Here is a 56,669-nt window from a genome sequence, read left to right on the forward strand (position 1 = left end):
CCTTTATAACCGACGCGCGTTCCTTGACGAGTGCATCTCATTTTCAAAACAACATTGTCGAGGATGTGTTGCTATTGTCGATATTGATCACTTCAAAAAAGTAAACGATACCTACGGTCACGATGCTGGAGATCAGGCGCTTATTGCTGTTGCGAGAAAAATAGCTAAACATAATCAAGCGCCAAATGTCGTGGCTCGATTAGGAGGAGAAGAGTTTGCAATAGTCATGATAGGTGACAAGAAAGAAGAGATCCATAGGCAGCTAGAAGCACTGCGCATTGCTGTTGAAGAAGGAAGGGTGACCTACAAGACAGACACGATGAATTTATCGATCAGCATCGGCGCAACATTTATCAAAGACACCTTTGAGGCGGATTTCAGCGCCCTCTTATCGCTTGCTGACAAAGCGCTGTACAGAGCCAAGGAGCAGGGCAGAAACCAAGTCGTATGGGATGAGTAATAGTGTCAGTACGTGGCTAAAACTGATAGCAAAAGACGCGGCAAGTGCTTGTTATTTAGTTTTAGGTGTATATACTTACAGGAACTGTATGAACAGACAGGTCTTTTATGCGCCCACTCACAGCTCGACAAACCGAAGTTTTAGAACTTATTAAAACAACCATGTTAGAAACGGGAATGCCGCCTACTCGTGCGGAAATAGCCCGTCAGCTTGGCTTTCGTTCTGCTAATGCAGCAGAGGAACATTTGAAAGCATTGGCGCGTAAAGGCGTGATTGAAATTTTGCCTGGTACGTCTCGTGGCATTAAGCTCAATATCCCTCTTGATAACGACGCACAAGAAGAAGAAGGCCTACCGTTAATTGGGCGTGTTGCAGCCGGTGAGCCGATCTTGGCGCAAGAGCATGTTGAGTCGCACTACAAAGTCGATCCTGCACTGTTTCAACCCCATGCCGACTTTTTGCTACGCGTCAACGGTATGAGCATGAAAGACATTGGTATTTTAGACGGTGACCTTCTCGCTGTTCATCGTACCACTGATGTACACAACGGTCAGGTGGTTGTGGCGCGTGTAGATGAAGACGTCACTGTAAAGCGTCTAGAGAAACGCGGGCGTGAAGTATTGCTTCATGCTGAAAATGATGAGTTTGCACCAATAAAAGTTGATTTGGCGACTGAACATTTTGCGATAGAAGGTATTGCGGTGGGTGTGATCAGAAACGCTGACTGGATGTAGTATTTTAGCTTGTTTGTATAAAAGCGGCACGTTAGCCGCTTTTTTTATGTCTTTTGTTCCTGTTTTTTTCTTCAATCTGCCAACTTAGATTTTATCTTGCCCAGCAAACCTGTTGGTTTTCTGCGCACTTATTTTTATCTTTACTCACGTTATTCTTTCTATGAATGCTTCGAGTATTTTCCATTTTTTATTTTGAATTTTGTTTGAAATCGACATTGAGTCATCGGTTACTTATTGATTTCTTAACTAGTTAGGCGAGCATTTACTTTAACCCTGTGTTCAAAATGCCTGTTTGATTCCAAGGACATCCCACAGCAATCGCTTTCTCTTTTTGCACTTCAAATCCCCCGCGACCATTTTAGTAAATGATTAAAAATTAACCACTTCGTTAAATTTTTAATAGAAAAGACTAGACGGCACGACATTATTGCGCAATTCTTATACAGAGATTAACAAAATAATAACAATGACTCTAAATTTGTTTTACAAGTTGAGGTTATGGGTCAATCGTTCGCAAACCATTTGGTAGGGCATCGCGCAAATTAATCAGCGTCTTTGACCACGCCATTACGGAGGTGCTGAGTGAAACAACTAACGACCGTTTTCGCAAAATGGTGTTCTAGTATACCAATTTTGCTTTTTTCCCCTTTGCTTTTTGCGCAAGAAGCAAGCGAAGAAGCCTCTTCGCTTAATTTGAGACGCGGTGCTACCGACATCAGTGGGCAGGTATACGACCTCCATATGTTGATGTTCTTCATTTGTGTAGGTATCGCGGTTGTAGTTTTTGGCGTGATGTTCGCCTCAATGTATCTACATAGGAAGTCCCGTGGTGCCAAGCCAGCTAATTTTCACGAAAACGTGAAGGTTGAAATTGCTTGGACCGTTATTCCTTTCCTTATTCTTATCTTCATGGCGGTACCCGCAGCGAATACTCTAATTGCTATGGAAGACACGTCTGAGCCTGACATGACGGTGTTAGTAACAGGCTCTCAATGGAAATGGCATTACAAGTATATGGATAGCGATGTAGAGTTTTATTCTTTACTCGCCACTCAGCGCGAGCAAATAGAAAACAAATTTCAGAAAACAGATAACTACCTGCTGGAAGTTGACCGTCCCTTGGTTATTCCTACTGGGAAAAAAGTACGCTTTCTTATTACCTCTGACGACGTTATCCACTCTTGGTGGGTTCCTGACTTTGCCGTGAAAAAAGATGCCAACCCCGGCTTTATTAACGAGTCTTGGGCCAAGGTGAATGAGCCTGGTATTTATCGCGGACAGTGCGCAGAGCTTTGTGGTAAAGACCATGGCTATATGCCGGTTGTGGTAATTGCTAAAGAACCCGCCGAGTTTGAAAAGTGGATGGGCGAACAAGAAGAGATTGTTCGTAAAGCAAAAGAAGAAGAGCAGCGTCTACTTTCTATGAATATGTCTATGGATGAACTGATGAAAGAGGGCGAGCGAGTATACAACGCAACGTGCGCTGCTTGCCATATGCCAAATGGTGAAGGTTTACCTGGCGTGTTCCCGGCATTAAAAGGCAGCAAGATGGCACTAGAAGATCAGCAAGGTCACATTGACATCGTGCTGCATGGAAAGTCAGGAACAGCCATGCAAGCGTTTGGAAAAATGCTAAGTCTTAAGGAAATTGCCGCCGTAGTCACTTACGAGCGAAATGCCTGGGGCAATAAAACTGGCGATATGGTTCAAGCCAAAGATGTCAACGCAGTGGCAAACGGAAACTAGGAGCAGACAATGAGCAAAGCAACTGAAGTTATTTCGCCAGATACCTCTGCGCCTCATGACGGTCACCTACATGATGACCATGAACACCACGATCATATTCCTAAAGGGATAACGCGTTGGTTGTTTACCACTAACCACAAAGACATAGGCACACTGTATCTGTGGTTTGCCTTTATTATGTTTTTAGTTGGTGGTGCGATGGCCATGGTGATCCGCGCTGAACTATTCCAACCCGGTCTACAAATTGTAGAGCCAAACTTCTTTAACCAAATGACTACGGTACACGGGCTTATCATGGTATTTGGTGCAGTAATGCCAGCCTTTACTGGGCTCGCAAACTGGCTTATTCCCATGATGATCGGCGCCCCTGACATGGCGTTACCGCGCATGAATAACTGGAGCTTCTGGATTTTACCAGGTGCCTTTCTCATTCTATTGAGCTCGCTCTTTATGGAAGGCGGCGGCCCTGCTTTTGGATGGACTTTCTACGCGCCCCTTTCAACGACTTACAGTGGCGATTCGACAGCGTTGTTTGTGTTCTCTGTTCACATCATGGGTATTTCATCCATTATGGGTGCGATTAACGTGATTGTGACCATCTTTAATATGCGTGCGCCAGGCATGACCTGGATGAAAATGCCGCTGTTTGTATGGACGTGGCTTATCACGGCATTCTTGCTGATTGCGGTAATGCCAGTGCTCGCCGGTGCGGTTACCATGGTGTTAACTGATAAGTTCTTTGGCACGAGCTTTTTTGATGCTGCTGGTGGCGGCGACCCGGTTATGTTCCAGCATATTTTCTGGTTCTTCGGGCACCCTGAAGTGTACATTATGATCTTGCCCGCTTTCGGCATTATCTCGCAAATTGTTCCTACCTTCTCTCGAAAGCAGCTGTTTGGATACGCGTCTATGGTGTACGCCACGGCGTCGATTGCACTGCTCTCTTTTGTTGTATGGGCTCACCATATGTTCACCACGGGCATGCCGGTGTACATGGAAATGTTTTTCATGTTTGCCACCATGCTTATCTCGGTGCCTACTGGCGTGAAAGTGTTTAACTGGGTAGCGACCATGTGGCGCGGCTCACTGAGCTTCGAAATGCCAATGATGTTCGCTATTGCCTTTATTGTGCTGTTCACCATTGGTGGGTTGTCAGGGCTAATGTTGGCGATCACGCCCGTGGACTTCCAATATCACGACACTTACTTCGTTGTAGCCCATTTCCACTATGTACTGGTAACTGGCGCGGTCTTTTCCATCATGGCTGCGGTGTATTACTGGTTGCCTAAATGGACGGGAAAAATGTATGACACAACCTTAGCTAAATGGCATTTCTGGTGCTCATTGGTATCGGTCAATGTGTTGTTCTTCCCTATGCACTTTGTGGGTTTGGCTGGTATGCCACGCCGTATTCCTGACTATGCATTGCAGTTCGCTGATTTTAATAAATGGATAAGCCTGGGTGGTTTTGCATTCGGTTTATCTCAGCTCATCTTTCTTGCCCTGCTTATCAAGGCATGCAAAAAGCAAGGTGAGCCGGTATCAGCGCAAGTTTGGGACGGCGCAGAAGGATTGGAATGGGAAATTCCATCACCCGCTCCTTATCACACGTTTGAAACACCACCTGTCGTTAAGTAACGGTAGGTGGAGTTGTGAATAGGTCATTCCTTTCAACCGGCAAAAGCCGATGGGAATGACATTCACACATTGCAGGTGGTGAGGGAGATAAACGACTAAGCAAGCGTTTACCAACCTTCATCTATGGATTTACCCGGAGGTCACGTGATGTCACAGCAAAGCGCAAACAACAAGATGGTTATTAAACTTGTTGCTATTGTCATTGGCATGTTTGGCTTCGGCTTTGCCCTTGTTCCCTTGTACGACGTATTTTGCGACGTTACGGGAATTAACGGAAAAACCGAAGGCACGGCTGCGGTTTATCAATCGGTTGAGATTGATGAATCGCGAGAAGTGACCGTCGAGTTTATTACTCGCACAAATACCGGTATGCCGTGGGAGTTTCGTGCTGAAACCAAGCGCGTGAAAGTGCACCCTGGCGAACTTAATACGGTGTCGTTTTATGTGAGAAACCCTGCATCAAGTAATATCGTAGCTCAGGCCATTCCCTCTGTATCCCCCGGAACGGCAGCACTGTACCTGAACAAGACTGAATGCTTCTGCTTCAATCAGCAGCCATTGGATGCGGGTAGTGAAGCCTATATGCCCATGCAGTTTTATGTAGACCCTCAGCTACCTGAAGAAATTACGTTTTTTACCTTGCAGTACACACTCTATGACGTCACAGCGCGAGCCAGTGACCTAACGACAACACCGAATCCCTTTATGGCTTCAACACCATCAAATGGCGAATAGGCCGAAGGGGTAAGGAGAAGAAAATGCAACCCGAAGTACAGAATCACGAATACCAAAAATATTATGTACCCGCACAAAGTCCATGGCCCATCGTAGGGGCCGTTGCTCTATTTCTTATCGCCGTAGGTGCGGGCAATTATGTGGTGCAAGCAACCAAAGGTGAAACAGGCTATGGCGGTCATATCCTTTTAGCGGGGATAGCAGTATTGCTCGTTATGCTTGTAGGTTGGTTTAAAAATCAAATAGACGAATCTATGGCAGGGCTTTACAGCGATCAGCTGGGGCGTTCATATCGACAAGGTATGAGCTGGTTTATCTTTTCAGAGGTGATGTTTTTCGCTGCGTTTTTCGGCGCCCTCTACTACGCGAGATTTATTTCCGTTCCGTGGCTGGGCGGCGCATCGAACAACGCTATGACCAATGAGGTCTTATGGCCGACCTTTGAGGCCATGTGGCCGCTGGTGTCAACGCCAGGCGGCACTACCACACAGGAAATGAGTGCTGCGGGGTTGCCCACAATCAACACGGTTATCTTGCTTATATCATCTATTACACTGCACTTCGCTCATGTGGGACTAGAGCAAAACAAACGCAAACAGCTAACCCTAATGCTGGGTATCACTATCTTACTTGGATGTGGGTTCTTGTTCCTACAGGTAGAAGAGTACATACATGCGTATCGCGACTTGGGGCTTACGCTTCAGTCAGGCATTTACGGCAACACCTTCTTTATGCTCACAGGGTTTCACGGCATGCATGTGACCCTTGGCACCATCATTCTAATTGTATTGTTTTTTAGGGTCTTGAAAGGCCATTTCACGCCTGAAAACCACTTCGCGTTTCAGGCGGGGAGCTGGTACTGGCACTTTGTAGATGTAGTGTGGGTCATGCTCTACATCTTTGTTTACGTACTTTAAAAGGGAGCCCCAAACTCAGTAAGGCCTTGGGTTTGGGGTAATTAAACCGGTACCAATAGCGATAAGAATAATAATAACAATGACGGCAGAAGTGAGCACGCGTCGACCAATGTACTTACTCATAGGCCCTTTTGATGTGTCATTTTTCATCATGATTCGCATCGCCATGAACAAATTCACAATCATGTACAGCACCAACGCAACAAGGACTATTTTTATCAACATATTCACCTCTGTTTTTATTCTAATTTTGCATGGTGCGAAATAATCATGTTTTCTCGCACTCGCCACGTTATTCCTTGGTTACTCACGGGCTTTAGTGTGGCGATTATGTGCGGTTTAGGGTACTGGCAACTTGATCGCATGGTCCAAAAGCAACAACGCTTAGCTAGCATAGCGCAAAAGCAAAGTAATGGAACCTTGAGTTTAGAAGAGGCGTTGTCTCATGATGATCCTCGGGATATTACCGTATCGTTCAGCGGCGCAATAGACGCTAACCATGTGTTGCTATTAGATAATCAGATTCACAATCAGCGGGTGGGTTTCGATGTCATCGTACCGGTAAATACCAATGTCGGGTGGCTCTTGGTTAACTTTGGCTGGGTGCCTGCGCCAGACTTAACGCGCACGCTACCGGAAATAAGTTTTACAAGCCAAACGCGCGAATTAATCGGCGTGCTTAGCGTGCCGGGTAACAACCCCTTAGTGAAAGAAACCAACATGGCTTTGTCGCAAAGCCCCGCGCTGGTACAACACATAGAATTCCCTGCACTAAGCAACGCCTTAGAGCGCAAACTTTTACCCTTTATTCTTCACCTTACCACGCCTGACCCCGCGTTTATTCGTGAACATCAGGCCGTCGTAATGTCTCCTGAAAAGCACCTTGGCTATGCAGTTCAATGGTTTGGTTTAGCCATTGCCGCTGCAGCCATTGGCGGCTTAGCAATTAGTAAGAAAGGACGTAGTTATGAGTAATGCTGCTTCGAAAAAAACATTAATTATTATGGTAGCCGTGTTTGTTTTACCTGTTGTTTTGGCAAAGCTCGCACTTGATAACGATTGGTTTACTAAAGGCGCGACAAATAAAGGTCAGCTGCTCGCGCCGACCATCGACATGAGTGCGCTTTTAGAAAACGCGGAACCTAAATGGCGTTTGTTGTATGTGATGCCAAGTAAATGTGACGCAGTGTGCGAGAACGCACTTTTTAGCATTAACCAAGTGTGGCTTGCACTAGGTAAAGAATCGGACCGTGCCCAAGCAGTGGTCGTTACTACCGCTTCAAGCGACCAAACTGCGATAGCCGCGCTAGAAGACTACCCTTTTGTCGAAACCTTACCCGTTACTACACCAACGGCGCTTGCCTCTAGCAGTGTTTATATTGTTGATACGCAAAATAACGCCATGCTCTTTTACGACATTAAAGACGATAGAAAAGACGCCGTGATGGAAAGCCGCAACATGCTGGCAGATATGAGAAAGCTCCTAAAATTATCGCGTATAGGATAATGGCCATGAAAAAATTAACCCTATTCAGTATTTTTTTGGCGGCGGTCGTTATTATTCTCGGTGCGTATACGCGCTTGACCGACGCGGGGCTAGGATGCCCCGACTGGCCTGGATGCTACGGTAATTTAACCGTGCCTTTGAGTGAGGAAAAAGTGGCACAAGCCAACGCCGCTTTTCCCGAACGTCCAGTTGAGGCGTTTAAGGCGTGGAATGAAATGATTCACCGCTATTTTGCAGGAACGCTGGGGCTGTGTGTACTGGCTATTGCCATTATTGCTATTCGGCAGCGCGACAAAGGCACGCCCGTTAAATTACCTCTGTTACTGCTGGGGCTTATTATCTTCCAGGCAGCACTTGGTATGTGGACCGTGACGCTCAATCTGCTTCCCGTCGTAGTTATGGGGCATTTGCTGGGGGGCTTCTCTGTACTCTCTTGCCTGTTTATTCTCTACCTCCGCTTGCGCAACACCGCAGGCGATGCATCGAAAACTAAACAAGCGCCCATAGCGTCAGCTATGCATGATCAGGATATTACCGACTTACCTCAAGCCAAAGTCTTTCAGCGAAACCTTAAACTTTTCGCCTTCATTGGGCTTGGCGTGCTTGTTACCCAGATTGCTCTTGGTGGATGGACTTCTGCCAATTATGCTGCGTTGGCCTGTACGGAAATGCCGGTCTGTGAAAGCGGTTGGCAGGAAAGAATTGATTTGGCAGGTGCATTCAGTGTGCCTGATGCAGACAACTATGAGTTTGGTGCTCACGATTACGGCGAACGAGTTACCATGCACATAGTGCATAGGTTCGGCGCGGTCATCACGTTTTTATACTTACTAGCACTAGGTATAAGTGTGTTGGTAAGCCGCTACACCACAAGTAAACAAAAATATGTGGGTGCGTTTATGTTGGTAGCATTGTGCACGCAAGTGGCATTAGGACTTAGTAACATTATCTTTATGCTGCCGCTGGCTGTCGCTGTAATGCATAACGCGGTCGCAGCCGTGTTACTTCTCTCCCTACTCAACCTCATTTTTACCGTATTCTTGGCACTAGAAAACGATAACGTCTTCGGTACAGAAAAACGAAATACAGGCTCATTCTCAGGTTCGAAACCACTGCAGGGTGCAGGTGCATTTAGCATCCACGAAGCGCCTTTGCACGACCCTTTAAACGCGTCAACGTCTTCTCATATTCTCCCTAAAGCTCCAGGAGGTTTCCATGGCTAAATCGGTCTCTTTACATGCGCGTACTTCACGTCAGCACAATGTAGTCACGTGGCGAGATTACTATGAAATGACGAAGCCTAATGTCGTCATGTTGTTGCTGTTAACCGCGTTAGTAGGCATGTGTTTAGCTACGCCTTCGTGGGTAAACGCAACCGTACTTATCTGTGGCTTATTGGGTATTGGTATGTTGTCTGCGTCTGCTGCCGTTATTAATCACGTTGTCGACCATAAGATAGATAGTGTGATGGCGCGTACTTTTAATCGCCCCGTCGCAAAAGGCAAGGTTAGCGTAAACAACGCGCTGTGGTTTGCAGGCGTTTTAGGTGTGGTTGGATTTGTAGTGTTAGCTCTTTTTGTGAATATGCTAACCGCGTGGTTAACCTTAGCAAGTCTAGTAGGCTACGCGTTTATCTACACGATGTATTTAAAGCGAGCGACACCGCAAAACATCGTGATTGGCGGTTTAGCTGGGGCTGCTCCACCGCTTCTAGGTTGGACCGCGGTTACAGGGGAAATACATGCCCATGCCCTGCTTTTAGTGCTGATTATCTTTACCTGGACGCCGCCGCATTTTTGGGCGCTCGCTATTCATAGAGAAAAAGATTACGCCAAAGCGAAGGTGCCCATGCTGCCGGTAACCCACGGTGTGTCATTTACGAAAACGTCAGTGTTGCTGTATACAGTATTGTTGGGGCTTGTATGTTTGCTGCCCTACCTTACAGGCATGAGCGATCTCATTTATTTGATTGGCTCAAGTGTGCTTAACATTGGGTTTTTATACTATGCATTAAAGTTAAAATTCGATGCAGAGCCACAAACTGCAATGAAAACTTTTAGGTTTTCAATTATTCATCTCATGGTATTGTTTGTCGTATTACTCTTAGATCACTACATACCACTGAGTTTATGAATCAACGAACTACCGTCGGCCTTGTTGCATTTTTAGCGCTATGTGCAGGCATCGTAGGGGCGCTGTATATCGCGCCCCCAAATGTTGAAAGTCAGCCTGAATACTTTCAGACTTACCCAGAGCCGAGAGCATTATCACCGTTTTCACTTACATCTCATGAAGGTGAAGTGTTTGATAATTCGTCGCTTGAAGGACAGTGGAGCTTAGTATTTGTGGGCTATACCTTCTGCCCCGATATTTGCCCAACTACCATGGCTGAACTGAACGGCATATATCCTGAACTAAAAGCATTAAATAGTGTCGAACCTATTCGAATTGTTTTTGTATCCGTTGATCCAAATCGCGATTCAATTGAAAGACTTTCAGAGTATGTGAGCTATTTTAATGAGGAGTTCATTGCCGTAACTGGAGAGCACAAGGCGCTATTCCCGTTTGTACGTAATTTAGGAATGATGTATGCCATTGCTGAAAGTACCGATAACCCCAACTATTTAGTTGATCACAGTGCATCTGTCGTACTTGTCGACCCTGAAGCTAGGGTGATAGGAAGATTCAGACCAAAAAGAGAGCCAGGAAAGCTATCGATAAGTGATTCCCAGCAAATATTGGCTGATATGCCAATAATAATCTCGAAGCAGTAATATGGAAATCAAAATAAGGCAAGGTGTGGCATCTGATGCTGCGCAAACTACGCCGCTTATATTGAATGCGGCGCAGTCTTTGTTAACGTCTATTTTTGGACAAAATAAAAATAAAACAGCTGAGGGCTACCTGTCTCATGCATGGGAGCTCGGTGGCGGGCAATATGGCTTTAAGAATCATTGGGTGGCGTGTAGCGGCGACGAAGTACTCGGTGTTGTGACCTCTTGGCACAGCAAACTTGGTGCAACATTTGATAGGGCGACCCTTGATAGCATCACATCGTACTTTACCCTCGATGAGGCTATGACAGTGCTCATGCGCAATCAGACCGTGGCCATCAATCTTACGCCGCCTACTAATACCGAACTCATGATAGGCCATCTCTCTGTTGAAGAAAGTGCCCGTCGAACGGGCGTGGGAACGATACTGGTTGATGCTATGCAAGCGCGAGCAGAAAAACTGAACAAACGTAAAGTGGTACTAGATGTTGAAGTGTCGAACGTGCCAGCCATTCGTTTCTATCAGCGCCATAGTTTTGTGGAAGAGTCGATAAATAAAGGTTTTATTCGATTTTCTAAACCCGTATAGGTAAACGTTTCCTTATATACGCGCGAGCCCAATCGATATGCGCTCGCGCTCAAGCATAGATGTGCCTTATCGACATGCCCTAGTCTGGGTAATTGCCGTTCTCATCTGCCACAAAGAAGGGCGTAGAGTACCAATAATAACGCCCTGATTGCGCATTAGACGGTGCTGTACAATTCACACGTGAACGTCCTACTGGAAGGGTTTCATCAAGGGTAAACGTAAGCACATTTTCTTCTAGGCTAGTCTCGATAGGGTCGCCGCCGAAAAAACAATTTACTTGTGTAAGGCGAACATCGTCACTGTCTATCGTTAAACTAATGGGCGATGACAGGTTTCGCGCTGTCATACGAGGGTCTTTATGTGAACTTTGCGTCACTGGCATGGCTAGACTATTAAGCTTGGTCTTTAGCGTTGCCAAATTGGCGTAAGGACCGGCCGCGGGGAAGCGCGGTAGTGCCTGCATGTCGCTAGATGGGCCCACAGCCCCGGAATGCTGCCCGAATCCAATGTAACCTTCAGCTTTGAGCTTATTAGCGAGCGCCGTGTTGTATTCACCAAACGGGAACGCTAAATATTTAAGGCTAATATCCAGTTTATCTTCAATCTTCTTTTCAGCACTTTCTACGTTCTGCCAAACTTTCTCCAGCCATGCGCGCTCGCCCATTGCTTGCTCACCGTTTAGCATATGAAGGTGGTCTAGCGTGTGGTTGGCAAAAACAACGCCATCGTTATGCATAGCAATAACTTGCTCCCATGTTAGCTGCTTAGGACCTACGCCAATTTCATCAGGGTTGATAAACACGGTATAGGGAAAACCTAGGTCAGCCAGTATTGGGTGAGCATTGTCTAAAATGTTTGCGTAGCCATCGTCAAACGTAATCGCAACCGCATTTTCTGGCAGTGTAGTGTTGTGTTGTATCGCAGAAACAACGTCCTGAAGCGAAACAACAGTGTGGTGTGCGTCCAAGTATTCCATGTGCGATTTAAAGGCTTCAGGCGAAATACTGGTACTGGCTGGTGTTGAAGACGACACATGGTGATAAAGCAAAATGGCGGCGTTAGGCGTGGTGCTCACACTAGAGTCGATGTTACTACCACTTTGTTCCTTTGTAGTGGAAGTCGCATCAGCAACAGGGTTTGCATCTGAGCCTGAAGCAATGCTAGGTGAGACCAACAAAACATTGAAAATTCCCGCAAGCATTGAAGATAAGATCTTCAAACGCGTACGACTCGTCGTTCTATTTTGAATTACATTGTTGGTTTTCATATCATCATCCACTGAGTGCCTAATCAAATTCAATTGCATGGTAAACTCCAAATAATGCGACTTGGCCAATCTTATACATGGTCAAGCTGGTACGCATTTCACTTATGCCGCTGCATAGGTTGATAGTATATAGCGAAATTAACCCCTACTGAGATCATTTATGTCCCCTGCTCAACTAACTCAGCGCTCCTTTTTTGACGACCATTCCCGTCTGTTGGCGTTAGCACTTCCCATGATCTTAGCGAATATTACTACGCCTCTATTAGGTTTGGTGGATACCGCGGTTTTGGGACACATGTCTTTACCAGCCATGCTTGCAGGGGCTTCGGTGGGCGCACTTATCTTAACGCAAATATACTGGGTGTGCGGGTTTCTTCGCATGTCATCAACAGGCTTGAGTGCACAAGCTAAAGGCTCACCGAACAATACATTAGAGTCAGCAAAAGTGCTGTGGCAAACGGTGGCGGTTGCTCTAATGTTGGGGGCTGTGGTACTCGCTCTTCAATCTCCTATCTTGTCTATAGGCTTAGCTTTAACTCAGCCAAACAGTGAAGTTGCCCTGCATCTTCAAGACTACTTTTCGACGCGGGTATGGGGCGCACCAGCTGCCATGCTTAATCTGGCATTAGTTGGATGGTTAGTAGGGCAGCAAAAAACGCGCAGCGTCATGGCTATTCAAATTGTGGGAAATTTATTGAATGCGGGACTCGATGTAGTGTTTGTGTTCGGGCTTGGTTTGTCTGTAGCTGGCGTGGCGCTGGCCAGTGTTATCGCTGAGTATACCATGGCTATAATGGCGCTAGCGGTGGCGTTTAAGCGCATAGGCGGTGTCGCGGTGAGTGCATCGTGGTTTAACCGTGCAGCTCGTAAGGTACTGATGAAGCTTAACGGTGACATGCTATTACGTAACTTAGCATTACAGGGCTGCTTAGCGTTTCTCACCATTCAAGGTGCCCGTTACGGCGAAACGTCGGCGGCCGTCAATGCCATACTCATGCAGTTCTTTGTTCTTATTGCATTGGGACTTGATGGCATAGCCTATGGGGTGGAAGCGCTGGTGGGTGAAGCCAAGGGGGCGTCAGACAGCAGCGAAGTGAAACGACGCACCTACCAAGGGTTAGTCTGGTCGAGTATTTTTGCCCTTATTTATAGCTTGATATTTTTCGCTGGCGGTGAGGCCATTATCGCGCTGCTTACCGAACATAGTGACATTGTAAAAGCTGCGCTACCTTATCTTGGTTTAATGGTATTACTTCCTCTATTAGCGCATTGGTGTTTTTTGTACGATGGCGTATTTGTTGGTCTTACCCGAGCCAGCGCAATGAGAAATACCATGATAATAAGTGCGTTAGGGGTGTATTTCCCCGTTTGGTATCTCACGCAAGATCAGGGTAACGTCAGCCTTTGGTATGCTCTCCTTGCCTTTTTACTCGCTCGCGGTATGACATTGGCCTGGAGCTTTTATCGATTAGATAAACGCGGTGAGCTAGCGACACCGCAAAGCTAGTGTTTTATAACGCTTCGCTGACCTTACTTAGGGAAGGCGTGCTGAGCACGCTGCCTCTCTCAGTTTTTCTAGGCATCATTCAGTATTATTCTTGCTAATGTGTTTTTGCGCGGTTCTTTTTTGCACAATGATAATAGTGTGTAGTTCAGGGTGCTGATCGAATTCAACGTGACGAACAAACCCGCCTGCTTCTATCAATATTTCTATGTATCTATGTAGCCCCAGCGAGGCGTAGTAGACTTCTGGGCCCATCACTTCGTTTGTGTGTTGGCCGCTTTCATCTGTACCTCCACAGCTAAAAAGCAACACACCGTCATCGTCTAAGTGATCCACTAGCTTCTTAAGCAAAGGCTCTTGCTGCGTTAGGGGAATATGCCAAAAGCTATCCCAAGCGCTAATAAACGAATAGTGCTTGGGGATAGTGAATGTACACACGTCGGCGCAATAGAAGGTATGAGCGGGTAATTGGGACGTCGCAATGGCCAGCATATCTTTGGAAACATCAATGCCTTCGTAAGCTAGCCCTGCGCTTTCGATAACCGGGACAAAACGATTGGTGCATCCGCAACCTATGTCTAGTGCGTAACCTCGTTTCTTTGGTTTGTCTTTATTGCTCGCTTTTCCCTTATCAAGCGCTTCACTCTTATCATGCGGTTCTCCCTTATCAAGCGCTTCGCTAGGCACCGTATCAGGCTCTTGTGATGGGGTGTCCGCTAAAAATGACAATGCTTTTTGGTAGGCGGTTAACCCATTTTTCTGATTAAATTCAGGACGAGTCCAAAGGTGTGTAATGGTGTCGTAGGCCTTGCCAGTTTCTTCAGGTGTCATATTCCCTCTGTTAGCTGAGCTTTTACTGGTTCAAGGTTAATTCATCTAGCAACAATGTATAGTGCAAAGAAGAGAAAAGGCGAAACCCGTTTAGGATATTGAGCGGCCAGACAGTAACACCTATGCAGTTTCGTTTGGTTAGGGCTTATATGTAGACATAACTAGGCATTACCCAAAACGCTATTACTCAAAGTGCTATTATTCAAAGGGCTTTGGGCCAAATAGACAGCTAAAAGTGAATAGCCTGCAAAAAGAGCGTGATCATTTAAGCAGGCAGCACTTGAGCTATTTTCTTACGATGTGCGTGGCACAGAGCTTGTTGCCCGCTGGGTCACGCAGATAAGCAAGATACAGTTGGCGTTCCCCATTGCCTCGAATACCCGGTGGGTCCTCGCATGGCACGCCCCCATTCTCGCTTCCTACTTTATGCCATTCATCAACGATGTCTGGTGTTCGAGCGGCAAGGCCGAGCGTGGTGCCATTACCGTGTGTGGCAGCCTCTCCGTTAATCGGCTTTGTTAGCGCTAAAATACCTTTAGGCGTGTAGTAAAATACCCGTCCATATTCATCAAAAACGCCTGGCTCGTATCCTAATACTCCTAAAATAGCATCGTAGAATTTCTTTGATGCTTCAAGGTCGTTCGCACCAATCATTACGTGGCTAAACATAGCTGTGTCCTCTGAAAATAGTAGGGCCAATTCCCTTTTATCAAAGTTAGGTTATATGTGTTTCGCTACTTACCCTTTGCTAACGCTTTGGGGAGCTAATGCAAAATCTACCGCAGCTGAAGCATGGATAGCGGTAGTATCGTATAACTTAACTTTGGTGTGATGTTGTTGAACTAATAAGGCAATTTCTGTGCAGCCTAAAATGATGCCTTCAGCACCCTCGGCCGCCAGTTCATTTATAATGTCAATATACGCGTTACGGGATTCAACACAAATCACGCCCTTGCATAATTGTTCATAAATAATGTTATGAACTGTGTCTCGTTGTTGGGCATTTGGAGTAACAACCTCAATGCCAAAAATCTCTTTAAGGCGGGATGTATAAAAGGTTTGTTCCATGGTGAAGCGGGTGCCCAGTAGCCCAACTTTCTTAAGCCTATCTTGTTGCAACACGCACCCCGTAGCGTCGGCAATGTGAATAAGTGGAATAGTGATCTTCTGCTCTATGTCAGCTGCTACTTTATGCATGGTATTGGTACAAATTAATATGGCTTTTGCACCCGCAGTTTCTAAGTGCTTCGCCTCGCGGATCAGTATATCGGCGGTTTTATCCCATTCTCCTTTATGCTGAAGCTGCTCTATGTGGGCAAAGTCAACGCTGCTTATTATCAGCGGTGCGCTATGAAGGCCGCCAAGTCGAGCATTAACACCACGGTTTATGGCTTGATAGTAACTGACAGTTGATTCCCAACTCATTCCGCCAAGCAGGCCCAGCTTCTTTGTTGTATTCACTACAGCTCCTTTTCATATTGTTAGGCACTTTGCGCAACCTCTAATCTACCTATAACCCGAGACGAGCGCTAGGCGAACATAAATGAACGGGAGACAGCTTCGCAATGTAGAGTATGGCGTATGGGTAAAACTGAGTGCAATCAGACTGGCTTACATTAAGAATAGGGCAAGAAGGTATGGCGTAGAGCAGGAAGTAATCAGAATTTAGGCGGTGGCTTTTTGTTTTTTATAAACGAAAAACGCTGAATAAAAATTCCCCAGTAACCCAACATGGCGATAGCGAAACCGACAAATAATATAAGAAGGCTCAGGTAATGCAGCGTGATATGAAGTTCACTTAAGGTAAACAACAGCAAGACGCCGACAACGAAAATAGATAGACCTATTTTGAATCGTTGCCAGCTTTTGTGAATGTCTTGCTTTAGCATGAGATAGTTATCGAGATATACACTTAAGCAAGTGCAATATTACGCTTAGTAGTAAGAGTGCTCACCCGCTTGGTGCTCAGTCGCATCGCGCACGCCCTTAAGCTCGCCAGCGAATTGCTCAACCATTTGCTTCTCAATACCTTCTTTAAGCGTTACGTCTACCATTGAGCAACCATTGCAGCCGCCGCCGAACTGAAGTATGGCATAGCCATCGTCAGTCAGTTCTGTCAATACAACATTGCCACCATGGCTCGCTAACTGAGGATTGATTTCCGACTCAATCATATAGTTAATTCGCTCAATTAATGGTGCGTCGTCAGACACTTTACGCGCTTTTGCATTAGGTGCTTTTAAGGTTAACTGTGAGCCCATTTGATCGGTAACGTAGTCAATTTCCGCTTCCTCTAAATAAGGCGCGCTTTCTTCATCTACGACCGCATCGAAACCATTAAATGGCAAACGGGTATCTGTTTCTTCAACCGCGTCTGGTGGGCAATAGGACACGCCACACTCAGCCGACGAAGTGCCTGGATTTACGACGAATACACGAATATTCGTGCCAGACTCTTGTTTACTCAACAGTTTTACGAAGTGAGCCTGGGCTTCTTCTGATATAGTTATCATCAGCAAGTCCTACATATTTTGAAATTTGGATTATTGTATCAAATTTACCTGAGTAAAACAGTCAGGTATTAATTAAATAAATTATTCCAGTGAATCGAATTTGTTGAGAGGCGTGCACATCGACACTATTCTCAACCATAACAACAAGACGGGAAGCGCTATGTTCGCGAAATTGCATTACACCGCCAAAAAGAATCCATTCTCACTCGTTTCATTATTAGCCCTTGGTACCATCGCCTTTGGGGCAACAGCCAGTCAGAAATCATTAGCACAACCCGCCTCTGCTTCAACTGTTACTATTGCACCTGATGTAGGCGGGCAGCCGGTGACAGCATACTTACCTGACACGGTATCCTACAACCCAGCTATTCCCACGCCTGAATCGATACTAGGCGCCAACATTGGCGAGTGGCATGTGCGTCACGACCAAGTCGTCAATTATATGAAACTACTTGCCGAGAAGTCTGACCGTATCACCATTGAAGAAACCGGCCGTACTCACGAAAACCGCCCACTTCTGTTACTGACAATCACAGCGCCCTCAAATAGAAACAATATTGAGGCGATGAGGCAGCAACACATTGATGCAATGGAAAGCGGCAAGAAAGTAGGTAGCGATGCTCCCCTTATTTTCTACATGGGCTACAGTATTCACGGTAACGAGCCTTCCGGAACCAATGCTTCACTTGCGTTGGCTTATTATTTGGCCGCGGCTGAAGGTAAAGAAATTGATGCCTTGTTGAATAACAATATTGTGCTGTTTGATCCGTCTTTCAACCCCGACGGGCTTTCTCGATTTGCTCAGTGGGCAAATATGCACAAGGGCAAGCAGCTGGTTTCTGACAGTCGACATCGTGAACACGATGAGGGGTGGCCGTCAGGTAGAACAAATCATTACTGGTTTGATTTAAACCGCGACTGGCTATTGCTGGCTCACCCAGAGTCGCAGGCGCGAATTAAACAGTTTCATAAATGGCGCCCACATATCCTCACCGATTTTCATGAGATGGGGACAGACAGCACCTATTTTTTCCAGCCTGGTGTGCGCTCGCGTAAAAATCCACTGACGCCTGATGAGAACGTAACGCTAACTGAAGCGCTTGCCCAGTATCATGCTGCCGCGTTTGATGAGCAAGGGGAGCTCTATTTTACCCAAGAAGCGTTTGACGATTTCTACGCAGGCAAAGGCTCGACCTACCCAGATTTACACGGCAGTGTGGGTATTCTTTTTGAGCAAGCAAGCTCACGGGGCCACATTCAGGACTCTATTAATGGCAAGCTTGCCTTCAAAGACACCATAGCAAATCAAATTACTACGTCTTTAAGCACTTTTAGAGGCGCATTGGCAAATAAGGCTGCTATTCTCGATTATCAATCGGGTTTTGTTAAGAGCACACAGTCACTGGCTGAAAAGGATGAGCAGGTAGGTTTTGTTGTTAGTGCATCGAATGACACAGCTCGCTTTAACGCATTTGTTGCATTGCTTGAACAGCATCATATTAATTACGAGGTGTTAACGAAAGATGTTGAGGTAAGCAAAGTTCGCTATGGTGCAGGTAGCGCGATTTATATTCCTTCAAACCAGCCTCAATACCGTTTAGTAAAGTCAATTTTCTCTACCCAAACCTCGTTTGAGAACAACACGTTTTACGATGTATCAACGTGGAATTTGGCTTTGGCTTTCAATTTGGATTACGCGCCTCTAGATAGGGGCGATGCGCGAAGCCTAAAACTTAGCGACAGCACCGCACTTGCACAACCCGCACTTAATGATATTCACCCAGACGCATACGCGTATGCGTTTTCATGGCACCAGTACTATGCGCCAGCCATGCTGCAAACGCTATTGGAAGCAGGCGTGAAGGTACGCAGCAGTGAAGAAGCGTTCTCTGCTATTAAATATGACGGGAAAAACGTTGAGCTTCAGCCTGGCAGTATTATTGTGCCTAAAGGTTTGGGTCAGCCAGAAAACCTGGCGGCTATTTTGCGTGAAGCGCAACAGCAACTTAAAGTGCCTGTCTTTAGCCTGCGTAGTGGATTAACGCCAACAGGACACGACCTAGGTAGCCGAAGCATGGCGCCTGTAACCTTACCTCAAGTATTAATTGTTGGCGGTGAAGGTACCAGCGAATACGAAGCAGGTGAAATATGGCACTATTTCGACACAAAAGTGGGGCTGGCTGCCAGTATTGTTGAGCAACAACATCTGACAAGCGCGCTTAATGATCCTAGCGTTACTTATACGCACCTTCTATTCCCTAGCGGTGGATATCGCTTTAGTGAAAGTGAAAGAACTCAAATTGAGCAGTGGGTGAAAGCCGGTGGCGTAATCGTGGGGCAGAAATCCGCGTTGCGTTATTTCGCTCAACATAAATGGTTAGACGTAGAAATTGTTAGTCGAGAGAGTATTGATAACGCGTTCGATGAAAGCGAACTCAGCTATAAAGATGGCGCTTCGTTATACGCCAGAAAGTTGGTGGCTGGCGCTGTGTTTGAAGCGAATATCGACAATACTCATCCATTGTTCTACGGCTATGATGACGACACGCTACCCATGTTTAAAACCAATAATATGATAGTGGAGGCTAGTAGTTCACCCTTTATAACGCCTGCGCGCTACACTGATGAGCCTCTCATGGCTGGGTTTAGTGACAAAAGAATGGTTGCGCTAATGGCTGAATCAACTGCTGTGACGACTCAAAAAATGGGGCGCGGCGTTGTCATTGGCTTTACCGACAATACACAGTTTAGAGGGTACTGGTATGGCACGAACAAGATGCTGGCCAATGCAATCTACCAATCGCATTTTATTCGCTAAATCAGTTTGAAAGGCGCGGCGAATGCCGCGCTTTTCAGTATCACCGCTTCTGATCACTAGGCTTTCTGATACAGACTGCTTTTAGGTGGTGGCGTAAATGCCGCTACCCACACCTGAATGTGTAAATTTGGGTAGCGTTTTTTGAGCCTTTTACTCAATGTATTCACGGTCACGCCGGTGGTGAGTACGTCATCGACAATTGCAACGCTGAAGTTGCTGCCATCTTTATTACCTTGCGCTATTGCTATCTCATCATCGATACACTGCGTCGATAGGCTAAATACACGGCTTGCGTTTTCGGCTCTCGCCATTTTGGATAAGTGATGCTGCACGCTAAAGCCCCGTCGTTTGGCCCACGACTGGTTAACTGGAATATTCAGCTCACTGCTTATGCTTTCACACAGAAGCGTAGCCTGATTGTAGTGCCGTGTAGCAAGTCGCCATGCACTAATTGGCACCGGAAGCAGCACATTGGGCACTGATAAAGTGCACTGTCGCATTTTATGGACAAACCAGTTACTTAATACTTTTCCTGCCGTAAGGGAATGCGTAAACTTTAACTGGTGAACCAGCGATGACATTGGCCACGTATGAAGTCCTAAAACGCGTAACGCGTCATAGTGGCTATGCTTGACGTGGCCTGCCACAGGGCCATATTGAAGTAAGTTACTTCCGTGCAACGTGGCATCGAAAAAAAATATGTCATCTTCACACCAGTGACATACTGGCGTAGGACTTGCCTGATAACATAGCAAGCATGAAAGGTTCATAGTGTTGATTCCATCAACTTCCTTGAATTGTCGAACGTCGACCTGTTTTCATTATTTCGTGTTGCCTCAAAAACACGTGACTGCCTAAGGAGGTGTAAATGGAAAGTTTGCATACAAACGGCGAGCTTGTCACCCGTACTCAGGGTACAGGCGTAGATGTGGTATTTCTTCATGGTTGGGGTATGAACAGCGGAGCGTTCACATCCTTTATTCCTTATTTAAGCGATAATTTTCGCGTCACCACCATAGATCTTCCTGGTTTTGGGGAAAATGCAGAGTTCGTCCCGTCACCGTATAACGTGGAAACATTGGCTCAATCCATTGTGAACCAACTGCCAGACCAGTGTGTGTTGGTTGGGTGGTCATTAGGTGGACTAGTTGCGCAAAAGTTAGCGCTGTTAGCACCAGAAAAACTTACCGGACTGGTAACGATTGCTTCAACACCTCGATTTATAGCAGGGCCTTGTTGGCCGGGTATTGCTGCCGATTTACTTTCAATGTTCGAGACTCAGCTTGAAAAGAACTATCAGAAAACACTGGAACGTTTTTTGGCAATTCAAGCGATGGGCAGCGAAACGGCAAAGCAGGATATTAAGGCGATCAGAGAACAGGTAACCCAATTCCCAGATCCCGCCGAGGAAGCGCTTAAGAAAGGTTTACGCATATTGTCTACTGAAGACATGCGTCAAGACGTGGGGCGAATAACTACACCCACGTTACGATTGTATGGCAGGTTAGATAGTCTAGTGCCGACCAGCGGAATAGATCGTATATGTGAGCTACATCCGCAGGCTGATACCGTTGTTCTGCCTCATGCGTCGCATGCGCCGTTTATTTCACACCCTCAGCAAACTGCTGACATTTTATTTCGCTTTGCCGCTGGCGTTTACCAGCAAAAGGCGTCGTAATAGAGCGATGACATGAAGCTTCAAACCGCGGCTTGCCGATAGTTCGAAGCTTTTCTTATCTTTGACAGCTTAATAAAAATCGCCTGCTTACAATAAGTTAATGACAGGGTGTGATACATGACTTTCCATTTGTGTGAAATTGGTTAATAATTGCACATGAGAGGTTAGGGGTAATGTATGACAAGTATTGATGGTTTAGGTGCAGGCTCTGCATTTGCAGCGGCTCAATATGGTTTACAAAATGCCAGCGACGGAATTTCGCAGGCAGCATCAAATATTGCTCAGCGAACTGCTGAGGATGCGGTAGCACCCGCTCAACCTATTGCGACCAATACCGACACAATAAACACGTCATCGAATTCAACGTCTACCTCCACGCGTCTCACTGACGACTTAATCGCGCTCAATGTAAACGAACGTAATGCCCAAGCCTCTGCCAAAGTATTAGGTGTTGCCGATGAGATGCTTGGTACCATCATAGACGTGCTTGCGTAGGTGGAACAGTTACGGTGAATATCGTTACACCAATCCTTAACGCCATTGCTTATCCCACGGCGAACATAAATACAGAGTCTGCACGTAGAGATAACGTGCAGCGTGAAACTATTCCCCAAGCGTCAGATTCCCAGCAAGGGGCTTCTCAAAAAGGCTTGGGGTCAGAAGCCGATAAAGCGAAGAGCCCCGGCCAGCCGCCAGCGCCGGTTACTTACGAGCGCCCTCAGGTACAAACAGAACTTCAAGCGGCCTTTCAAAACGTATTTGGGCAACAGAAAGATAATGCGCAAGATGAGAGTGCAGGCAAGCAGGGCGCGCAAGACAGGCAACAAGAACAGCAAGAGAAACAAGACGCTGCTGAAATTGAGCAGTTAAAAGCCCGCGATCAGGAAGTGAGGGTTCACGAGCAAGCGCATGCTTCAACAGGCGGTCAGTACGCCGGTGCTCCGCAGTATGAATACACTACAGGCCCTGACAATAAACGCTATGTGACCGATGGCGAAGTGTCGATTGATGTTTCAGAAGAAAAAACGCCTGAAGAAACGCTGAAAAAAATGGAGCAAGTGCGCGCAGCCGCCCTCGCACCAGCTGAACCTTCATCACAAGATTTAAAAGTGGCTGCAGAGGCTTCTCAAAAAGCCACAGAGGCCCGTAGCGAGATTGCCAAAGGCCAAACAGAAACGGCTTCACCAGGTTCTACCTCAGCACAAAGCAATGGCATTGTTGCAGACTCAGGGGCAGCCGTGCAGCCCGATACAAATATAGGCACCGCAACCGATTCTATTGCGAATATGGTGTTAGATAATCAATCTTCGTCAGCAGACACACAAGGCTTTCAGGCAAATGAGTCTAATGTGATGCAAACACGAATTGGCCGAATTCAAAATGCTTATTTGCAAGCTTACACCCCCTCTAGAGAAGGTTTATCGCTTCAAGCATGATAACGTGCAATTAACGCTAGCTGCTTAACATTGCACGAACGATTTAGCCCGTCATAGCTAAGGGCTAAATCGCGAAAAAAGCACTTTCACTTCCCTTGCATTGCCTTAAAACCACCAGGGCTTAATAATCCAGTATTGCCTTTGTAAACGGATATTTAGGTGATCCGCCAGTGATGTCTGAAAGTACCGAGTTCATGGTATCTACGTCGCTATCGAAGCCGCCGTGGGACGTGGCGGCGGTGGCATCACCTACTTTCCCCTCACTGTACTTAAACGTCACGTTAGGCAGCGGCTGATTAAACACAGCCATACCTAACAAGGGCATCTCTGGTTTGGATTCAAACGCATTTGATACTAAATAGAGCAACGACTTCTGGTAAATACGCGCCACGTGGTCATCTTTTTCCAACGCTTCAGATAAGTTGTAAACCGTGGTCGATTCAATGTGTTTCCCTTCTATAAGCGCAGAGAGCTTTTCGTTGAACAAGGGGTAGCTAATGGCTGGAGCCAGTAAATGCAGACTCTTAATCGTTATGTTTTCATCAACTTTACACAGCCTAGATAGGCTGTGTGCATGAAAAATAGAGCCAGCAGAATGCCCTACGACATGCAGCTTAATATCTGAATTGTCTTTCAAGTAGGCGGCCAATTGCGTTAGGAAATACGTACCATCTGATGTGGTACGGGTAAAGGGCGTGCAAGCGTCTGATTTCATTTCTCGCCACAGTGCGCCGCCTACTTTACGTGTTGCCCATTCTAGTATGCGGTCAGTGTAGTCAGTGAAGGCTCCTACTTTGTTGCTAATCTCTTTATTCTTAAAGCCCAGAATATCCTTGAGTTCTTCTAGCATACCCGTGTCGTACATGAAGTGAATGGGGTAAATATCGTTTTTAAGAAAGGTGTCTTTCATTGCTGCAATGCGTTTAGCCGAAGCTTTTATGCTATTTAAGCCACCATGTGCATACAGCATTACGTGGCGATGGTTACTTTCGGAAAGTTTTTCAATAATGGCATCGACGTGGTTTTTATTGCTCCAATATTTACTTCTGGTATCAAAGTGTCCGTCGTCGAAATGAACGAAGTGATCTTGAATGCTCACCCGTGGTGTGGAGCGAGAAAACAAACCCTGTGCAATGGAGCGCGTAGCCTGATGGTAAGTTCCTGTGCCTGAAATAGGAAGTGCGAGTTGAACAACCCATGCATCCATAACGTTTAACGCCCAGTCATCGTAACGCCAAAGTGCCAGCCCTGACTTCTTCCAATCCGTCCCCCAGGAGTTTTGGATCCAGAACCCTTCATCGTTATAGCCAACAATGGCAAACGCATGGCCACCCATGGGTTCAGGCCTTAAGCTTATTACATCACCTTCGCTATCTTTCCAGCCTTCATGAATTCTGGCAGAAACAAAGATTACGCCCACTTCGTTAAGCGCCGCATGAAAATCGCTAATTTCTCGTTCAATACGGTAGTACGCACCTAGCCTGTGATTGCTTGCATTGTTAGCAATAGCTAGGGTCATTTCAAATTCGTTGCTGTGCTTAATATCTTCAGTTAGTGACTCGTTACATACGCCACTGTTGTACCACCCCTTAATTGCACCGCGGCAGCTAGAGCCTTCATACGCTTCACCTAACCACTCATCATGACGTTTAGCCATGGCATAAAGCATCCACGGGCTAACAGTATGTTTTCGGCCTTGCTGACGGTAAATGAAATTAATGGTAGCGGCCAATGCAAAGCCGGTACACGCTCCATCTTTTCCTTGGTCTAAAATAACCAAATTGCCTGGCGGGTCGATAAAAGGCTTAAGTGGAGTAAGATTCGGTTGGTAATAACGATCCCGAAGGTCGGGGTAATCGGCGCTGACATTCAGCATGTTTTTTGAGACAGGCGAGTTCATAAAATCATCCTTTGATGAGGGCAGATAATCTTTGCTGTACAGTTGGATGATTACGCTCGTACACCAAAGGTTAGTGGCCCTTAGCTCATTATGGTTGTCCGAAAGTGCTGCCTAGAAAAAGGCTGTGGTCAAATGAGCAACATTACCTTCGTTAAACGTTAAGGCTCTAAAAGCATGTCAACGGCCTTGCTAATCGCTACTAATATACGAACTTCGGTTTCGGTGTGACCTACACCTCTTCATTATTTCGGTATTCTCTATTTTGGTGCTTTTGGTTAAAGAGTTTTTGGGCACATAAAATTTCTATGCGCCCGAACTAATGTACCACAATCTAATGTATCAAAAACGGCAGGCTAAATGGAAGCGTGAAACAAAAAGGGACTGTCAGTGACAGGCCCTCTATAAGCAACAGTAAATTCGCTACTGTTTACTTTTTTGCTTTAGCAAATGCATCAGCAAAGGCGTTGCCCATGGCGCTGTTTTGAGGCTGGCTGTTGCGATTGCCGCCACCCTGATTTGAACGAGGGTTTGCTTTTGCGTTAGCACGCCCAGCCCCTTTACTTTGTGGTTTTCCTGCTGCTGGTTTACCGCCTGCATTATTGCTTTGACTCGGTGTATCGTCTAAGCGCATGGTGAAGGAGATACGCTTGCGAGGTACGTCAACTTCAAGCACTTTTACTTTGACGATATCGCCTGCTTTAACTACCTCGCGTGGGTCTGAGATAAACTTGTTAGTCAGTGCTGAAATATGCACCAGTCCATCCTGATGTACGCCTACATCAACGAACGCGCCAAAATTGGCTACGTTGCTAACCACACCCTCTAAAATCATGCCTGGTTTAAGATCGTTAATGGTTTCAACGCCTTCTTTAAACGCGGCAGTTTTAAATTCTGGACGAGGATCGCGGCCTGGTTTATCCAGCTCTTTTAGAATGTCTTTAACCGTTGGCAAACCGAATGCGTCGCTGGTAAAGGTGTCTGGCGACAGGCTTTTTAGAAGCTCGGTATTGCCGATGATGTCATTAACAGCAACAGCAGTCGTATCTACAATTTTATCTACTACTGGGTACGCTTCGGGGTGAACCGCAGAGGCATCAAGTGGGTTGGTGCCGTTTACAATGCGAAGGAAGCCTGCCGCTTGCTCAAAGGCTTTAGGCCCTAAACGTTCAACTTTCAATAGCGCTTTTCGGTCTGGGAAAGCGCCATTAGTGTCTCTGAAATTTACAATGTTATGCGCTAGGGTTTTGTTTAAGCCCGATACGTAGCTCAAAAGCGCGGGCGATGCAGTGTTTAAGTCAACGCCAACGGCGTTTACACAGTCTTCAATAACACGGTCTAGCGACTTGCCTAACTGGCTTTGGCTTACGTCATGCTGATATTGGCCTACACCAATAGCTTTAGGTTCAATTTTAACCAGCTCTGCCAGCGGGTCTTGCAAGCGTCGAGCGATAGACACTGCGCCGCGGATTGACACGTCAAGGTCAGGCAATTCTTTTGAAGCAAGCTCAGAGGCTGAATACACCGATGCACCCGCTTCACTGACCATAATTTTTTGTGCAGTAAGCTCGCTGTTGTTCTTGAGCATTTCGCCAACGAGTTTGTCTGTCTCGCGCGAGCCAGTACCGTTGCCAATGCTGATTAAATCTACTTTGTATTGCTTGCACAACGTGGTGAGCGTGCGAATAGATTTATCCCATTGATTTTGTGGTGCATGCGGGAAAATGGTGTTGGTTGCGACCACTTTACCCGTGCTGTCTACGACCGCTACCTTAACGCCAGTTCTCAAACCTGGATCTAAACCCATAGTAGTTTTTGCACCTGCAGGTGCAGCCATCAACAGGTCGTTTAAGTTTTTAGCAAATACCTCAATGGCTTCCTCTTCAGCGCGCTCACGAAGGGCGCTGAATAGCTCAGTTTCCATGTGTAAACCAATTTTGATTTTCCACGTCCACTGTACAACTTGAGCTAAGAAGTCATCTGCACCACGGCCGCGGTGCATAATATCGTAATGGCTGGCAATAATATGTTCGCAATGCGATGGGCCGTTGTCTTCTGACTGCGGGTCGGCATCTAGCTGAATGTGTAGCATGCCTTCGTTGCGGCCTCTAAACATCGCCAGCGCGCGGTGAGATGGTACGTTCTTGTACTTTTCACTGTGTTCGAAATAGTCTTTATATTTGGCGGCTTCTTGCTCTTTACCTGATACAACCGTGCTTTTTACATAAGCATTTTCAGTTAAGTACTTGCGCACTTTTGCCAGCAGTGTAGCGTCTTCGGCGAAGCGCTCCATTAAGATATAGCGGGCGCCTTCTAATGCTGCTTTAGTATCAGCAATGCCACTATCTGCGTTAACGTATTCGCTTGCTGCACTTTCAGCATCGGTATCTGGGGTAGAGAATAAGGTATCAGCGAGAGGTTCAAGGCCTGCTTCAATCGCTATTTGGCCTTTAGTGCGTCGGCGAGGCTTGTACGGTAAGTACAAATCTTCCAAGGTAGTTTTGCTGTCAGCACTGGTGATACTGCTTTTAAGCTCGTCGGTTAGTTTGCCCTGTTCCTCGATAGATTTAAGGATTACATCGCGGCGCTCTTCAAGCTCTCGCAGGTAGGTTAAGCGCTGCTCCAAGGTACGCAGCTGTGTGTCATCAAGGCCTTGTGTCACTTCTTTTCGGTAGCGCGCGATAAAAGGTACGGTAGACCCTTCATCAAGAAGTTTAACAGCGGCAGTTACTTGCGAAGGTTGAACGCTAAGTTCATCTGCAATTTTATTGATAATCATAAGTCGCTCTAAGATACTAAAAATTCGCGTCAGGCAATGGCGAATAAACGGTGTGTGAAAGGCTTATATACACAGCGTCGGTAGTGAAAATAGGAGCGGTGAGTATATCACCGCGGTGTAGGGGAAGTCGTCTGATCATTGTGTTACAAATGGGTGATTAAATAGGGCATATTAGTGCTCACAGTTTGTCTGTTGCGTCGTACCAAATACGGTTTATCCACCACTCTTTCGTGCCCGTTTCGGTTTTTACAACAAACTCATCGTCTTCTTCTTTGCCAAGCAGTGCTCGCGCCATCGGAGAGTCGATAGAAATGTAATCCTTGCGGCCGAAAATTTCGTCGTAGCCCACGAGCCTAAGTTCCATCACCTTGCCCGCTTCGTTTTCAATTTCAACCCAGGCACCAAAGAAGACCTTACCCTCTTGCTGTGAATCGTAGTCCACAACCTTTAGGTTTTCCAAGCACTTGCGAAGGTAGCGTACGCGGCGATCAATTTCCCGTAACTTCTTCTTATTGTACTGGTAGTCGGCATTCTCGCTTCTGTCACCAAGGCTCGCTGCCCAGGTTACCTTGCGAGTAATTTCAGGTCGTTCTTCACGCCACAAGAAATCCAGTTCCTGTTTAAGCTTTAAGTAGCCCTTTCGAGTGATAAGCGGTGTTTTCACAATGTCCTATAAATAATCCAGCTAATTACCCCTACTTTATGTGGGTAATAAGGCAAAACGCAATCTTTCTGTACGTCAAAAAGTGACAAAAGAGCCAGATTGAATAATTATTGAACATAAACCTTTCGTTTAGTGTCGTAGTATAAATAATAGTCAAACCATTAGGGGAAATGAATGCGTAACAGGATACCAATGTTGAACCGTCGAAGGTCGGGGAACGATCCGTTCCAAACCAGCGGTACTATCATCGGTTTTATGCTGTTTTTAAGTGGCGCGCTGTTATTGTTGTATGCCTTGCTTGATATCGTTGTTCGCTTAAATAGTATGCAAACCGTGATATATCTTATTTTAGGTTGTGCTATGTATAAGGTGGGTCAGTCTCTGTTAAATCATTTTGCTACGTTTAAGGTACACACAGAAAGACGGCGCGCCCCTCAGCGTTAAAACCTTTTGTTTTAAGCACCAAGTTTTAAGGCGAAATTGTTCCAAAAAGGCTTGGAATAGACCGTGAAATTTGGTCGATTTAGACTAAGCTTATTAGTGTAATTCGAGGCACCAAGCATATTGAATAACCCACTTTACTATTTGGGTACGCGCGTGGTGAAAACCCACTGGCTCGTAGGGAAAAGGTAAGCAAGGATCACGCTGACTCACTAAAACAAAAAAGCCGACGCTATGCGTCGGCTTTCTCTTTTTCTTAAAGCACTAACTTATTCCGTTGGCGCTTCTGCTTCAGGCTTAACCACTTCTAGCAACTCAACGTCAAAGATAAGCGTCGAGTTTGGCGTGATTGCGCCAGTAGAACGCGCACCATAAGCAAGTTCAGATGGGATATGGAAGCGATACTTTGCGCCTTCTTTCATCAATTGAACGCCTTCAGTCCAACCAGAAATAACGCGATTAAGTGGAAATTCTGCTGGCTCGCCACGCTTGTAAGATGAGTCGAACTCTGTGCCATCTAGCAAGGTGCCACGGTAGTGAACTTTAACCATGTCTGTCGCTTCTGGGCTTGCACCCTCGCCTTCTTCAAGTACTTCGTACTGAAGACCAGACTCGGTAGTTACCACACCTTCTTTCTTACCGTTTTCTTCTAGGTAAGCTAGGCCTGCTTCAATATTTTTTTCAGCGGCTTGTTCCGCCATTTCTTGCTGCTTAGCGCGAAGTACTTCTTCGCCTTGTTGAGCGATTTGCTGAATCTGCTCTGGCGTAAACTTAAGGGTGTCGTTTAGACCGTCTTTAAAGCCTTGTTGTAGCGCATCTTGGTCTAATGTTAAACCCAGTTGCTCTTGTTGTTCGGCACGGTTGCTAACGAACAAACCCATGCTTGCGCCCATGGCGTAAGCTTGCTTTTGCGTATCTGTCATTTCTTCTGCTGAAACAGAAGTTGTTTTTGCACTATCAGCGCTTGTAGAAGCGGCCTCATCAGATGTATTTGGCTGGCAAGCGAAAAGGCCTAGCGCAGCGATAGTAGATAAGGCAACGAGCGACTTCTGCATAAAAACGTCTCCATAAATTTTTATCATCATGCGTCTATGTCTATACTGCTGCATCCAAGGCAGTGTGCACGATAGTTAAAGATGCGTGATCCATGCTATGTTAAACCTAGCGTTTACAAAGCGAAACCCATTTGATTATGTTTAGGCCTCAAATGTTCCATAGAATAGCGTTACTCATCGTACTTATAGGTAATTCCATGGGATGCTCTGTCCCTGATACTACGCCAATACAGGAGTGGCGTCATGTAGAAGAAGGCGCCTATGCCGCAGATATTTCTACCGACGGCACGTTAGCGGTGGTTTCTGGCGTGAATAATGGGGTAAACGTATGGCGAATTGGACAAAGTGATCCCCTTTATCACTGGAGCCACCAAGGTGAAGGTGACAACCTGGTCATGTCAGTGCACATTAGCGCCGACAAAAGCTATGTTGTGACCGCTGACCGCGAGGCGTTTGCCTTATGGAGTCTGGAGACCGGCGAGCCTGAAGGTTTTTGGCGCATTGACGAGTCATCAATTAGAGATGTGGTGGTTACCAATAATGGTAACGGCATATTGGTGGCGCGCTCAAATGGCAAAGTTATGTACTTTGAACCTCGTACTTCGCGTCGACTAGAGTTTTTAGGGCATCAAGAAAAGGTTAACTCCATTGATATTTCCCCTAACGGTAAGTTCGCGTTGACGGGGGGCAACGATTACATAGCGTATTTATGGAGCACTGACACTGGGCAAATAATTCATACATTCACCCACCCCACGCGAGTAACAAAAGTAGCGCTTGATGATGAAGGCCGCTTTGCTTTTACTGCGGACAGCCAGAGCAAGTCGCAAGTGTGGAATGTGCAAACCGGGCAGCCTGTGGCATCCCTCAAATATGCAGCGCGTCAGAAAATCTTCACAGACGTTGAGTTTTCCAAAGATGGTCAGTTTTTACTAACAGGCTCTCCCGCCAGAAAAGTATACCTGTGGGATTTGAAAACTGGCGAGCAAGTGCAATCCATTCAGGTTGCTTCACGAGAGTCAGTTTCACCACCAACCGCAGTTGTGTATGGCGTCGCCTTCCTCCCCAATGATAATATATTGTCCATAAGCAGTAGTGGCCTTGCCGAAGAATGGCAACGAGAGAGATAGAGAATTTACATGATAGATAAAAGCGCTGAGCATTTACAACAGCAAATAGATAGCGCGAATAGCTATATCGAAGAGCTTCAAACTAAAGTTGCGTTTCAGGAGTACACCATTGAGGCGCTAAATGATGCGCTGTCTTCGCAACAAAAGCAGCTTGACGATTTAGCCTTTAAAGTACGCCATGTCGTTGACCGCGTTAAGTCTATCGAGCCGTCTAATATTGCTAAGCAGTCAGAAGAAACCCCGCCTCCGCATTACTAGAATAATTGAAGCGCACTAATAATTGCAGCGCGGTATTCATTTGGATCACGTCCATTGGCGATGACACTTATTGCGGGGCGCTCATCGTGGGAAGAGGCCTGTGAAGACATCAAAGGCGCTTCGTTGATGTGCAGTAGTGTTGAAAAAACATCACGCTAGTTCATCTTGTTATGAGTTAGGCGAAGTCTTCATTTAGCCAGGATATACATTTGAATTACACTTGCGCCCCGATACAAAGGCTTCAGCAAAAAGAAGCCTTTTTTACTATTTAAGAGAGTGAGTTATGAGCGATTTTGATATGGATGCGTTTGATAGCATCGATTTTGACTCTGTTGAGCAGTCAGTAGCAGAGAAACAGGCTGAAAAAGACAAGCAAGAGAGTCAAGAGATTGAAGGTATGCGCGACGGCGCCAATGACTGTGGCGATAGCTGTACTATTTAAGCGCGCTCAGCGGCGAGGGCTCTTAATTTTCAGAGCCTTCCGGCGCTTCCAACTTATCCAGCTCGAGTCTATCCAACTCTATACTTTTCTCCACATCGCCGTTAAAAGCCTCGATAAATGCATTTTTTAAAATCGCGGTAAATGCCTCCCATGTTTGGGTGTCAGGGCTTGATAAATCGCCTTCAACAGGAATGCGTGTGGCAATTTGGTCTTCGCTTTGGTTTTCAAACAGTTCGGTGACAAACGCGGAAATGGCTTCGATACTGCCTTCAATAAAACCATCGCCGTCACGTTCAATGTCACCCTTCCAAGAAAATACCTCCACATTATGCAAAATGGGTTTGATATAGCCTTTTACTTTCCCTTCATTAGACGCCACTTCAGCCGCAAGCGTGAGTGTGCCGGCTTCCAGATCAAACGGTGCGTAGGTATCAAGTAGGTTCTTAAAGTTCACTAGTCCAACGTTGTCAGCTTGAATATCAACGTCAAATGTGGGGGCTGTTGTTGCGGGGTTGAGTTTAGCGTTTAAGGATATCGTGCCCTGCTGTGCCGTTTGTCCTTGCGCTTTGGCCGTTGCTACACGTGAGTCTGACAAGTTATCGCTATTCACCAAGTTATTCACTTCAAGCTGAATATCATGAAGCGCAATGTCGATAGCCGGAGAAGTATCGGGGTTGTGGAAAGCGACTTTTCCTTGGTTAATAGTTAGCTTATCGATGCGTAACGGGAAGAGTTGGTCGGCGATAGATAACCAGTTTTCATCCTTACCAGACTGGCTTCTCTCCTCCGTGTTGCCGTCTACAAAATTAATCTCGGGGGAATTAACAATGACTTTTCCCACCGCTGCACCTTTGAAAAGCTGTGACCATGAAAGCGTAAACTCCACATAGTCAGCTTTAAATAGCGGCCTATCTACTTGCCCGTTCGCCTTATAAAGCAAAACATGTTCTAAACTATATGCGCCACGCCATAGCATTAAATCTACATCGCCCACGCGGCCGTTATACTCTTTTGACTGACTCAGCGTCGTGTTGATGTATGACGCTGCGGCGTAAGGCAAGTAAAGTCTTATGGCAATAAGCGTAAGCAACAAGGCTATAAGGACATAGCAGGCACGTTTTTTAGCATGTTTCATATTCACTCCTTTGCGAAGGAAATACAAAAATTATGCCTGAGCAACCTCTTTTGTTAGGTAATGAGGATACCCAGTGTTGGCGTGGCATGAAGAGACGTTTGCAAAAAGCCTGAGCACAGCGTTGTAAGGTGTTACACAGGCTTAACGGTAAGATTTACTGAGACGTGGGTAGGAATGTTAGTGCGGTTTAAAGATGCCAATCACATTTTCGTTTGAGCGTGTGGCGGCACTCACCTTTTCATCAGTTTGCGCTTCATTGTATCCACACGCAACGCACTCCAACTTTTCTACGTTATTTTCAAAATATAACGAAATCGTATCTAGCTCTTGGCATTTTGGGCACGTAGCCCCTGCAACAAAGCGGCGTTTTACACGTTTTGACATACATACACCTTTGGAGAATTTCGCGATTATTATACCTTGAAATGGTAAGTGTTGATCAGCTTTTACCTTAAGTTTTTGATATTATACGCGCCCTAGTTTGTTCCATCACAGGTTACTCATGATAAAGCTTTCAAATGTATCGCTACTTCGCGGTCGCAAAATGTTGCTAGAAGAGGCGTCGGCGCAGGTTTTTCCAGGCCACAAAGTAGCGCTGATTGGCAGCAACGGCTGCGGAAAGTCCACGCTTTTTGCACTGCTGAGAAGTGAGTTAAGTGTCGATGCTGGCGACTGCAGCGTACCGAATGACTGGCGAATTGTAAGCGTGGCACAGGAAACGCCAGCAACTGACCGGACCGCGATAGACTATGTGGTGGACGGTGACAAACATTTACGTAATCTACAGGCGCAATTAGAAGCCGCTGAAAAAAGCGGCGACGGTGTAAAGATTGGCCAAATTCACGGGCAGCTCGAGCAAGCGGGAGCATACGACGTGGAAGCTCGCGCAGCGACCATTCTGTCGGGTCTTGGGTTTACCAATGTGCAATTAAGCGCACCAGTTAGCGATTTTTCAGGTGGTTGGCGAATGCGCCTAAACCTAGCTCAAGCGCTGCTTTGCCCTTCAGACTTACTGTTGCTTGATGAACCTACTAACCACTTAGACTTAGACGCCGTTATTTGGCTAGAGAAATGGCTTCAACGCTATGCGGGAACGCTGTTGCTGATTTCTCACGATAAAGCCTTTATCGACAACACGGTTGCGCAAATTATCAGTGTTGAACAACAGAAGCTTATCACCTACACCGGTAACTACTCGTCTTACGAAACCCAGCGCGCTGAACGTATTCGCTTGCAAAACATTGAATATGAAAAGCAGCAGCAAAAAGTAGCGCACCTCAATTCGTTTATTACCCGGTTTAAAGCTAAAGCGAGTAAAGCTAAGCAAGCGCAAAGTCGTATTAAGCAGTTGGAGAAAATGGAAACCTTGTTGCCAGCCCATATGGCAAGCCCATTTAGCTTTTCTTTTGCGCCGCCGTCGGCACTGCCTAACCCGCTTGTGCAAATGGAGAAGATACAGCTGGGTTACGACGACCATATTGTGCTGCAACAGGTGAAACTCAATTTAGTACCTGGCAGCAGAATAGGTCTTCTAGGTCGAAACGGGCAGGGTAAGTCTACGCTAATCAAACTATTGGCGGGTGTGCATGCGCCAAAGCAAGGTATTTTTAATACGGCTAAAGGCCTTAAGATTGGTTACTTTGCTCAGCATCAGTTAGAAACATTAGATGCTAACGCTACTCCGCTTCTTCATTTGCAGCGCATTGACGAAAAAGCCACCGAGCAGCAACTTCGCGACTATCTGGGCGGATTTGGATTTAATGGCGATGAAGCATTAGCGCCCGTGGCACCCATGTCGGGCGGTGAAAAGGCGCGCTTAGTATTGGCGTTAATTGTTTATCAGAAGCCTAACTTATTGCTGCTGGATGAGCCTACCAACCACTTAGATTTGGAAATGCGCCATGCGCTAAATATCGCGCTTCAAGGTTTTGAAGGCGCCATGGTACTGGTCTCGCACGACCGCTTCTTACTCTCCTCGGTATGTGAAGATTTCTATTTGGTAGACAGTGGCGAAGTTGAACCATTTAAAGGCGACTTGGATGACTATCGCGACTGGATTTTAAAACAGCAGGCAGCGGAAAAAGCCAAGGCCAACAGCGACGCCAAAAACGAAGAGCAACAAGAGGCTGGCGCGCAGAGTAAGCCGGAACGCAAATTAGATCGTAAAGAAGAAAAGCGTCGTGAAGCCGAGTTTAGGCAAAGGGTTGCGCCACTTAAAAAAGCCATTGAAAAACACGAAAAAGCCATGGAAAAATGTGGTGCTGCATTGGCTGAGGTGGAAGCGTCACTTGCCGATACTGCGCTTTACAGCGAAGACAAAAAGGCGCAGCTTATGGGCCTACTCGACAAGCAAACTCAGCTTAAGCAACAGCTTGAAGAAGAAGAGATGGCATGGCTAGATGCCCAAGAGCAAATTGAGCTAAAACGAGAAGAGTATGACAATGCCAACGCCTAATATCGAAAACCGCGCGTTTTGGGAGTATAGCGTTTCTCGCTATACCAAAGGTGATATGGCTCCCCTTGCGCTTTTACTGCAAGACAACCACAAGGTTAATGTAAACGTTCTCTTGCTGATTTGCTGGTGTTTAGAGAATAATGTCATCATTAATTTGCCACAGCTTAAGGCAGTGATTGCGGCATCCAGTGCGACCGAAGAAAAGTTACAGTATCACCGTGCAAGGCGAAAGGCTGCGAGCCCCGAAAAAGGCGGAGACCAAGCAGAATATGACGCACTCAAAGCACAAGAGCTAGAGCTTGAAAGACAGCAGCAGCACGATATTGTTGCGTCGTTCAATGAGCAGCCAGTCACGCATCTGGGTCAAGGGCAATCTGTATCGTCTAACGTATTTAACGCGTCCATCGCAGCGTTTATAAATGCATACGGACTGCGAGACAACAACGAGGCGCGCCAACTAGTGAGCCTAGTGGTTAACCAACTATCGTAAAAACACAATAAGAAAACAAAATGAGTAAATCAGCGCTATCGCATGGAAAGATAATAAAAAGCAGCTTCAAGGTGCCAGGGTGGGCGAAGAACCGTCATGTGCAAACCATATGGCCGCGTTTTATTCAAAAGCGGTTGCCTTTGTCTTACGACATGGAGCGTCTCACATTACCCGATGACGACTTCGTCGATGTGGCGTGGGGGCCAAAACCGCAGGAAACATCGGGTATCGTGGTGATGTTCCATGGTTTAGAAGGCAGTATTAAGTCGCATTATGCGAACGATATGATGGCTCAATTGTCAGTGAATGGTTGGCAGGTGGTGATGATGCACTATCGCGGCTGTAGCGGCGTGCCAAATTTAAAAGCGCGGGCGTATCACAGTGGAGAAACAGAAGACCCCAGCTTTTTCTTAGAGTGGCTTCACGATAAATTTCCACGAATTCCTAAAGTGGCCATCGGCTTTTCCCTTGGCGGCAACATGCTATTGAAACTGTTGGGCGAAAACCCTGCGCAAAAGTGGCTTAAGGCAGCGATTGCCATTTCTTCACCTCTTAAACTTTCTGAATGCGCTAAATCAATTAACCAGGGTTTTTCTCGCGTATATCAAAAGTATTTACTTACTAGCATGAAGGATACGCTGCGTAAGAAAATGGAGTACATCGATTATCGCAAGCTTATACAGCTAACAAAATCTGATGTGGAAGAGATCACCAGCTTTACCCAATTCGACGAGAAGATCACAGCGCCGCTTCACGGCTTTGCAGACGCTCAAGACTACTATGAAAAGTGTAGTGCGTATCACTTTTTAAGCGCGATCCACTGTCCTACACTGGTATTGCATAGCATTGATGACCCCTTTATGAATCACTTAATTGTGCCTAAAGAAGAAGAGCTTGCGCGCAACGTTACCGTGGAGCTAAGTGAACGAGGCGGTCACGTTGGGTTCATGCAAGGTTCTATATTAAATCCTAAAGTATGGCTGCACGAACGGGTGAAACGTTTTGTAAGTGAAGCCTTACCTGTAAATACTACGTGTCGTTACGTCAGCCGCTAATGTTGATGTCCTAATAATTTACCCAAACGCTTTTTATCAGGAGTGTGAATGATAATCCCCATTGACGCGCTAGAAGCCGATACGCTTTATAGCCTGGCTGAGTCTTTTGTTCTGCGAGAGGGCACGGACTACGGCGCTGAAGAAGTTGCGCTAGATGTGAAAGTGCAGCAAGTGTTAAACAGACTCAAGTCGGGTGAGGCGGTGCTGGTCTATTCAGAGCTTCATGAAAGTGTAGATATCAAAAGAAAAGAAGATATTGAGCCAAGCGAATCTGAAGAACAATAGACACAAAAAAGCCGGGTCGAGCAACCCGGCTACCTACCTGAGGAGAGGAAGGCTTAAAACGCGTACCGTGCAGTTACCTGCATAATGTCTAAATCATCAATGATTCTGTAGTTTGCACCCACAGCCCATTGTGGCGTGATGTAATAGTTAGCGCCTACTCTAAATGTCGCTTCACCATCGTCTACATCGTAGTAGCCAACTTCACCCGCCAGCTCTACCTGCTCTGTGATCATCGAGCGAAGGCCAGCATTAATGCTGTAACCTGTTTCGTCGTTTACGTCACCGTCAATACGCTCTAAGTTGGCACCAAAATACGCGTCTGTTGTCGCGTTAACAGGTAAACGGTAACCCGCACCTAGTGTCAGCATATCAAAGTCAAAGTTGCCCTCTTCAAAGAAACTATACTCGCCGTTTAGGTACCAGTTGCTGTTCAATAGGTATTTACCGTTAACGGTTAAACCGTCTGGTTCAAAAGACTCATTGTCGTCAAAGTCCATTTTGGTGTAACCACCTTCTACGTAACGCCAGTCAGGCTTGTCGGCCATAGCTGTAAGAGGAAGTGTTGCCGCAGTTAGTGCTGCTGCAATAAGTGTGAATGATTTACGCATGTGATAACTCCTTAGTATGTTAAGTAACCCACCTTGTTCATCGCGAATGTTCTCGATTTGCAAACCCGAGCGCAGGTCAGCGCTTAACAGCGCGCTACAAAAGGCTACTTGGTTGATGAACACAAAGCCGTACTTGCCTTCATGCCATCTTTATTATTTCCGTTAAGAAATAGTGTCCGATTTATTTATCAACATGAATAGCAAAGCGTTTGCCAACTTCGTACTAAATCACTATTTTGATATGTCTTAATTTATCTATGTCGCTAATATTTATAGATAAAATACGTCTGGCTTTTGAGAGGCTACACATTTGAAATGTTCAAAATCAAAGTTTGATGTATTCCTAGTAAAACGTTGGCACACAAAACTGTCTCTAAAAAACAACAGTTATCCTTTTGTCTAACTCATCGGACATTTTTACAAGCCAGTGTTCTCCACTAATCCACAATATGTATATTTGTAAAGCATTGTAAATTATGGAAAATATAAAAAATAACGGCGGCTATTTCGTGTTGGAACAGCTTTTGCTCAAGTCTCTGTGTGTTATCCAACATTCACTTTAGCCCTTCGGCAAGGAATTCGGTTTTTCACGATATTAGTGGATAAAGAAAGGAAGAGAGCGCCTTTCTCGCGTGGCTTCAATCAATACCGTTTTTGTAAAAGACGCTTTTCAGTAAGTAAGGCGTGTAACGAGTTATTGATGGTCATCTGGATAACCATTGTTTTCATAAGGAGAGGACAAATGGCTAAGCCAGTTTCAATTTTCGGTAAAGGTTTACAAACGAATGTGCGTCAGCGCAATAAGCTGTCACACCTTCTTTTAGCGATGAGCAGTGTCATCGCATTATTTGCGTTTCATCAAGCCGGTGCAGTTGAGGTTAACAACGACAATCAGCCTCAAAAAGCATCGCCGGTTCTTCAGTCAATTATTGATGCTGCACGCCAGTCAGCGACAGAGAGCTACGAGCAGGACGATCACGGGTTAAACAGCAAGCTTAAAGAAATTGACTACACCACGTATCGTTCAATTCGCTTCAAGCCCGAGCAGAGTCTTTGGCATGACGAGAATGACTACGAACTGCAGTTTTTTCACCCGGGTTTTTTATATGAATACCCCGTCACTATCCACACTATTGGTGAAAGCAATAAGCCTGAACGCCTAGCGTTCAACAGTGACATGTTCAACTACGACGGGTCTGCGTCGGGGTTAGCTGGTCTAACGGACGAAAAGTCAGGGTTTGCTGGATTTCGCGTTCACTACCCTATCAAGAACGAAGAGTACAAAGACGAATTTGCTGTATTTTTGGGGGCATCGTACTTCCGCCTTGTAGGTAAAAATCAAGTGTACGGTATCTCTGCACGAGGTCTTGCGATTGATACGGCGCTAGCCAAAGGCGAAGAGTTCCCCCACTTCACTGAGTTCTGGGTCATAGAACCGAGTGAGGGTAAGCCAATTACTGTTTATGCGCGTCTTGAAAGCCCTTCTGTAGCGGGCGCGTACAAATTTGTTATACAGCCTGATATTGATACCAGCGTTAAGGTAGAGAGTTGGTTATTTGCCAGAGATGACGTGAGCAAGCTAGGCATTGCACCGTTTACCAGTATGTTCTTGTATGGCGAGAACACAGAAAAGCGCCATGACGACTATCGTCCAGAGGTGCATGATAGTGACGGTGTACTCATGGTAACTCACGCTGGTGAAGAAATTTGGCGCCCGCTGACTAACCCTGCACGCCTTCAAGTCACGTCACTTAGCGACGCAAACCCTAAAGGATTCGGCATGCTTCAACGCGACGGCGAATGGGATAATTACCTCGACGCAGAGGCCAATTACCATATACGCCCAGGGCTATGGGTGACGCCAGAAGCTGGTTTTGAGAAAGGCCGATTAGAAGTCGTCGAAATTCCGACTAAATCCGAAATACACGACAATATCGTGGCTTTTTGGACGCCTGAAAAGCCATTCAATTCGGGCGAATCACTGTATTTCGCTTACGAGCTTAAAACCGTAGAACAAAATCCGTTTGTTAGTGAACTGGCCTCAGTAGTACGTACCCGCCAAGGCAAGGCTGTGTTGCCGGGTGACGAGTTTAAAAACGACAGTCTAAATACGACACGACAGTTCAGCGTGGACTTCAGCGCGCCTTCTGCCATTGCTTTTGATAACGAGTCGATGAAGTTGGTGGTACAGGGTACTAACGGCACGATTTCTCAGCAGCGACTTTACCCCGTTGCTGATGGACAAGAGTGGCGGGCCACCTTCTTTGTTAAGCCGAAAGAAAAGCAGACGGTAGATATGCGCGCTTACATAGAGAAAGACGGTAAACGTGTGAGTGAGGTTTGGAATTATGTCTACCAACCAAAATAATCGCGCTTGCATAGCGGTATCGGACGAGGCTAAAGCCGTGCCTCAGGTTAAAAGTGATGGCACTGCACGTGCTTCACACTTCATCTTAAAAGGAGAGCATATGCGTTTGTTTATCATGGCAATGCTAGTTATTCCAAGCACGGCACTGGCCGGTTGGAGTTTGTACGAGATCTTTTTACCTAACGGCCTTACCAACTTAGAGATTGCACAGTTGGGGTTGGGGCTAACCCTGTTCGCATGGTTGTGTATGGCGTTTTGGACAGGCATTATCGGTTTCTTTTTGCAGCTTTTTAACATTGACCCGCTAAGCTTGCGCAGAAATCAACCTCAGCCTGATGCTACTGCGCCATTAACGCAAAAGCACGCCGTGGTTATGCCGGTTTATAACGAAGACACCCGCCGTATCATGGTAGGATTTGAAGCCTGTATTCGCGAGTTGATGGAAAGTGAAAACAGTTCGAAATTCGACTTTTTCATGCTTAGCGACACCCGCGATATGGAAAAAGCGGATGCAGAGCTACGTGCCTTTTCCCGATTGAAGAAACGTTTAGGTGCGTTCTCTAGCCAAGTGTTTTACCGTCGTCGCGAACAGAATCTGCACAGAAAAGTAGGTAACCTCAAAGAGTTTTGTGAACGCTGGGGGGCAAACTACGAGTCGATGATCGTGTTAGATGCTGATAGCGTGATGAGCGGTGAGCGTATGCAAGACTTGGCGCGTCGTATTGAGCAAAACCCTGATACGGCTTTAGTACAGACCATTCCAATGCCGGTACGTCAAAACACCTTCTTTGGTCGTTTTGTGCAGTTTGCTGCTCACCTTTACAGCCCAATGTTGGCGACAGGTCTATCGTTTTGGCAAACAGACAGTGCAAATTATTGGGGGCACAATGCCATTATTCGTATTGCACCATTTATGCAGCATTGCGGGCTACCTACCCTCGAAGGACGCGCGCCTTTTGGTGGTGAAATTTTAAGTCATGACTTTGTTGAGGCTGCGCTACTGCGCCGTGCTGGCTGGCAGGCCTACTTGCTTACCGACACCACGGGCAGCTATGAAGAAGTGCCAAGTAACATTGTTGACTACGCGATTCGCGACCGTCGTTGGGTGCAGGGCAACATACAGCATTTAGGGTTATTGAACGTTAAAGGTCTTAAAATGGCAAACCGCCTGCACTTCTTATTTGGTGCGTTTGCGTACATCTCTTCACTCATACTATTTTGCATGTTGGCGCTAGGTACAGCAGATGCGTTAATTCGCGCCACGTCAGTGCCAGAGTTCTTCGTGTCTGAATACCAGCTTTTCCCTAGTTGGCAGGTAGCGCGCCAAGACATGATGATGGTAACCATGTGGGGTACGGCGGCCTTATTATTCTTGCCTAAACTTCTCGGTATTACTTTAGCTTTAATAAAACGTCGTGGCGAATTTGGTGGCGCGTGGTCTTTGCTTAAAGGGGCAGCAATTGAATTAACTATGGCCGTGCTTATTGCGCCGCTAATGATGTTCTATCACAGTTATTTTGTGATTAGCGTTTTTGTTGGCCACTCTGTTAAATGGGAAGCGCAAGAGCGTGAAGGGCGCAAAGTGCCATGGAAAGTTGCAATTAAACACACGCAAATTATGAGCTGTTTAGCGGTAGCGTGGGGCGTAACTACTTTCTACTTCACCCCGTCGCTATTTATGTGGTTGTTACCCGTATTAGTAGGCATGGTGTTAGCGGCGCCGGTTATCCGCTTAACAAGCAGCGATAAACTAGGCATAGCCATGCGTAAGTGGGGCGTGTTTGTCATTGACCAGGAAGTGAATGAGTGTAAAGCACTTAAGCGTTTACGCGTTGCAATGGGGTATTTCGCTATATCACAGCACAAGGCAGAAGTACCTGCGCTTCCTGATAACGTGTGGCAGAGCATGCCAGAGCAAGTACTAAGTCAAAAGCCATTGCCTATGCGCCACAGGCTTCCTAACAGCGCATAATGGACTCAAAGTAGATATCAAAACAAAAAAACCGCACATGTGTGCGGTTTTTTATTGCGTTTAGTCACGTGCCACCTAGCTTTTTATCGATAGACGGCGGCAATAACAATGTTTTATTGAGTAAACGTAACTGAAAACGTTACGGGTACTGTTGTTGTTATGCTCTTAAGCCCTGCAATTTTTTGAAGTGCAGCTACGCCTTCAGCAAGTCCAAAAGACTCTGCTTTAATTAACGTTGGTGACGTGGTTGATACGGTAAGCGTATCGTCGTTTACTTTACTTGCTTTAACAGCAAATGACGTAGGAACGGCTTTTCCGTGCAACATCAAAATACCGTCTACCTTCCCGTTAACAACTTGGCCCGATTTCAGGTTCATCATCGACTCAGGCAAGTTGGCCTCAAATGTCGCTTGTGCAAACTTGGTCACGTTGAACAGCATCTCTTGCATTCGCTTGTTGCGAATATCAATGGCTGTATTCACTGACGATAAGTCAACCGTCACGTTAAGTTTGCCACCGTCAGACAGCGTACCATCAAAGCTATCAAACTTATGTACTTCGGTGACTTGTGCATTCTTCGTCGATAAGAAGTGTAGTGCACTTGTTTCGCCGTCTATTGACCAATCGGCTGCGGCGGGAAATGCTAGCCCACATGCGAGCAATGCTGCAGACAACGTGCGAATACGTGTAGTCATCATAGGTTACTCCTTTTACTTTTTGGTTCCATCTGGCTTGATTTAACCACTACCAGAGTAATGTGGCCCAGCAACATTACTACGCTATTATACGTAGGTTAACACGCTGCGCTAAGTAAATTATTACGCGCTAGTGCTGATGTGGGTTTACGAAGTCATCATACTGGACTACATCTTGCCATGGCACCCTTTGATCGCCCATTACCACAAAATCTGGGTTCTCTAGCGAATGACGCTGATTGTAGGTAAGAGGTTCGAAGTTAGCGGCGGCAATACTCCCACCCGCTTCAGAGACAATGCATTGCGATGCGCCAGTGTCCCATTCGCCGGTAATACCGATGCGCATAAACACATCAGCTTTTCCTTCGGCAATAAAGCAGGCTTTCAGGGAACAGCTTCCCAATGGAAGCGTTTGATATACGCGCTTGGCGCACATTCTGCTGAGCACTTTTTCTCTCGACTGACGACGGCTTATTGCAATCATCACCACACTATTTTTAGGGTCGTCTAGCTTGCGTACGCTTATTGGGTGATCACCATCAGGTGATGACTTAAACGCACCTTTGCCCTTCTGGGCGTAATATAGCGACTGCCCTGGCGGCCAAAAGATAACGCCTATTGTCGGCTCATTATTCTCTATTAGCGCAATGTTTACTGCGAAATCACCGCTTCTAGCAATGAATTCTTGGGTTCCGTCGATGGGATCGATTAACCAGTATCGAGGCCAATGCTTTCGCTCTTCTAAACTTGCGTGTTTGTTTTCCTCTGAGAGGATTGGGATATCAGGCGTCGCGGCTTGTAAGCGCTTGTTGATGATATCGTTTGCCAAATAATCTGCGCTGGTAACGGGAGACTCATCGTCTTTTTGATAAGCGTCAAACTCCCCTTTATCGTATACTTCTAATACGGCTTCACCGGCTTCGATGGCAATTTCTTTCGCAAGTTCTAGTAGGTCGGCATGGGCGTCGTCGGGCATTGTTTATTGTTCCTTAAACCACTTTTGAGCTAAAAACAGCGCGGCTATACAGCGTGCTTCTACAAAATCTTCTCGTGCAAGTAAAGCATCTGCTTCATCTAAAGGCCAGTGAATCACCTCAAGAGGCTCAGGTTCGTCGCCTTCAAGTTGCTTTGGATACAAGTCTCGAGCCAAAACAATGGTCATATTGGCGTTAAAGAAAGTGGGCGCCATGCTGACCTTATGAAGCTCCACAAGATCATTGGCCGCAAAGCCTGCCTCTTCTTGTAGTTCGCGATTAGCAGCTTCAATGGCAGTTTCGCCAGGGTCTATTAAACCTTTTGGGAAGCCTAGTTGATACGAATGTGTGCCGGCTGCATATTCGCGAATTAACACCATGGTGTTTTCATCAAGCATAGGCACTATCATTACCGCGCCCCTGTTTCCGCCAGCCATCCGCTCGAATTCACGGGTGGCGCCGTTCGAAAACTCAAGGTCTAAGCGTTCTACCCTAAAGAGTTTGCTTTGCGCAACGATTTCACGAGAATGAATTTGTGGTAACGGTTTGTTCGGATCAATTTTTGGCATGTCTATCGCTACAACTTTGTTATCATACTTGTATACAATTTCTTAGCTTACTTCATTATAAGGAAAATCGCTTGCCCTTTCTGCCCTGGAATGAAATAGAAACTGTACTGTTAGACATGGACGGCACTTTGCTGGACCTTCATTACGACAACCAGTTCTGGCTACATCATTTACCTAAACGATTAGCACAAATAAGAGGAATTTCAGAGGCGCAGAGTCAACGTGAAATGACTGCGCGATATGAGTCAGTATTCGGGCAAATTCAATGGTATTGCTTAGATTACTGGGCTGAATCTCTTGAAATGGACTTAGAAAATGAGTTTATGCCGCTGAAGCGTGAGCTGGCACATTTGCTCGCCCTTCGTGACGATACAATTCCGTTCCTTGATGCGCTTCATGACTCAGGCAGGCAGGTGGTATTAGTGACCAATGCGCACCCAAACAGTTTGGCGCTAAAGATAGAGCATACCCAGCTCGACGCACATATCGACAACCTCATCTCTACCCATGAGTTCGGCGTAACCAAAGAGTCTCAGCTGCTATGGGAAAGATTACAGGCACGGGTAAAGTTCGATGCCCATCGCACTTTATTTGTCGATGACTCACTGCCAATTCTAAATGCGGCAAAGACATACGGTATTAAACATTTACTTGCTGTCGATAACCCTGATAGTACCTTGCCAAATCGCAATATTAGTGAGTTTCCAGCGGTGCGCGATTACCGTTTAATGCTAGAAGATATTAAGCAGAACCCTGTTGGGACTGTTTCGAAAGGACGTTTTTAAAGGACGAAAGCACATGGTTTCTGACACAATTTATGTAGGGTCGCTGAATCCGGTAAAAATTAATGCTGCGCTCAATACACTCTCTGACACACTAGAGCACGATTTCGACGCTCAGGGTATGGCTGTACCAAGCGGCGTGCCTGACCAGCCAATGAATGAAGATGAAACGCGCTTGGGCGCCATTAATCGCGTGAAGGCCATGCTTGCTCATCATCAAGGTGGTCTCACAGATGCGTGGTATGTGGCAATTGAAGGTGGTGTGGATGTATTTGAAGATGGTCCTGCTACCTTTGCCTATGTGGCGATATACCATGAAGGTCACTGGTCGGTAACGCGAAGTGCAAGCTTGCCTCTTCCTGTAAGCGTATATCAGGCGCTACAGCGTGGAGAAGAACTTGGGCCAGTTATGGACAAGCTCTTTGATACAGTAAACATAAAGCAAAAAGGGGGGGCTATTGGTTTGCTTACTCTTAATCACGCCTCGCGACAAAGTGTTTATGAAGTGGCGTTAACGCTTGCTATGGCAAAGTTCCATTTCCCTGACTTATACACGGACTAGTGTTGAACCTCTTGTGCTGTACAACAAGGCGCATTACACCGTTAATCAAACAGAGCGCCGCAAGGGTATCCTTACTTAGGAAAAATGATAAGGCGATCGCAACGGTCGCCCTGAAATCTTTACTGCGATAGGTAATCTTTTCTGGATCCTTTCTGACACTATCCATTACTTAGGCTTCAAGTTACTTCTATATTATTGAAAATACGTTAAAAAATATTTTTTGACACCTTGGCTTTTTAGTTGCACTTCCTTCAGACCAAACGGAATAAGGAGAGTGACAATGAGTGAGACAATCAATACCTACAACCCTGCTACAGGTGAAAAGATCGATCATTATCATTTGATGTCAGCCGAGGACGCCGAGCAAGCAGTTACCCGTTCACAAGAAGCCTATTTGAACTGGCGCCGTACGTCATTTGAGACCCGCGCAGATTTATTTAATAACCTTGCAAACCTGATGGAAGAGCGAATTGACGATCTCGCCAGTCTGATGACACGGGAAATGGGTAAGGTTACCGCGCAAGGAAAGCAAGAAGTGCAGCTATGCGCCGAAATATGCCGCTATACGGCAGAGCACGGCGCTTCAATTTTGGAAGACGAACACCGCATTTTCGAAGGCGGTCGAGCAATCATTACGTACCAGCCCATTGGCGTTATTCTTGGCATCCAACCGTGGAATTTTCCGTTGTACCAAGTTATTCGTTACAGCGCCTCAAACATAATGGCGGGTAACACCACGGTACTGAAACATGCTAAAAACGTGTTTGGTATGGCGCAAGCCATTCAGCAAATGTACGAAGATGCTGGCTTTCCTAAAAATGTTTACCAGTCGCTGCTAATTGATGGCAGCACGGCAAGTGACTTAATCAAGCACAAATACGTTCGCGGCGTTACTTTTACCGGGAGTGACGAAGTAGGTAAAGAAGTGGCTAAGGAAGCTGCAAGCTTGTCTAAGAAAACCGTAATGGAGCTTGGAAGTAACGACGCCTTTTTGGTGTTAGAGGATGCTGACATCGACCATGCCGTAGAAATGTGTATCCAAGGACGCGTTATTAATAACGGTGAAACCTGTGTGGCGGCTAAACGCTTTGTTATTGTGGATAGCGTCTATGAAGAATTCCGAGACAAATTTGTGGCGCAGTGTAAAAAGCTAAAAGTTGGCGACCCCACAAATGAAAACACAGATTTGGGCCCAATGGCGAGAGAAGACTTGCGCGATGAACTTCATGAGCAAGTGAAAAAGTCGCTAGAAAACGGCGCTACGCTATCATTGGGCGGAGAAATTCCAGACTCTGATGGCTATTTCTACCCAATTACGGTGCTGGAAGATGTATCGCCAGGTATGCCCGCTTATGATGATGAGCTATTTGGACCAGTTGCGTCGCTCATTCGCGTGCGCGACGACAAGCAAGCCATGGAAGTAGCAAATGATTCACGTTATGGCTTGGGCGGCGGTATCTTCAGTACAGATACCGACAAAGCAATAGCATTGGCGAAAGATGAATTTGATACCGGTATGGTTAATATCAATGGGTACTCTTTGGCACAACCAAACTTACCTTTTGGTGGTGTGAAAGACAGCGGTTACGGTCGTGAGCACGGAGGCTATGGTATGCGTGAATTCGTCAATATCAAAACTATCATGGTCGCTGAGAAATCGGCCGAGTAGTGCACTTCGGTAAGAAGCAATGAGAAGAAAGGCGAACTTGGGTTCGCCTTTTTTGTTTTGCCGTACGCCCTATTTATTAAAGTAGTCGCACAGTAAAGCCCATGTAATCGAAAACAGTCAGGCGAAAAAACAGTGCACAGTCAACTAGGATGAATAGTTTCGTCCGGGCAAACGGTCTTTTAATCAAATATCTGTGTATTAATGAGTAGGGAATAACATAAGGCGATGGTTATGACGGTTATAAATGAACGGTTAAGTAATGCAAGATCAGGCTTTGAGCTTACAAGGCAGGACGAACAGCGCGGTAGAAAACAAACTGCGTTTTTTTGCGCTATGACAACCACTGCTATTCTATCGTTCTCGGCTTTAGCGCAGCCGTTGTCTCAACCTTCAACTACATCAGACGATGCCGGCCTAAGCACCAGTCCTATGGGTTGCCATAACGTTTCGGTGCAAATATTAGGGTCGGGTGGACCTGAATTGGATGACGGCAGAACATCTAGTGCCTATGTGGTTTGGATAAATGACAGCGCCCGCGTGTTGGTAGACGCTGGAAGCGGAAGCAGCGTTCAGTTTGGCGCTGCGGGGGCAACGTTTGAATCGTTAGAAGTTATCTTGCTTTCCCACTTACACACCGATCACTCCGCCGATTTGCCAAGCTTTGTAAAAGGTGGGTATTTCACCGATCGCGAGAAGGATTTAATAATAATGGGGCCAGAGGGCAACGACATTATGCCGTCCACAAACGCCTATGTGTCGTCGTTAATTGGGAAAAACGGCGCGTTTAAGTATCTGTCTTCTTACACCATAGAAGGCCAAGATGACTATGCGATATCCACAAAAAGCATCGGGGCCACAACCTTTGAACAACCGTTTAAACGTAATGTAAACGATAGCGTCAGTGTTGAGGCAATAACGGTGAACCACGGGCCTATTCCAGCATTAGCGTGGAAGGTCAAGGCCAATGGCTGCGAGGCGGTATTTTCAGGCGATACCAATGATAAACAAGGAAACCTTGCTCGTTTTGCTAAAAACGCAGACCTTTTGGTGCTGCACAACGCCATTGGTGATGACGCGGGTCAGGTTGCTAAGAACTTGCATATGACGCCGACTCAGATTATCGACATTGCCGCGCAGTCAAACGCTAAGCAAATAGTGTTGTCTCATATTATGAAACGTAGCGAACCGGGTCTTGATGCACTTACTGAGGCGATTACTGTTGTAGCTGAAGGTCGAGTATATGCCGCTGAAGATTTAATGAACATTACCCTGTCTGAACAGGAATAAAATAAGCGTAAACCGTCTGCGATACACGGTTTACGCTTTTATAGAGGTTCTCTAACTATTATTGAGGGGCAAAAGGCAGCGGAATAGGCGTACCGTTTACACTGGCTTCGCCATCTTTTAGTGTTAGCTTTGTCTCGTAACCTTTCTCGGTTTCTTTTATTAAACCTTGTTGAGCAAAGGTACTTAGCATCATAGGTGTCTGTTGTTCTACAGCGGCTTGAAGCTCTTCAGCCGTCATATTTTGTGCTTGTGGCGTCGCCATTAGTTGGCCCATCATATAGCCAGATGCCATACTCTGTGCAAGCGCTTTATCGGCGGTGATTTGTGCATCGGCCAGCAAATGCGTGACCCAATAAGCGGCGTCTTCCAACGTACCGGGAAGTGCATCTATACCCACTAATTTCGTGTTTGCGTAAGCGTTAAACGACCCTTCAGGCAACGTTGCTTTCAGCTTCGTTATATTAATCTCAGGCTCAGCTTTAAGCTGTGTTAGCAAGTTAGCTTCAATAAACTCCATCATTTTCGCTGGCACTTCTTCAGAAGGCACTAATAATGAATTGTTGCTAAATTCTTGATAGGCCTTAATGAAGTCGATATCTAAGTTATTGATGGCAACGCCTAATACCATGTCTGTAGCATCAAGCTCAGGGCCCACAGCTTTGTCGACAGCGTATTCTACGTAGACATTGGCGGTGTTATTGTCTTCGTCAATCTTGACGTCAGTAGCAAAAGCTAGGTTCTCAATCTTAACTGTCGCACCTGGCTCAATGTTGGAAATTTCTATGCTTTCAATACGCGCCTTACCAGTAGATTCAAATAAGTCACCTTTGAACGCCGCTACCATATCGCCATCATAGCTCATATCCATAGACAGATTTTTCATCTCTAAGGAAAATTCATCTGCACTTATGCTTAGCGATTCACCCGACGACGTATACAAAGTTTTGTCACCATCAGGCTCAGCTTCACCCGCATAACCAGAGAAAAGTAGCGTCAACCCCTCTTCTTCGGCCGTCGCGCTAAGCGCTGGAATAACATCTGCGTAGCTTAGTCCACCAAACAAACCAACCACGCCTTCGTTGCGATAAATTGGCTGTTGGCCATCCCACTGAACGTATTCTCTTAACTCATCTCCATCAATAGAGACCGTATAGTGAACGCGGCCTAATCCTAAGCCATCGCCAAAGTACACCGGTCCGTGATGAGCTACTAGCGTAGCGGTAATGCTAGGGTTTTCTTCCATTGGTATATCAGTGGAGTCAACATTCTGTGCATTGATTAGCGCTTGAAAATCGACAGCAAGCTTGATTTCCGCTGTTGTCGAAAACCAGCCTTTGTCATACGAAAGTACCTCGGCAGAATAAACGGCTTGTTGGTTAATTTCGTTTACGGCGGCGCTAACATTTTCGTGAACGCTAGTGCCAATAAAATAAGGGGCAACGCCAAGTGCAACCAAAGTTACGCCCGCGCCAGCTAGAAGAGGTTTGTTCATGATTACAATCCTTTGTTAAAAAGTGTTCCCAGTTCCTCTGGCCACAAACGTAGAGTACGCTGGTGACCTAGAAATTCTACGCATAGGTTGTGCTATGCATCACAGCTTAATCGCAATATAGCCGCTACTATCCGGCGCACCAAACAAGCGTGCGGCCTGATGGACTTCTTGCGGTAAGCTGTCGTCAGGCTTAAATTTACCACTTACTCGAATATTTTTCATCGTAGTAGGGATAACCGCATCCATCGACAAGCTTAGTAAGTTAGGCTCGCTTACTAGTATTCCAATGTCATCGCCTTCACAACGCAGCTTTGCGGAATAAGTGCCAAAATCAATAGGACCCTGTGTACCGGCAACCGTCGCGTTTAGCCAATCTCCGGTACCGTTTAGCGATTGACACGCAGGCCCAAACGTTAAGTCACTAAGCGACACTTTAAAGCGCCCTCCAGCATTTACTGGCAGCGGAAGGCGAACTTGTGCAAGCACGCGGTCTACCGGTAAATACAGCGTGAAGTTTTCGGTATTTACACTGTTTTGGCTGAAAAGCCCCGTGGTAATAGGCCCTTCAAATGCAATGTCGTTTTTATCGCGAATATTACCTGCTTTAAGGTTTAATTTAATTTTACCTATCAACATATGTAAGGGACTAAGCTCCCATTTTACATTGTTGATAGGCAGGCCATTAACCACTACAGTTTGTGCCTTGCCGGAAAACAAGGTGCCGCTAACACCACTAACGGCAACATTGCTAGGTAACGCAATACGGCCAATAACGTGAACAGCAGGCATGTAAGCAATGGCAAACAATAAGAAGGCAATAATGCCGCCTATAATCCAACTAACTTTCGACTTCATGCTTTACCTAATTGTAATCGGCGAATTTTGATATAGCCTGGCGCATCGGCCTCGGCAATATCCGCTTGAAGAATAATCACGCCCATATTTTCCATGGCTTTGAGCCATTCTAAAACACTGTTAAACGGCGCCTGATCAATCCACACCTGAAGCTCGTCGCCTTGTGGCTGCATACGAGATATAGCAATGTCGTGCTGAGCAGTAGTGCGGTTTACCGCTTGCGGTAACGAGCCAGAGAATGTTCGTTTACCCCCGCTGCTGCGGCGCAATTGCTGTGCTCTTGCTGCACTGTCTTTTACCCAAACCAACAAGGATTGCTGATTGTCGAGAAGCTGTTTCTGTTTATCTAAAGCAGCATTAAGCGGCGACCATACCGCAAAATAAAATAGCGCAATTATTAATAGCAAAGCTGAAACCAGTACTAACTTTTGTTCGCGCTCGGTCAGCGCTTTGTACTTTTCTAAGAGTGCATTCATGAGGTACTCCTTACTGATACTGTACCTACAACGCCATTGTCACGATTATTTATGGCCCCTTGTTCAACCACAAAGCCTGCGTTTTCTGCTGTACGTTTAAACTGCTCTAGCGCTTCAAAGTTTTTACCTTGCGCCTGAATGCGAATCTCAGTGCGGGTGGCATCGAAGCGCAGTGTTTGCGGTTTTACATCAGTGGCTGAAAAAGCCGGAGCGAGCTGGTCTAGCATTATTAGCATAGAGGCACTGCCACCGCCTTGTTCTAACTTGGCAAGCTCGCTTTGTAGCTTCAATCGCACGTTGCGATAGGTACCAATATTGGGGAAACCCGCTTTAACAGCGGTATTAATCTCACTGCTTAACGCCTGATTTTGGGCTTTAAGCTGGTAAAGAGAAAACCCTTTGTCGATAAGGCTGGTGCATAGCGCTAACACTGCTAATACTGCCGCAACACGCCACTGATTCAGAACACCGCTGCGTTTGCGTTTTACTTTGTAATCGCCTTGGCATAGGTTAAAGCCGCTTTGCATCGCCTCTTTTGCCAATACTTGCATAGGCAACTCTAAGGGGGCCTGTGCTTCTTCAATATTTGGCAAACTGCTTAAATCGATACCCGCATAATTGGTAATGGTTATCGGGCTTTCTTGTTGTGCTGTAAAATGGACAAGAGTTGGCAGTAACCATGTTGCCTCGCCCTGCACGCCTTTGAATGTGTCTTGTCGAACGAGAAGCTGTTCACCTAACGTAAGCACTGACCAACCGTTTTCGGTGACTGGCACTGCGAGTACATCAGGGATAATGGTGTCGCAGAATAACCCTGCTTCGCTAAGCCAGGACTGCCACAGCTCCATCTTTTCATGGCTAACTACTGCAACGGCCTGTTCATCGCCTCGTTTAGGGCCGATCGCAAAAAATTGCTGGCTAATGTCAGTGGCAAGCTCGTCTTCTAGCATAAACGGGATGGCAGAAATGATCTTGCGGCCAGCTTTAGGCGGCAGCTCAACCCATTTGAGTAAAATTTCGCTGCTAGGAGCTAAGGCAATAACACTTCGTTGTCCCGCGCGTTCGGTCAGCGAAGATAAGGCTTCTGCATTAGGCAGCTCGCCCGATGCAATAATTTCATCTTCGGTTCGCGAATAAACGAGCCAGCTAATTGGGTCTGTATGGTTGGCGCCTAAACGCACCAAGAGTTGTTCCATCAATAGGTTCCCCCAAACTCGCGATTCACGATGCTAACGCCGGTATCGGCATTAACGTGAAACACGGTGGAAAGCTTAAAGGTTGCTTTGTTGTATTGTGTTTTTGTATGCAACATAAAATATTCAGTTTTAACCGAAAACCAATCTTGTCGAGTGCTTGTTAAATTAAGCGCTTGAATAGAGGGCTCGCTTAAAAATGCATTGGTATCGTCCCAGCCGTTTTGCGGGCGACTGCTAATCAAACTTGCAGCCTGCTGAATGTCTAACCCCGTTAGGCCTGCAAGTAATGGTGCATCTTCTTCTTCTAAAGTGTTGACGTTAATTTTCAACTCATTGTAATCCGGGATCACGCAAACTAATGGCAGTAATGCGTCTAGCCACTGTGGTGATACACCGTTAATAATACGCAATTCACTTTTTGATGCCAGTGGTCCGTTAGCTGCTAGGTAAGGAAACTCTCTGGACTCGTATTCGCTGTCTTCTGCACCGTAAGGGCGCATTCTGTCATCTTCGTCGACCCAGTCGGCTAAACTGTCGCGTAAGGTATCTGCGGTGTAGTTGTCTAGTCCGTCAACGCTAAGTGATAGCAACATAGTGTGAAAAGCGTCCATGGCTTCCGTGGTGTTACTCGCTCCACTGCTGCCATTACCGCTGTTACTGCCCGCGCCTCCTGCACTGCCAGACGTAATCGCGTTTAAATTAAAACACGCTTGCAAATCGTCTAAGTTAGCGGTTAAACCACCGTTTTCTAAAGGATAGCTGAATTCTTGTGCCCAAGGCTGATCTATAGAAATCACATTCGGGCTTTCTTCTATCAAAGACTGGATAGACTTACGCGCAAAAGCCTCGGCTCCCATGGCGTACCAGTAGGCTTGATTGTTGTCTTTTAAGTTCATCGTACGCTGCACCTGAAGCTGCAAGCGTGTACCCATTTCTGTGGCTAATACCGCAACCAAGGCTACTATCATGAGCACAATCATTAATGCCACGCCTTGCTGCTTAGCGGGTGGAGCAATCGACTTGCGCTGAGTACTCTTGATTGTCATGACGATTCACCCGTAGTTAAGGTAAATTCTCTGCGTATTTTTCCGAAGTCTTTGCTGACAAACTCAATGGCCACCGCGCGCGGCAGTGCAGCTCCTTTATAACTTTCGCTCCATGACAGGTCTTCGTCTTCATCTAAGGAACTACTGTTAGCGGTGGCAAGAAATTCAATTTTTAAGCTTTCTACATCCTCTAACAGCACACGGACTTTGGGCTCGTAGCCTATGACGTTATCCACATAGTTGCTGTAAAGGCGCTCCAGTTTGTTTTCTCTAAGTCTATAGGCGACAAACTGTAGGGTACTTCGTGGCAACATTAACTGAGGGTTGTGCCACCCTCCACGTACAAAACCAATGCCGTCATCGTCGCTGTCGTCGGTTTCACCGCCAGACATGACCACGTCTTGCTTTTCGCCGTTAACCCTTGCTGCACGAGGCACGGCTTGCTGAAGGTCTCGCTCAATCGTGATCATGGCACGCTGCAATAATTGAAGTTTTGCAAAACGCTCTTCTGAAATATCATTGCTGTCGATAACTGTGGTAAGTAGACCTGTTGATGCAAGCCCAATTAGGGTGAATATGGCCATAGCAATCAGTATTTCGATAAGCGTGAATCCGCGCTGCATGCTAATTTCCCGCCGTCGGTTTAGCAACGAAAGTGGTTACTGATGTAACTGAACTGCCGTAGCTTTCGTCTTCACCCACCGAAACGGTTACCGATCGCAAGTCGTTGTCGTTGGTTTTTGTCACCGTTTGCTGCCAGTACCACGTGCGATCGGCCATCTCCATCGTGCCTTTTAAGTTGTTCTTGGGCGGCCACGTGGTATCTAATTGAAGCTGGTTTAAGCGATTGCTTGCCACCCAGTTGGCAAAGGTGACAGATTCTATTTGCCCAACGCTTGATAAGTGCTCGCCTGCAGCTTTAAGTACTGCTGTACCGGTTAGCGCAAAAATAAGCAGGGCAACCATAACCTCCAGTAGCGTCAAGCCACTTTGCTGGCGTGGCGTGGCAGGTGCAACGTTCTTTGTCGATGCATCAACGTTGAACGCACTCATAGTGGTCTCTCCAGAGGCCCTTCAAGCACTAAAGGCGGAAGATCTTGGTTTTGCAGGCTGTAATAGACGGGGTTGTCGCCGTCATCACCTTCGTAATTAAACGACAAGGTAAAAGGCGTAATTTCGCCACTCGACATTATAAGCACTTGAGGCGGAGGCAGCTTTTTCTCTTCTTCGTTACCTATTTCAACCCCTTCATCAGAAACACTTAAATTCTCGTCGAATAGTTCCCTGTCAAAGAGCCTGTCTTCAACATCCCATGGTAAGTCGTCTAAATTTAAAGTGAAGGTGAAAGGCTCAGGTAACGTATAAGGCTCGTAGGTTTTTTCGCCTTCGATACGCTGCCACTCATCATCGTCGTCTAAGTAGACAAAGTAGTATTCATTTTTATCGGCTTCAAACCGCACACCAAGCTGTTGTTGATTTAACACCGCAAAATCGCTGGCCATATCAACAATCACCTGCAGGCGTTGCGCTTGGGTTTTTAGCAGGTCAGATTTACTCGCACCGAATGCGTTAAACATAACGTAACCCGCCGCCAATCCCATAAGCAGCAGTACCAGCATGACTTCTAATAGGGTAAAGCCTGCTTTTTTCAAAGATGTACTGCCGCGGTTGCGCATAAAGGTTAGTTCAGGTATTCGTTAATGTTCCAGTTACCAATGTCATCATCAGTACCCGGTTCGCCGTCTGGACCATTAGAGAAAATATCAACTACGCCAAGTTCTCCCGGGCTAATTAGTGCATATGGATTGCCCCACGGATCTTCAGGCAGGCGTTTAATGAAACCACCTTCAGGGTAATTACGTGGAATTGGGTCGATAGTTGGTGCGGTAACTAGCGCTTCTAGTCCCTGTTCTGTGGTTGGAAAGCGGTTGTTACGCAGCTTATACATCTCAAGCGCGCTTTCCATTTGCTGGATGTCTACCGCCGCTTTTTTAAGCTGCGCTTCTTCTTGGTTACCCAAGATTTGCGGTGCCACCATAGACGCCATAATACCGATGATTAGAAGTACGACCATGACTTCAATCAAACTGAAACCAGAACTGCGATTAAGTGTTTTCATTAAATATTCACCATGTTGTTCAATGCTAAAATTGGTTGCAATATTGCCATAACGATAAACAGAACAATGCCTGCCATCGATACAATAAGTAAGGGTTCAAATACCTTAAGTGAGACACCAATAAGCGCTTCAAATTCCCTATCTTGATTATCTGCGGCGCGAGCTAGCATTTGCTGTAGCTCACCCGATTTTTCACCAGACGCAATCATATGCATCATCATTGGTGGAAACATTTTTGTGTTATCTAGTGCTGCCCGCAGGCTGCTGCCTTCTTTAACGTTAATGGCTGCATCTGCCACTTGGTTTTTAATATGCTGATTTTCCAGCACATCACCTGAAATACGCATAGCTTCTAGTAGTGGAACCGCACTGGCACTTAAAATACTTAAGGTACGTGCAAAACGCGCGGTATTGAGCCCGCGAGACACCCGGCCAATTAACGGCAAGGTTAACAGCGCTCTGTGGTAGCGCAGCTTCATGTGCTTTTGCTGCAGCACGCGCTGAATAACGACAACAAGCACGGCAATACCAATAAGCATAAATAAGCCGTAATTTTGCAGCCAGGTACTGACAGAAATTAGAAACTGGGTAATGGCCGGGAGGTCTTGCCCCATGTGATCGAACTGCCCCACAATTTTGGGCACTACCACCGTTAACAATAGCAACACGATACCCATTGCAAAAAACAGCATTAGCGATGGATAAATCATCGCCTGAGTAATTTGGCTGCGGGTTTGTTGTCTGCGTTCTGTGTAGTCAGCAAGGC

Annotated in this window: 58 protein-coding genes (2 of these 58 running past the window's edge); 31 read left to right on the top strand and 27 right to left on the bottom strand. The window is 46.2% G+C overall.

What is annotated here, in order from left to right:
* The 6 genes from AWH61_RS11890 to AWH61_RS11915 all read left to right on the top strand — a co-directional run.
* A protein-coding gene (locus AWH61_RS11890; RefSeq protein ID WP_014951389.1) for a sensor domain-containing diguanylate cyclase crosses the window boundary here: on the top strand, positions 1–460 show its end. The gene continues 1,826 nt to the left of window position 1, outside the view; the window shows 460 of its 2,286 coding nt (coding positions 1,827–2,286); the start codon falls outside the window, past its left edge; its stop codon occupies positions 458–460.
* 107 nt (positions 461–567) lie between these two features.
* Complete coding sequence (lexA, locus tag AWH61_RS11895; RefSeq protein ID WP_014951387.1) at positions 568–1,194, top strand: transcriptional repressor LexA; 627 nt, start codon at positions 568–570, stop codon at positions 1,192–1,194.
* A gap of 582 nt (positions 1,195–1,776) precedes the next feature.
* The gene (coxB, locus tag AWH61_RS11900; RefSeq protein WP_014951386.1) at positions 1,777–2,940 is read left to right on the top strand and encodes a cytochrome c oxidase subunit II; all 1,164 of its coding nucleotides are present in this window, start codon (positions 1,777–1,779) and stop codon (positions 2,938–2,940) included.
* Positions 2,941–2,949: 9 nt separating this feature from the next.
* On the top strand, positions 2,950–4,578 hold the full coding sequence (gene ctaD / locus AWH61_RS11905; protein WP_039228778.1) for a cytochrome c oxidase subunit I: 1,629 nt from the start codon (positions 2,950–2,952) through the stop codon (positions 4,576–4,578).
* Between the two features lie 147 nt (positions 4,579–4,725).
* Positions 4,726–5,313: a cytochrome c oxidase assembly protein gene (locus tag AWH61_RS11910; protein ID WP_014951384.1), complete on the top strand. Its 588-nt coding sequence runs from the start codon at positions 4,726–4,728 to the stop codon at positions 5,311–5,313.
* Between the two features lie 23 nt (positions 5,314–5,336).
* Positions 5,337–6,230, top strand: a complete 894-nt coding sequence (locus tag AWH61_RS11915) for a cytochrome c oxidase subunit 3 (RefSeq protein ID WP_014951383.1) — start codon at positions 5,337–5,339, stop codon at positions 6,228–6,230.
* Between the two features lie 15 nt (positions 6,231–6,245).
* Here the strand turns inward: AWH61_RS11915 and AWH61_RS11920 are convergent, their stop codons facing one another.
* On the bottom strand, positions 6,246–6,455 hold the full coding sequence (locus tag AWH61_RS11920) for a DUF2909 domain-containing protein (RefSeq protein WP_039221374.1): 210 nt from the start codon (positions 6,453–6,455) through the stop codon (positions 6,246–6,248).
* 45 nt (positions 6,456–6,500) lie between these two features.
* Here AWH61_RS11920 and AWH61_RS11925 point away from each other — a divergent pair, with 45 nt between their 5' ends.
* From AWH61_RS11925 to AWH61_RS11950, 6 genes are read left to right on the top strand one after another with little or no spacing between them, the layout of a single operon-like run.
* Complete coding sequence (locus AWH61_RS11925; RefSeq protein WP_083605929.1) at positions 6,501–7,205, top strand: SURF1 family protein; 705 nt, start codon at positions 6,501–6,503, stop codon at positions 7,203–7,205.
* On the top strand, positions 7,198–7,737 hold the full coding sequence (locus tag AWH61_RS11930; RefSeq protein WP_014951380.1) for a redox-active disulfide-containing membrane protein: 540 nt from the start codon (positions 7,198–7,200) through the stop codon (positions 7,735–7,737). Before AWH61_RS11925 ends, AWH61_RS11930 begins: the two co-directional genes overlap by 8 nt.
* Before the next feature lie 5 nt (positions 7,738–7,742).
* Positions 7,743–8,960 carry a COX15/CtaA family protein gene (locus AWH61_RS11935; RefSeq protein WP_075177318.1) on the top strand — a complete coding sequence of 406 codons (1,218 nt, stop codon included), beginning with the start codon at positions 7,743–7,745 and terminating at the stop codon, positions 8,958–8,960.
* Positions 8,953–9,870 carry a heme o synthase gene (gene cyoE / locus AWH61_RS11940; RefSeq protein ID WP_014980735.1) on the top strand — a complete coding sequence of 306 codons (918 nt, stop codon included), beginning with the start codon at positions 8,953–8,955 and terminating at the stop codon, positions 9,868–9,870. The genes AWH61_RS11935 and cyoE overlap by 8 nt, the downstream gene beginning before the upstream one ends.
* Entirely contained in the window at positions 9,867–10,511 is a 645-nt protein-coding gene (locus tag AWH61_RS11945) for an SCO family protein (protein ID WP_075177169.1), read from the top strand. The genes cyoE and AWH61_RS11945 overlap by 4 nt, the downstream gene beginning before the upstream one ends.
* Position 10,512: 1 nt before the next feature.
* Complete coding sequence (locus tag AWH61_RS11950; RefSeq protein WP_014951376.1) at positions 10,513–11,100, top strand: GNAT family N-acetyltransferase; 588 nt, start codon at positions 10,513–10,515, stop codon at positions 11,098–11,100.
* Positions 11,101–11,179: 79 nt separating this feature from the next.
* Here the strand turns inward: AWH61_RS11950 and AWH61_RS11955 are convergent, their stop codons facing one another.
* Complete coding sequence (locus AWH61_RS11955) at positions 11,180–12,406, bottom strand: polysaccharide deacetylase family protein (protein WP_075177170.1); 1,227 nt, start codon at positions 12,404–12,406, stop codon at positions 11,180–11,182.
* Between the two features lie 121 nt (positions 12,407–12,527).
* Here AWH61_RS11955 and AWH61_RS11960 point away from each other — a divergent pair, with 121 nt between their 5' ends.
* Entirely contained in the window at positions 12,528–13,874 is a 1,347-nt protein-coding gene (locus AWH61_RS11960; protein WP_014977798.1) for an MATE family efflux transporter, read from the top strand.
* A gap of 75 nt (positions 13,875–13,949) precedes the next feature.
* Here AWH61_RS11960 and AWH61_RS11965 read toward each other — a convergent pair whose 3' ends face one another.
* The 4 genes from AWH61_RS11965 to nfuA all read right to left on the bottom strand — a co-directional run bounded on the left by AWH61_RS11965 (position 13,950) and on the right by nfuA (position 17,215).
* Positions 13,950–14,702 (bottom strand): class I SAM-dependent DNA methyltransferase, encoded by a 753-nt coding sequence (locus tag AWH61_RS11965; RefSeq protein WP_075177171.1) that lies wholly within the window; start codon positions 14,700–14,702, stop codon positions 13,950–13,952.
* A gap of 285 nt (positions 14,703–14,987) precedes the next feature.
* Positions 14,988–15,371: a VOC family protein gene (locus AWH61_RS11970; protein WP_014951372.1), complete on the bottom strand. Its 384-nt coding sequence runs from the start codon at positions 15,369–15,371 to the stop codon at positions 14,988–14,990.
* Between the two features lie 69 nt (positions 15,372–15,440).
* Positions 15,441–16,163, bottom strand: coding sequence for an aspartate/glutamate racemase family protein (locus AWH61_RS11975; protein ID WP_075177172.1), 723 nt, complete (start codon positions 16,161–16,163; stop codon positions 15,441–15,443).
* Between the two features lie 473 nt (positions 16,164–16,636).
* Entirely contained in the window at positions 16,637–17,215 is a 579-nt protein-coding gene (gene nfuA, locus AWH61_RS11985) for a Fe-S biogenesis protein NfuA (protein ID WP_014951369.1), read from the bottom strand.
* Positions 17,216–17,375: 160 nt separating this feature from the next.
* On the opposite strand from nfuA, the gene AWH61_RS11990 reads away from it, so the two are divergent.
* Positions 17,376–20,033, top strand: coding sequence for a M14 family zinc carboxypeptidase (locus AWH61_RS11990; RefSeq protein WP_075177173.1), 2,658 nt, complete (start codon positions 17,376–17,378; stop codon positions 20,031–20,033).
* Positions 20,034–20,089: 56 nt separating this feature from the next.
* On the opposite strand, the gene AWH61_RS11995 is transcribed toward AWH61_RS11990, so the two are convergent.
* The gene (locus AWH61_RS11995) at positions 20,090–20,803 is read right to left on the bottom strand and encodes a ComF family protein (RefSeq protein ID WP_039235725.1); all 714 of its coding nucleotides are present in this window, start codon (positions 20,801–20,803) and stop codon (positions 20,090–20,092) included.
* A 98-nt stretch (positions 20,804–20,901) separates the two neighbouring features.
* On the opposite strand from AWH61_RS11995, the gene bioH reads away from it, so the two are divergent.
* The 3 genes from bioH (at position 20,902) to AWH61_RS12010 (ending at position 23,147) form a co-directional block, all read left to right on the top strand.
* On the top strand, positions 20,902–21,711 hold the full coding sequence (bioH, locus tag AWH61_RS12000; RefSeq protein WP_014980724.1) for a pimeloyl-ACP methyl ester esterase BioH: 810 nt from the start codon (positions 20,902–20,904) through the stop codon (positions 21,709–21,711).
* A 177-nt stretch (positions 21,712–21,888) separates the two neighbouring features.
* A complete protein-coding gene (locus tag AWH61_RS12005) occupies positions 21,889–22,206 on the top strand; it encodes a hypothetical protein (RefSeq protein ID WP_014951365.1) in 318 nt (105 codons plus the stop codon).
* Between the two features lie 14 nt (positions 22,207–22,220).
* Positions 22,221–23,147 (top strand): putative metalloprotease CJM1_0395 family protein, encoded by a 927-nt coding sequence (locus tag AWH61_RS12010; RefSeq protein WP_075177174.1) that lies wholly within the window; start codon positions 22,221–22,223, stop codon positions 23,145–23,147.
* 121 nt (positions 23,148–23,268) lie between these two features.
* Here the strand turns inward: AWH61_RS12010 and AWH61_RS12015 are convergent, their stop codons facing one another.
* The 3 genes from AWH61_RS12015 to greB all read right to left on the bottom strand — a co-directional run bounded on the left by AWH61_RS12015 (position 23,269) and on the right by greB (position 28,487).
* Positions 23,269–25,047: a C1 family peptidase gene (locus AWH61_RS12015; RefSeq protein ID WP_061486834.1), complete on the bottom strand. Its 1,779-nt coding sequence runs from the start codon at positions 25,045–25,047 to the stop codon at positions 23,269–23,271.
* Positions 25,048–25,474: 427 nt separating this feature from the next.
* Positions 25,475–27,823: a Tex family protein gene (locus AWH61_RS12020; protein WP_014951338.1), complete on the bottom strand. Its 2,349-nt coding sequence runs from the start codon at positions 27,821–27,823 to the stop codon at positions 25,475–25,477.
* A 178-nt stretch (positions 27,824–28,001) separates the two neighbouring features.
* Positions 28,002–28,487 carry a transcription elongation factor GreB gene (gene greB, locus AWH61_RS12025; protein ID WP_014951337.1) on the bottom strand — a complete coding sequence of 162 codons (486 nt, stop codon included), beginning with the start codon at positions 28,485–28,487 and terminating at the stop codon, positions 28,002–28,004.
* A gap of 174 nt (positions 28,488–28,661) precedes the next feature.
* Here greB and AWH61_RS12030 point away from each other — a divergent pair, with 174 nt between their 5' ends.
* The gene (locus AWH61_RS12030) at positions 28,662–28,931 is read left to right on the top strand and encodes a hypothetical protein (protein WP_170826521.1); all 270 of its coding nucleotides are present in this window, start codon (positions 28,662–28,664) and stop codon (positions 28,929–28,931) included.
* Positions 28,932–29,197: 266 nt separating this feature from the next.
* On the opposite strand, the gene fkpA is transcribed toward AWH61_RS12030, so the two are convergent.
* Positions 29,198–29,983: an FKBP-type peptidyl-prolyl cis-trans isomerase gene (gene fkpA / locus AWH61_RS12035; protein ID WP_014951335.1), complete on the bottom strand. Its 786-nt coding sequence runs from the start codon at positions 29,981–29,983 to the stop codon at positions 29,198–29,200.
* 197 nt (positions 29,984–30,180) lie between these two features.
* On the opposite strand from fkpA, the gene AWH61_RS12040 reads away from it, so the two are divergent.
* The 3 genes from AWH61_RS12040 to AWH61_RS20150 all read left to right on the top strand — a co-directional run bounded on the left by AWH61_RS12040 (position 30,181) and on the right by AWH61_RS20150 (position 31,813).
* Entirely contained in the window at positions 30,181–31,113 is a 933-nt protein-coding gene (locus AWH61_RS12040) for a WD40 repeat domain-containing protein (RefSeq protein ID WP_083605931.1), read from the top strand.
* Positions 31,114–31,122: 9 nt separating this feature from the next.
* Positions 31,123–31,371: a SlyX family protein gene (locus AWH61_RS12045; RefSeq protein WP_075177176.1), complete on the top strand. Its 249-nt coding sequence runs from the start codon at positions 31,123–31,125 to the stop codon at positions 31,369–31,371.
* 283 nt (positions 31,372–31,654) lie between these two features.
* Positions 31,655–31,813, top strand: coding sequence for a hypothetical protein (locus tag AWH61_RS20150; RefSeq protein ID WP_012520154.1), 159 nt, complete (start codon positions 31,655–31,657; stop codon positions 31,811–31,813).
* Positions 31,814–31,835: 22 nt separating this feature from the next.
* Here the strand turns inward: AWH61_RS20150 and AWH61_RS12050 are convergent, their stop codons facing one another.
* Complete coding sequence (locus AWH61_RS12050; protein ID WP_014977789.1) at positions 31,836–32,948, bottom strand: DUF748 domain-containing protein; 1,113 nt, start codon at positions 32,946–32,948, stop codon at positions 31,836–31,838.
* Positions 32,949–33,125: 177 nt separating this feature from the next.
* Positions 33,126–33,332: a YheV family putative zinc ribbon protein gene (locus tag AWH61_RS12055; RefSeq protein ID WP_012520152.1), complete on the bottom strand. Its 207-nt coding sequence runs from the start codon at positions 33,330–33,332 to the stop codon at positions 33,126–33,128.
* Between the two features lie 118 nt (positions 33,333–33,450).
* Between AWH61_RS12055 and AWH61_RS12060 the strand changes: the two genes are divergently transcribed.
* The 4 genes from AWH61_RS12060 to AWH61_RS12075 are packed head-to-tail and all read left to right on the top strand — an operon-like array spanning position 33,451 to position 37,233.
* Positions 33,451–35,403, top strand: coding sequence for an ATP-binding cassette domain-containing protein (locus tag AWH61_RS12060; protein ID WP_075177177.1), 1,953 nt, complete (start codon positions 33,451–33,453; stop codon positions 35,401–35,403).
* Positions 35,384–35,893 carry a TIGR02444 family protein gene (locus AWH61_RS12065; RefSeq protein WP_014977787.1) on the top strand — a complete coding sequence of 170 codons (510 nt, stop codon included), beginning with the start codon at positions 35,384–35,386 and terminating at the stop codon, positions 35,891–35,893. Before AWH61_RS12060 ends, AWH61_RS12065 begins: the two co-directional genes overlap by 20 nt.
* 20 nt (positions 35,894–35,913) lie before the next feature.
* Positions 35,914–36,948 carry a hydrolase gene (locus AWH61_RS12070; protein ID WP_039221438.1) on the top strand — a complete coding sequence of 345 codons (1,035 nt, stop codon included), beginning with the start codon at positions 35,914–35,916 and terminating at the stop codon, positions 36,946–36,948.
* Between the two features lie 48 nt (positions 36,949–36,996).
* Entirely contained in the window at positions 36,997–37,233 is a 237-nt protein-coding gene (locus AWH61_RS12075) for a YheU family protein (RefSeq protein ID WP_075177178.1), read from the top strand.
* Between the two features lie 53 nt (positions 37,234–37,286).
* Here the strand turns inward: AWH61_RS12075 and AWH61_RS12080 are convergent, their stop codons facing one another.
* Positions 37,287–37,841, bottom strand: coding sequence for an outer membrane beta-barrel protein (locus AWH61_RS12080; RefSeq protein WP_014977785.1), 555 nt, complete (start codon positions 37,839–37,841; stop codon positions 37,287–37,289).
* 742 nt (positions 37,842–38,583) lie between these two features.
* On the opposite strand from AWH61_RS12080, the gene AWH61_RS12085 reads away from it, so the two are divergent.
* Both AWH61_RS12085 and mdoH read left to right on the top strand, forming a co-directional pair.
* A complete protein-coding gene (locus AWH61_RS12085; protein WP_075177179.1) occupies positions 38,584–40,209 on the top strand; it encodes an OpgD/OpgG family glucan biosynthesis protein in 1,626 nt (541 codons plus the stop codon).
* The gene (gene mdoH / locus AWH61_RS12090; RefSeq protein WP_075177180.1) at positions 40,190–42,181 is read left to right on the top strand and encodes a glucans biosynthesis glucosyltransferase MdoH; all 1,992 of its coding nucleotides are present in this window, start codon (positions 40,190–40,192) and stop codon (positions 42,179–42,181) included. The genes AWH61_RS12085 and mdoH overlap by 20 nt, the downstream gene beginning before the upstream one ends.
* A gap of 113 nt (positions 42,182–42,294) precedes the next feature.
* Here mdoH and AWH61_RS12095 read toward each other — a convergent pair whose 3' ends face one another.
* The 3 genes from AWH61_RS12095 to nudE all read right to left on the bottom strand — a co-directional run bounded on the left by AWH61_RS12095 (position 42,295) and on the right by nudE (position 44,419).
* Positions 42,295–42,879, bottom strand: a complete 585-nt coding sequence (locus tag AWH61_RS12095) for a YceI family protein (RefSeq protein ID WP_075177181.1) — start codon at positions 42,877–42,879, stop codon at positions 42,295–42,297.
* A 127-nt stretch (positions 42,880–43,006) separates the two neighbouring features.
* Positions 43,007–43,852, bottom strand: coding sequence for a 3'(2'),5'-bisphosphate nucleotidase CysQ (gene cysQ, locus AWH61_RS12100; protein WP_014951323.1), 846 nt, complete (start codon positions 43,850–43,852; stop codon positions 43,007–43,009).
* Positions 43,853–43,855: 3 nt separating this feature from the next.
* Entirely contained in the window at positions 43,856–44,419 is a 564-nt protein-coding gene (nudE, locus tag AWH61_RS12105) for an ADP compounds hydrolase NudE (RefSeq protein ID WP_014951322.1), read from the bottom strand.
* A 71-nt stretch (positions 44,420–44,490) separates the two neighbouring features.
* Here nudE and yrfG point away from each other — a divergent pair, with 71 nt between their 5' ends.
* The 4 genes from yrfG to AWH61_RS12125 all read left to right on the top strand — a co-directional run bounded on the left by yrfG (position 44,491) and on the right by AWH61_RS12125 (position 48,719).
* A complete protein-coding gene (yrfG, locus tag AWH61_RS12110) occupies positions 44,491–45,204 on the top strand; it encodes a GMP/IMP nucleotidase (protein WP_014951321.1) in 714 nt (237 codons plus the stop codon).
* Between the two features lie 13 nt (positions 45,205–45,217).
* On the top strand, positions 45,218–45,763 hold the full coding sequence (gene yjjX / locus AWH61_RS12115) for an inosine/xanthosine triphosphatase (protein ID WP_014951320.1): 546 nt from the start codon (positions 45,218–45,220) through the stop codon (positions 45,761–45,763).
* A gap of 280 nt (positions 45,764–46,043) precedes the next feature.
* On the top strand, positions 46,044–47,432 hold the full coding sequence (locus tag AWH61_RS12120; RefSeq protein ID WP_014951319.1) for an NAD-dependent succinate-semialdehyde dehydrogenase: 1,389 nt from the start codon (positions 46,044–46,046) through the stop codon (positions 47,430–47,432).
* Positions 47,433–47,663: 231 nt separating this feature from the next.
* Positions 47,664–48,719, top strand: coding sequence for an MBL fold metallo-hydrolase (locus AWH61_RS12125; protein ID WP_075177182.1), 1,056 nt, complete (start codon positions 47,664–47,666; stop codon positions 48,717–48,719).
* A 58-nt stretch (positions 48,720–48,777) separates the two neighbouring features.
* Here the strand turns inward: AWH61_RS12125 and AWH61_RS12130 are convergent, their stop codons facing one another.
* From AWH61_RS12130 to gspF, 10 genes are all read right to left on the bottom strand, one after another.
* Positions 48,778–50,211, bottom strand: a complete 1,434-nt coding sequence (locus AWH61_RS12130) for a YdgA family protein (RefSeq protein ID WP_075177183.1) — start codon at positions 50,209–50,211, stop codon at positions 48,778–48,780.
* A 99-nt stretch (positions 50,212–50,310) separates the two neighbouring features.
* The gene (locus AWH61_RS12135) at positions 50,311–51,066 is read right to left on the bottom strand and encodes a type II secretion system protein N (protein ID WP_039228726.1); all 756 of its coding nucleotides are present in this window, start codon (positions 51,064–51,066) and stop codon (positions 50,311–50,313) included.
* Positions 51,063–51,542 carry a type II secretion system protein M gene (locus tag AWH61_RS12140; RefSeq protein WP_075177184.1) on the bottom strand — a complete coding sequence of 160 codons (480 nt, stop codon included), beginning with the start codon at positions 51,540–51,542 and terminating at the stop codon, positions 51,063–51,065. The genes AWH61_RS12135 and AWH61_RS12140 overlap by 4 nt, the downstream gene beginning before the upstream one ends.
* Positions 51,539–52,738 (bottom strand): type II secretion system protein GspL, encoded by a 1,200-nt coding sequence (gspL, locus tag AWH61_RS12145; RefSeq protein ID WP_075177185.1) that lies wholly within the window; start codon positions 52,736–52,738, stop codon positions 51,539–51,541. The genes AWH61_RS12140 and gspL overlap by 4 nt, the downstream gene beginning before the upstream one ends.
* Positions 52,738–53,784, bottom strand: coding sequence for a type II secretion system minor pseudopilin GspK (gene gspK, locus AWH61_RS12150; protein ID WP_014980701.1), 1,047 nt, complete (start codon positions 53,782–53,784; stop codon positions 52,738–52,740). Before gspK ends, gspL begins: the two co-directional genes overlap by 1 nt.
* Positions 53,781–54,407: a type II secretion system minor pseudopilin GspJ gene (gene gspJ, locus AWH61_RS12155; protein WP_014951312.1), complete on the bottom strand. Its 627-nt coding sequence runs from the start codon at positions 54,405–54,407 to the stop codon at positions 53,781–53,783. Before gspJ ends, gspK begins: the two co-directional genes overlap by 4 nt.
* Position 54,408: 1 nt before the next feature.
* Complete coding sequence (gspI, locus tag AWH61_RS12160; protein ID WP_014980699.1) at positions 54,409–54,837, bottom strand: type II secretion system minor pseudopilin GspI; 429 nt, start codon at positions 54,835–54,837, stop codon at positions 54,409–54,411.
* On the bottom strand, positions 54,834–55,460 hold the full coding sequence (gene gspH / locus AWH61_RS12165; RefSeq protein WP_014977775.1) for a type II secretion system minor pseudopilin GspH: 627 nt from the start codon (positions 55,458–55,460) through the stop codon (positions 54,834–54,836). The genes gspI and gspH overlap by 4 nt, the downstream gene beginning before the upstream one ends.
* A 5-nt stretch (positions 55,461–55,465) precedes the next feature.
* Positions 55,466–55,903 carry a type II secretion system major pseudopilin GspG gene (gene gspG / locus AWH61_RS12170; RefSeq protein ID WP_014951309.1) on the bottom strand — a complete coding sequence of 146 codons (438 nt, stop codon included), beginning with the start codon at positions 55,901–55,903 and terminating at the stop codon, positions 55,466–55,468.
* Positions 55,903–56,669: the 3' portion of a type II secretion system inner membrane protein GspF gene (gene gspF, locus AWH61_RS12175; RefSeq protein ID WP_075177186.1), read on the bottom strand. 460 nt of this gene lie beyond the right edge of the window; 767 of the gene's 1,227 nt are visible here — the last part of the coding sequence; the start codon falls outside the window, past its right edge; its stop codon occupies positions 55,903–55,905. The genes gspG and gspF overlap by 1 nt, the downstream gene beginning before the upstream one ends.

It is taken from the genome of Alteromonas sp. W12 (genome assembly GCF_001924945.1).
GTDB classification, from domain to species: domain Bacteria; phylum Pseudomonadota; class Gammaproteobacteria; order Enterobacterales; family Alteromonadaceae; genus Alteromonas; species Alteromonas macleodii.

What these genes read in the sequence shown, in the direction of transcription:
- AWH61_RS11965 (WP_075177171.1), bottom strand. Translation starts at nt 14,702, where the DNA reads ATGACACCTGAAGAAACTGGCAAGGCCTACGACACCATTACACACCTT.
- AWH61_RS11990 (WP_075177173.1), top strand. Translation starts at nt 17,376, where the DNA reads ATGTTCGCGAAATTGCATTACACCGCCAAAAAGAATCCATTCTCACTC.
- AWH61_RS11910 (WP_014951384.1), top strand. Translation starts at nt 4,726, where the DNA reads ATGTCACAGCAAAGCGCAAACAACAAGATGGTTATTAAACTTGTTGCT.
- AWH61_RS12050 (WP_014977789.1), bottom strand. Translation starts at nt 32,948, where the DNA reads ATGAAACATGCTAAAAAACGTGCCTGCTATGTCCTTATAGCCTTGTTG.
- AWH61_RS12040 (WP_083605931.1), top strand. Translation starts at nt 30,181, where the DNA reads ATGGGATGCTCTGTCCCTGATACTACGCCAATACAGGAGTGGCGTCAT.
- gspK (WP_014980701.1), bottom strand. Translation starts at nt 53,784, where the DNA reads ATGACAATCAAGAGTACTCAGCGCAAGTCGATTGCTCCACCCGCTAAG.
- gspH (WP_014977775.1), bottom strand. Translation starts at nt 55,460, where the DNA reads ATGCGCAACCGCGGCAGTACATCTTTGAAAAAAGCAGGCTTTACCCTA.
- AWH61_RS11970 (WP_014951372.1), bottom strand. Translation starts at nt 15,371, where the DNA reads ATGTTTAGCCACGTAATGATTGGTGCGAACGACCTTGAAGCATCAAAG.
- gspI (WP_014980699.1), bottom strand. Translation starts at nt 54,837, where the DNA reads ATGAGTGCGTTCAACGTTGATGCATCGACAAAGAACGTTGCACCTGCC.
- AWH61_RS12060 (WP_075177177.1), top strand. Translation starts at nt 33,451, where the DNA reads ATGATAAAGCTTTCAAATGTATCGCTACTTCGCGGTCGCAAAATGTTG.
- AWH61_RS12095 (WP_075177181.1), bottom strand. Translation starts at nt 42,879, where the DNA reads ATGATGACTACACGTATTCGCACGTTGTCTGCAGCATTGCTCGCATGT.
- AWH61_RS12120 (WP_014951319.1), top strand. Translation starts at nt 46,044, where the DNA reads ATGAGTGAGACAATCAATACCTACAACCCTGCTACAGGTGAAAAGATC.
- ctaD (WP_039228778.1), top strand. Translation starts at nt 2,950, where the DNA reads ATGAGCAAAGCAACTGAAGTTATTTCGCCAGATACCTCTGCGCCTCAT.
- AWH61_RS12125 (WP_075177182.1), top strand. Translation starts at nt 47,664, where the DNA reads ATGACGGTTATAAATGAACGGTTAAGTAATGCAAGATCAGGCTTTGAG.
- nfuA (WP_014951369.1), bottom strand. Translation starts at nt 17,215, where the DNA reads ATGATAACTATATCAGAAGAAGCCCAGGCTCACTTCGTAAAACTGTTG.
- lexA (WP_014951387.1), top strand. Translation starts at nt 568, where the DNA reads ATGCGCCCACTCACAGCTCGACAAACCGAAGTTTTAGAACTTATTAAA.
- cysQ (WP_014951323.1), bottom strand. Translation starts at nt 43,852, where the DNA reads ATGCCCGACGACGCCCATGCCGACCTACTAGAACTTGCGAAAGAAATT.
- AWH61_RS12140 (WP_075177184.1), bottom strand. Translation starts at nt 51,542, where the DNA reads ATGAATGCACTCTTAGAAAAGTACAAAGCGCTGACCGAGCGCGAACAA.
- AWH61_RS11950 (WP_014951376.1), top strand. Translation starts at nt 10,513, where the DNA reads ATGGAAATCAAAATAAGGCAAGGTGTGGCATCTGATGCTGCGCAAACT.
- AWH61_RS11960 (WP_014977798.1), top strand. Translation starts at nt 12,528, where the DNA reads ATGTCCCCTGCTCAACTAACTCAGCGCTCCTTTTTTGACGACCATTCC.
- AWH61_RS12085 (WP_075177179.1), top strand. Translation starts at nt 38,584, where the DNA reads ATGGCTAAGCCAGTTTCAATTTTCGGTAAAGGTTTACAAACGAATGTG.
- fkpA (WP_014951335.1), bottom strand. Translation starts at nt 29,983, where the DNA reads ATGCAGAAGTCGCTCGTTGCCTTATCTACTATCGCTGCGCTAGGCCTT.
- AWH61_RS11935 (WP_075177318.1), top strand. Translation starts at nt 7,743, where the DNA reads ATGAAAAAATTAACCCTATTCAGTATTTTTTTGGCGGCGGTCGTTATT.
- bioH (WP_014980724.1), top strand. Translation starts at nt 20,902, where the DNA reads ATGGAAAGTTTGCATACAAACGGCGAGCTTGTCACCCGTACTCAGGGT.
- AWH61_RS12135 (WP_039228726.1), bottom strand. Translation starts at nt 51,066, where the DNA reads ATGAAGTCGAAAGTTAGTTGGATTATAGGCGGCATTATTGCCTTCTTA.
- mdoH (WP_075177180.1), top strand. Translation starts at nt 40,190, where the DNA reads ATGTCTACCAACCAAAATAATCGCGCTTGCATAGCGGTATCGGACGAG.
- AWH61_RS12055 (WP_012520152.1), bottom strand. Translation starts at nt 33,332, where the DNA reads ATGTCAAAACGTGTAAAACGCCGCTTTGTTGCAGGGGCTACGTGCCCA.
- yjjX (WP_014951320.1), top strand. Translation starts at nt 45,218, where the DNA reads ATGGTTTCTGACACAATTTATGTAGGGTCGCTGAATCCGGTAAAAATT.
- AWH61_RS12080 (WP_014977785.1), bottom strand. Translation starts at nt 37,841, where the DNA reads ATGCGTAAATCATTCACACTTATTGCAGCAGCACTAACTGCGGCAACA.
- AWH61_RS12020 (WP_014951338.1), bottom strand. Translation starts at nt 27,823, where the DNA reads ATGATTATCAATAAAATTGCAGATGAACTTAGCGTTCAACCTTCGCAA.
- AWH61_RS11925 (WP_083605929.1), top strand. Translation starts at nt 6,501, where the DNA reads ATGTTTTCTCGCACTCGCCACGTTATTCCTTGGTTACTCACGGGCTTT.
- gspG (WP_014951309.1), bottom strand. Translation starts at nt 55,903, where the DNA reads ATGAAAACACTTAATCGCAGTTCTGGTTTCAGTTTGATTGAAGTCATG.
- nudE (WP_014951322.1), bottom strand. Translation starts at nt 44,419, where the DNA reads ATGCCAAAAATTGATCCGAACAAACCGTTACCACAAATTCATTCTCGT.
- AWH61_RS12045 (WP_075177176.1), top strand. Translation starts at nt 31,123, where the DNA reads ATGATAGATAAAAGCGCTGAGCATTTACAACAGCAAATAGATAGCGCG.
- AWH61_RS11945 (WP_075177169.1), top strand. Translation starts at nt 9,867, where the DNA reads ATGAATCAACGAACTACCGTCGGCCTTGTTGCATTTTTAGCGCTATGT.
- AWH61_RS11915 (WP_014951383.1), top strand. Translation starts at nt 5,337, where the DNA reads ATGCAACCCGAAGTACAGAATCACGAATACCAAAAATATTATGTACCC.
- AWH61_RS11995 (WP_039235725.1), bottom strand. Translation starts at nt 20,803, where the DNA reads ATGAACCTTTCATGCTTGCTATGTTATCAGGCAAGTCCTACGCCAGTA.
- AWH61_RS12030 (WP_170826521.1), top strand. Translation starts at nt 28,662, where the DNA reads ATGCGTAACAGGATACCAATGTTGAACCGTCGAAGGTCGGGGAACGAT.
- AWH61_RS11955 (WP_075177170.1), bottom strand. Translation starts at nt 12,406, where the DNA reads ATGCAATTGAATTTGATTAGGCACTCAGTGGATGATGATATGAAAACC.
- gspL (WP_075177185.1), bottom strand. Translation starts at nt 52,738, where the DNA reads ATGGAACAACTCTTGGTGCGTTTAGGCGCCAACCATACAGACCCAATT.
- AWH61_RS11920 (WP_039221374.1), bottom strand. Translation starts at nt 6,455, where the DNA reads ATGTTGATAAAAATAGTCCTTGTTGCGTTGGTGCTGTACATGATTGTG.
- AWH61_RS12015 (WP_061486834.1), bottom strand. Translation starts at nt 25,047, where the DNA reads ATGAACTCGCCTGTCTCAAAAAACATGCTGAATGTCAGCGCCGATTAC.
- AWH61_RS12130 (WP_075177183.1), bottom strand. Translation starts at nt 50,211, where the DNA reads ATGAACAAACCTCTTCTAGCTGGCGCGGGCGTAACTTTGGTTGCACTT.
- AWH61_RS11930 (WP_014951380.1), top strand. Translation starts at nt 7,198, where the DNA reads ATGAGTAATGCTGCTTCGAAAAAAACATTAATTATTATGGTAGCCGTG.
- AWH61_RS20150 (WP_012520154.1), top strand. Translation starts at nt 31,655, where the DNA reads ATGAGCGATTTTGATATGGATGCGTTTGATAGCATCGATTTTGACTCT.
- gspJ (WP_014951312.1), bottom strand. Translation starts at nt 54,407, where the DNA reads ATGCAGCGCGGATTCACGCTTATCGAAATACTGATTGCTATGGCCATA.
- cyoE (WP_014980735.1), top strand. Translation starts at nt 8,953, where the DNA reads ATGGCTAAATCGGTCTCTTTACATGCGCGTACTTCACGTCAGCACAAT.
- AWH61_RS12005 (WP_014951365.1), top strand. Translation starts at nt 21,889, where the DNA reads ATGACAAGTATTGATGGTTTAGGTGCAGGCTCTGCATTTGCAGCGGCT.
- AWH61_RS12070 (WP_039221438.1), top strand. Translation starts at nt 35,914, where the DNA reads ATGAGTAAATCAGCGCTATCGCATGGAAAGATAATAAAAAGCAGCTTC.
- AWH61_RS12065 (WP_014977787.1), top strand. Translation starts at nt 35,384, where the DNA reads ATGACAATGCCAACGCCTAATATCGAAAACCGCGCGTTTTGGGAGTAT.
- AWH61_RS12075 (WP_075177178.1), top strand. Translation starts at nt 36,997, where the DNA reads ATGATAATCCCCATTGACGCGCTAGAAGCCGATACGCTTTATAGCCTG.